Below are 55,674 nucleotides of genomic sequence, written 5' to 3' on the forward strand. Positions count from 1 at the left end.
CTGTCGACTTTTAGCCGCAATCCATTTGATTAATTGTCCATAGCCTGATTCGTCATTACTGACCTGAATGTGCGTGTTCGCCTCCTTAAGCACTAAAGTGGCATCTAAGGTGGCTTTGGAAACATCGATACCAATGATTACTGACTTTTTCATAGATTTGAGTTGAAGAAAAACTAATACCCTTAACAGGCCTGATAACCTAAGATTCTATCGGGTTCTGTTCAACCAGCGAAGAGAACGGGGCCAGTTCCGAAGGTAGGCCCAAACGCCTGGCAAGCGCGCTGGAGCACCCGTTCTTCTCTGGAAAATTTAATTAGTTTAATCACATAAACCTAAGGGCAAGCTGAAACGTTAGCAGAAATATTAAAACCCAACTATGCATATGACTAAACTTAACATATCTCTTTTAATATTTGTCTTATTCTTTTCTATAGAGGCTTTCTGTCAAACAAATATAAATCCGGGAGTAAAACAGTCTTTTTTGAAAAATGGAATTGGCTTAGGGAGTGTAATTGCCGTTGTGGCTTCATGGGAAAGAAATAAATCAATTTTGTTTGCAATTATTCACGGAGTCTTGAGTTGGCTTTATGTAATTTACTTTGTGTTTACTAGACAGATAAATACAGAGGAATAACTTAGGTACCTAAAAAAATACTTCTGCTAACAGCCGCTTGCCGCAAACGCGGTGGACGTGCAATTTTGAACTGAAACCTTAATTAATAATTTTACAACACGGTGGAGAATGACGCAGGTATTTTCACCGCGTCTTCGGCAAGCGCCAAAACGTTGCCAGCCATTTTATGATGAGATTACTACTACCAATTTTCATACTGACATTTTACGGCTGTACTCAGAGAAATTCTGACACTGGGACAATGACGCCATGTCAATCGGGAACACACGAGGCGATTGAGGATTTTAGAGGAGGCAAAATTGTTTTCATAAGAAATGGCTTTTTGCCGAGATATGATTCGGTACTTGAAGTTCTGCTAGATAGTAATAGAATAAAGTACAGCTTTGACATGTTTGGACATCTGTATCGGGACTGTTACCCTAATACTATGGACAGTTTAATAAAGGAGAAATTCGGTGATAACTTCGTTGATAAATTAGAATTAGTTGCTGATAGTTTGTTCTTTGAAGAAAAGAAGAATACAACCTTTGAATATTATGAGGTCGACACCTGGGCGATGAGGAAAAATAATGAAGACCAGCTTGGTGGAGACTTTATCATAAATTACCTCAATGAAAAACTACCACCAAAGTCCTCGTTTAGGTTTGTTTCAAATATAGTTGACAGACCACATTATGTAATTGAATTCACGGTTGACAAACAAGGAGAAACAAAGAACGTTGAGATAAAAGAAAGAAATAATACGGAGAAGTTTAAAGGGACTGACAAAATCATTCTTAACGAGATAAGCAAGATTAAGGACTGGACACCTGCGTCAATTAGAAATGAACCAGTGACAGCCAAGTTCCAAAGGGGAGTAGCAATCGAGAGCGGAGAATAAAACGGCTGGCAACAAAATGTATAGTAAATGGCCCCGATAAGGAGGACTTTTTTTTATTTTTGCTCGGGGCCACTTCCTATACATAAACGTTAGCCACCATTTTACAAAGCATATGAAACAGTTTATTTTAATATTTATTTTTATTCTGACCTCGTTGGCAACATTTGCTCAAGTCGACCAAAAAACATTCTTGTATAATAATGATGGAGAACTGATTGCAAAAAATGAGTTCAAGATTAATCAGGATCAGTTAAAAAACTGGGCAAAGGTTGAGGCTGAAATCACTACTCTTTTGAGTCAAAAAATTGTTTATCCAGAAGATTATCAGGCAATTGGCCTTCAAGGTGTTTCCATTGTTTCTTTTAAAATTAGCTCAGATAATAAATTGTCGAATGTCAAAATTGAGAAATCAATCGGAGGGTTTGACAATGCAATTATATCCGCGATGCAACAATGTGAGAAAGAGCTTGTTAATGGTTTAAAAATTAATACTGATGAGTTGTTCTATATTCCTCTGGCTTTTGTACTGGAAGGCTTTAAAGGGAAACTCCCTCCTATTATAAAGATTGTCGGGAAGTAAATAACGTGCGAGCGACGTGCAAATTGAACATTCAACCTAATTAATAAATTACGCAACGGCGGACTATGACTCAGGTGTTTTCATCGCGTCTTCGACAAGCATCGCCCGTTAGCCACCATTTTACAAACCATATGAAACAATTACAGAATCTGATCCTAATAATTTTATTTTCAAGCTTTAGTTCTAATGATTCGATAAAATATCAATTGGAAAAAATTCCCATTGACAAAATTGAAGTAATTGAAAGGCTGTATGGAGGTGAAAAGCATGAAGATAATGTTAAAGTTACACTGAGTAAAAGTCATTATCCTTATTTAAGTAACTACGAAATCCCTCAGCCGATACGCTATAACAGGGTTGACAATAGTTTTATGCCATACCAAATAAACTATTTTTATTCCAATGCAGATAATAGCGTTAAATTGATAGATTACACTTGGGACAAAAGTATTTTTATTACTAACATTTTTGAATTACAAAAAGAATTGAAGTTTGAGCATAAGTATTTTGAAAAATACAATGAAAAGTATGATGATGTATATCAAGAAGTTAAAAATAAACTGGGTGAGCCAAAAACTGGGGAGCCAAAATTAGAAAGGATTAAGGCTCGAGACGGTGAATATTTACAAAGAAAGGCTATATGGGAAAAAGATTCTATGACTGTAAATTTGGACATGATTTTTACTCCTGAAGATTGGAAAGGATTCATGGGTACCTACAGAGTAAGACTAACTATTTACTGGAAATAAAAACGGTGGCTAACACGCGCTTCAACGCAAGTGCGGTCGAGGTGCAACTTGCAAAATCCAATACGTTAAATTATTTTCGTCACGATGCACACAGGAACGAAACTTTCTTCGCACCTGCGTCAAGCGCCAACCGTTAGCTGCCATTTAATTACAAACCAATGTCGACAATAGTTTCAGCAACTTCATTTACAATTGGAATAGTCGGATTCTTTATTCTTGTTTACGTCCGCTGGTTTAAAGAAGAAAAATTCACAAAATTGACAGCAGTAGGTGCCATTCTATTGATCCAGGCTTTCGTGACTTTTATTATTGCTTCAATTGCTGACTCCAACAGACAAGATCTAGCTTTGCGAGATCTTAAACAGTTTTTGAAACAGGACAGCTTAGTAGTCAAAATTAATAATGAGAGTTTAGATTCTCTTTCTACAACTAAAATACTTAATGTGATTCGTTCAATTAAAATCATAGATGCTCACCACTCACATCCAATTGACACTACGTACTTGCAGATTATTACTCCACGTGACACAGTTTATTTGACAATTGGTAAAGATTCTGAAAGACCAAATGAATATTGGGTTTTTTGGACAAAATACTTTAAGGAAAGTGAAATTGGAAGAATACAATTCAACAGAGACACTATAAACGGCAGCTAACACGCGCTATGCCGCAAGTGCGGGCAATGTGCAACTTGCAAATTCCACTACGTTAAATTACTTTCGTCACGCTCGACAATGGAACGGAGTTTTCTTCGCACCTGCGTCAAGCGCCATCCGTTACAGGCAACCTTTCGAACTTCGGTTACTGCAAACCATTCCTTAAGTTTGCGCACTTACGCAGTTTCATAGTAATGAAATCAAAAATAAGATTAACACAAAGACTTATAGCAGCTTTTGTTCTGATAGGAGGTTTAGCAATTACACTCCTAGGGACTTTATTTTTAACGACAGTGGAAGCGAGCGGGGCTTCAATATCTGGTGGTATTTTATTTTTAATGATTGGTCTAATGTGCTCTTATAATAGTTTGACCGGTTGCCGCACTTTAAAAATTGAAAATGAAAATATTGAAATAACTACATATTTCGGACTTTCAAAAAAACAATATAGTTTCAGTGAAATGATTTCGCATAATCCTAAGGCATTCAGGAATAAATTTCGAACATACCCAGGACTCCTCATTAAATTTAATGATGGTAGTCAATATCATATTCATGAAATGGAATTCTTAAATTTTAGAGATTTTAAGGCACTTATTACTGAAAGAGTAAAAGGAGACTTGGAGTTACAACTTGAAATTTGGCACCCTTTTACTAAAGACTTTCTTGTATTTGGAATAGTTTTGACCACAATTATGGTTTTTATTATTAAAGTTTTTCAAAGCTAACCCTGAAATGAAATAAAGGCTGCCTGTAACACACGCTATGCCGCAAATGCGGGCGAGGTGCAACTTGCAAATTCCACTATGTTAAATTACTTTCGTCACGCTGGAAAATGGAAAGGAACTTTCTTCGCACCTGCGTCAAGCGCCAAAACGTTGTGGGTAATTTTGTTTTGAGAGTTTCCATCTAAAAAATAAATAAACATGTCAGCAATTGCGGACTTCAGACTTATTGAGACATCGAAGCTCAACGACCTTCGTGACAATGCAGAAATTAAGATTGAGAAGAAACTGTTTAGTAAAAAGGTAATTGACAATTACTGGGACTACTTGAATGCAAACTCAAAAAAGTTAAAAGACTTTGACTGGTCTGGATATATTTTCGCAAACCTGTTAATATTTCTTGAGGAGAAAAAGGGAATTGACTTGCTAAAGGGAAAGTATGACGATATAGCTAACGTGATTGTGGAGCGGAGACAAAACTCGACTTTCATACTTACGTTTGACCATAAGCAAAAATATTTAAGCGGGTTGGCGCCAGACAAATTTACCTTAGACGAATTGATTGAATTCAATAAAGACTTTTCAGAAGAGGACGATCCAGAGTTAGCTAAGGCGGAGATAGAAGGAATAAAATCACTGAAAGAGAACTTGGAACTAATAGCGGACGACAGTCACGTTGTTATATTGAGTGTAGGGTAACAAAACTACCCACAACAAAATGTTTATGCCAGCTTGGGGTTCAGTGTAAATTTGAAGTTTTGTTTTCTTAATTTCGTTCGGCAACGGGGACAGTGACGCGCTTCGAAAGCCCAAGTCGTCATAAACACAAACGTTGTAGGCAAGCCTCGTTGGACAAATTGGACAAATGATTGACTCAGATAAATTTCAGAATTTCGTAAAGCGGACATTTTCATTTCTCGTGACTGAGTACGGCATGACATTGGACAAAGAGAAAATAAATGGAAATGCGTTTTACGACATCCAGTTCCGAGACAAGGACAAGGTAATCTCAGTTTCCTTGGAGAATATTGAAAACTATTTTCAAGTGATTCTCTTCAATCTCAACAACGGACAACTTCCGGACTATGATGACAAAACAAGGACAATCCATTTGACAGAACTGAATAAAAAATTCTTGACAGCACTGGACAAAAAAGAATTTGAGGACAACGACCGACAATTTGCGGACATCGTGACGGAGGACAAGACTGAAAAACAAATTTTAAAGTCAGCAAAGGACTTAAGATTGTGTTTGAAACAAATGAACAGTAAACGAGGCCTGCCTACAACATAGTGTTTATGTCGGCTGCGGGTACGGTGTTGCTGTAAGTTTAGTTTTCTTAATTTCGTTTTGCACTCGCGGACAAGACGCGGCTTCGAAAACCGCAGCCGCCATAAACACGGGCCGTTATGTGCAACCAAACCAGCAACTATGAAACGTAAAAAGCATTTCATCAAATTTACTTCAATCATTCTTATTACGACTCTTTTAACAAATTGCAAAAAGGACAATGACATATCTACAGTGAGACTTTCTTCGAATGAATTACTAAATAAAAGATGGAAGCAGGTTCGAGGGCCTTTCAAGGGAGAGTTTTATAATTTCACTTTATATTATGACTCATTACAATTCACAGTAAATGATAAATATACAGCGAAAATCAAAGGTACTATTACTGCCATTGGTTACCCTGCTTATATAGAAAATGAAAGCGGAAGTTTCACTTATGATGAGACCTCAAAAACTATAAAATGGTTTGATGTAGACAGTGTAAGAATCATATCTTTTGGAGATAAAGTAGCTCATTATAAACCAGACTGGATTTTAGAAGACAGAAATGATAGCATGTTACTTTTTAAGCTGAAATATTCGATTGACACTATTGAACTTGGGAAATACGATAATACACGTCCGATTCTCTTGAAGGCAATCAACTAAAACTTGAAATATCTTAACTGCACATAACACAGGCTTACCGTCAGCGCGGGCGACAAGCAAATTGAAATCAAAACCAATTTAATATCTTGCATCACGGCTGACAATTAAGCGCGGTTTTCACGCGCCGAACGGCAAGCCTAAAACGTTATGCGTAACCATGCGAACAATCATCATGAGAAGACAAGTTTCCATACTGACAATTATTTTGGTTCTTAATTTTCTCGCTTGTTCTCGGTCTGTCGGACAGTCCAAAAACAATCGTATCGACAAAGACACGACTTTTAACATATTTGGTGACAAAGCTTATTTTCTGTCATTTAAAATAATACAAGAAAAAAAAGACGACGATCCTCATTTCGGAACATTGACTTTAACCCATAAAATAAACGGCAAAACAGATGTTCTACTAAAAGACACTGTTGAGTTCTTTATGCCATTGCTACAACTGAAAGACTTTAACAATGACCAAACAAACGATATTCTGATTCTCAATACTTCTAGCACTAGAAGTGTATGGACTCATCATTTATACCTGGTCGACAACAAAAATCATAAATTAATACCTGTAAAGAATTTCGAAGAGCTTTATAATCCTGAGTTTGATTCAAAGAACAATATCATTATCAGCACCGCTATTTACAGCAAAATATTTTATTCATTTTATAGAATTGGGACAGACAACAAATTAATCAACCTTGGACACGGCTTTGAAGGCGACATGACAGAAGCCGACGATGCTAAATACAAGAATGCTATTAAAAGTATTACCGAAAAAGACTAATACTAAAGAATTAGTAAAACACTTCAGAAAATAATGGCTACGCATAACAGCCGCTCCTATGTAAAGTGCGGTGGACGTGCAATTTTGAACTGAAAACTTAATTAATAATTTTACACCACGGCGGAGCATGACGCAGGTATTTTCATCATGCCTTCGAACTGAAACGTTATACGCAACATATGAAGAAGCTTTTACTGACTCTTTTACTAACATTCTTTATTAAAGTAATTTACTCTCAATCATTATTTAATTTATTAGCTGACAAGGACTATCCTAAACTAGAAAAGAAGTTAATTGATGGAACAGATCCCAATAGATTGAACAAGGATGGAATTAATACTCTTTTTCAAGCTTCTTACGACGGAGATACAACTGCCGTAAAAATCCTTTTAAAATATTCAGCGGATGTAAATATTGAGTCTAAGCCCAATAAGCTCACAGCTTTAATGGCTGCATCTCAAAATGGTCATATGAAAATTGTGGACTTGTTGATAAAAGCAGGAGCAAATGTAAATTTGAAAGATATTCATGGCTGGTCCGCTCTTAGAACGGCCGCAAGAAATGGACATTACGATATAATCAGACTGTTATTAGAAAACAAAGCAATCATAGACGATAAAGCAACTGACGGAGCAACTCCAATGATGATGGCGGCTTACAAAGGCCATCAAGAAATCGTTGAATACTTACTTTCAAAAGGTGCAAATATTAATTCCTTAGCCAAGGATAAAGAATCGGCTTTGACATATGCGGCACAAGCTGGTCGAAAAAATATTGTAGAACTTTTGTTAAAGAATGGCGCTGATAAATCTCAAGTAACTGATGAGGGCAAAACCGCACATTCCTTAGCCTTAGAAAAGGGGTTCCCTGATATTGCTCGTTTGCTACAATAATTATTGGGCAAGCTGGAACGTTAGGCACAAACAAAAAAACAGTTAACCAAAATCAACAATTATGGAAGAACATGTACTTTTAAATTCTGAATCTTCAGACAAAAGAGAATTAGTCACAAAAAATCAATTTATCATTCTAAACTTCTTGACATTTAATCTTTATAGTGTTTGGTGGATGTACAAATCATGGAACTTTTTTAAAGAAAAAGAATCCTCAGACATAATGCCTGCAATGAGAGCCTTGTTTTCACTTTTTTTCCTTTATGGACTATTTGAGAAAATAAAAGCTTTTGCAAAAGGCAATGGTTATTCAAAAGACTATTCTTCTGGACTCCTTTTCATTGGCCTGATAGTATTGGGTATTTGTGCTTATCTTCCAGAACCCTTTATGCTACTTACTTTCATTAGTTTTATTTGTTTCACACCTGCTGTGGAAGCCTTAAATTTTGGAATCACTGAATCTAATGATGGTGAAGAACAAACAAGCTATAATACAAGACAAATCGTATTATTGGTTTTAGGCAGCATTTTATGGGTTCTTGTATTAATGGGACTATTTGCAGCATAATTGCTAAATCTTGACGATGCATAGCAAAGGTTTGTTAGGAGCGCTGGCGATATGCAACTATGAACTGAAACAAATTAGTAATTTAACTTCAAGAGGGGCTATGACGAGGCAATTTTTACCATGCCATCGCCAAGCTGGAACATTACAGGTAATCCTCCCTATTTCAAAGGAATTGACTCCTTTGGTTAACGTTTAGGGTAGGAATAAAAAATGAAAGGTGTGGGTATGAAAAAAGCGGTTTATTGTTCCATTAAGCCTGTAAATGAAAAACGTTAGTCAGAAAATTATGAATAGAGTGCTTTATGTAATTTTTATCGCGACAACTTTAGCATTAGTAAGTTATTCCCCACTATTCGGCCAGATAAACACAGAAACAATTCTAGACCCTGTTGAAGAGTGGCCATTATTTAATGGTGGTGAAAAAGAATATTGGTGTTTTATTAACAAAAATCTGGACAAGAAAAAACTTCGTTCTGTAAAAAAAGTTGGGAGAGTTACTGCACAATTTGTCATTGACACTCTTGGAAAAGTAAGAGACCTGGTGGTTATAAAATCACTAGACCCGATCGCAGATAATGAACTAATACGAGTCATTAGGTTAATGCCCCAATGGACTCCTGGTAAGCAAAATGGAAAGGCTGTAAATGTTCGTTTTTGTATACCGTTAGTTTTGCCATATAAAAAGAAATTCTGCACCTAACAGCCGCTTGCCGTAAACGCGGTGGGTGTGCAATTTTGAACTGAAAAGTTAATTAATAAATTTACGCCACGGCGGAGAATGACGCAGGTGTTTTCACCGCGCCTTCGGCAAGCGTCGCCCGTTATGTGGCATTTTAAAATCAACTGTTAAACCAAAAATTATAATGACAAAGACTTTTACTCTTATTAGTACCCGATTAACAGGACTGTTTATTCTGATTTTTGCTTTTTTGAGTTTAAATCATATTATTCATTTAAACGGACCGCAGTTTAAACCTCTTTACTACGAGAACAAAACTCTTGAATTGACATTTACAGTAATACTTTTGGCTAGTTTATTGGCTCAAGTTTATGGTTTATGGCATTTAATGAAATGGTCTTTATGGCTTTATATCCTAACTACCGTAGGACTTCATATTCAAGCGATATTCATTGAGACTTGGGAACCTAAAATATTAATAGCTCCAGTTATTATTATTGCTTTATTATCCTTCAACTATAAAAACCTAAAGTAAAACTACCGCTAACAGCCGTGGCAGTTGCACAACTGCTATAAAAAGAAGCCACTGAGAATTGGGTGAACAATTTTCAGCGGCTTTTTCTTTCACGCAATTCTATTTAAGTCTCAAGGGCTTTAGTTCCAAGAGAATGACGTTAAATTGGTCAATTAATGTTTCTGCTTTTAAATTGTTCATTTTGGTCAATTGAATGGCTGCTGTTTTTACCTTTTTACGGCTAAACTTCAGGCACTTCTTCAGGTTATAGGCAATGGCTACCCCCAGCAAAACTTATTCGCCTGCTCAATTCCCCTTACCCAGATGCGGCGCAAAAAATTTTCCCATAACACCGTGTACTGGAAAAAACTGTTTGGTAACGGCGTTATACCAGCAGCGTTTACATTAATTGAAAGTATTGTTACACCAAATGGAGTAATCATTGCGAGCTACAAGCGAGCTAGAGAAGTGAAGACGGGTAATGTTGGAGCTTAGGAGTGCTTGCTACCTGCAGTCAGGAATTGAACAAGAATCAATTGTTTAACAGCACTAAATGCTAACCTGGAAAATGCTTATATTAAGCTTCCGAAATAAAATGTCCCGAATTATCGGGGGACCCATCGATCATCCTTCCGTACTTAAAGCCAAAAGACTTAACGAATTTTTTATTCAAATTCTATTTAAACGGAGATGCCGAAAACCGAATAGAGTAGGCAATAATCGATCAATAAAAATGCTTATGGAAACTTCTGTTAATCATCCTGCTCCCGACAGTATCATGCAAATTGGCACTGGCTTTTGGGCCTCAAAAATTCTTTTGAGTGCGGTAAAATTTCAATTATTTACCACACTTGCCGAACGCAAAACGATGACCGCTGCCGAAATAAAGTCTCATTTAGGGTTTAAATGTACCGACAGAAATGTATTCGACTACCTGGATGCCTTGACTACTTTTGGCTTTCTAAATCGTGAGGGTATTTTAGAAACAGCTAACTATTCAAATAGCATCAATACCGACTTTTTCTTAGACAAAAAGAAGTCAACCTACATTGGCGGATTGCTCGAAATGTTGAACAACAGATTATATGGCTTTTGGGGTAATCTGGAAGAAGGTTTGTTAACAGGAGTACAACAAAATGAGGCAAAGGTTGGTGATGATCTTTTCAAAAAGCTGTATGAAGATCCGGATCGACTAAAGGAATTTATTCATGCAATGAGCGGTATCCAAATGGGTGCTTTTATGGCATTGGCACAAAAGTTTGATTTTTCCAACTATAAAACATTAGTAGATATTGGTGGCTCGGCAGGTTTACTTTCATTGCTGGTAGCCAAACACCAACCTCACATGACCTGCATTTCATGGGATTTGCCAGCAGTTGCTGCTGTTGCCAATGAAACGATTCAGAAATACCAACTTCAGGACCGGGTTAAAACCGCCAATGGAGATTTCTTTAAGGATCAGTTTCCTAAAGCCGACATGATAACGATGGGAAACATTCTGCATGATTGGGATGAAAAAACTAAATTGATGTTGATTCAAAAAGCCTATGATGCTTTACCAGATGGAGGCGCATTCGTTGCTATTGAAGGCGTTATTGATGATGACCGCAATAAAAATGCCTTTGGCTTAATGATGAGTATTAATATGCTTATTGAAACAGGAACCGGGTTTGACTATACATTTGCTGATTTTAACAAGTGGGTGAAAGAAATAGGGTTTAAATCAACTTCGTTACTTCCTTTAGCTGGGCCAACAAGTGCAGCAATTGCTTATAAGTAAACCTTTGCTTAAATAATTAAATGGGCAAAGTAATTTTATATACAGCAACCAGCCTTGATGGGTTTATTGCAAAGCCCGACGGAAATATCGACTGGCTTAATTCTGGATCGAATGATCATTTCAGTAGTTCCTAAATTGATCGGGGAAGGGATTCCGTTATTTGCAAGTAAACCGGCGGAATCCACCTGGACGCTTGCTAAAGTTCAACAGTTTGATACAGGACTTGTGAACTTAACCTATGACAAACAAGAAAATCAATAGCTTTGGTTCAACAATCAACCCTAAATATGAAAGCGTTAATTTTAGGAGCAACTGGAGCTACTGGCAATGACTTGTTAAATAAATTACTAACTGATGATGCTTTTGATCGGATAGACATCTTTGTTAGACGTAGCTTACCTATTCAAGATGCAAAGTTAAGTGTTCATGTTATCGATTTTGATCAACCTGAACAGTGGAAACATTTGGTGAAAGGCGATGTTCTATTTTCATGTTTGGGAACAACCCTTAAAACAGCAGGCAGCAAAGAAGCTCAATGGAAAATTGACTATGAATATCAATATAACTTTGCCAAAGCCGCTCGCGAAAATAATGTAACTAGTTATGTATTAGTATCAGCAGCATATGCCTCCCCTGATTCTCGTATTTTTTATTCAAAAATGAAAGGTCAGTTGGAAAAGGCTGTGATGGAATTATCTTTTCCCCGACTGATCATTTTTAATCCGCCGCTATTAGATCGTAAAAACAGCGACCGACCTGCTGAAGTTGTTGGTCTGCGGGTCATAAAGTTTCTTAACAAAATGGGACTTTTTTTAGCCCAAAAACCACTATCAACCGAAATATTGGCACAAGCAATGATAAACGTTGCCAAGTCAAAAGAAAAAGGTGTTTTCGCCTTTAAAGAAAAGGAGATATGGCAATGTGCTAATGCAAAATGGTAACAGTTGTAGAACCTGATGTCCCCCGTATCAATGTAAAAAAAACATGGAGGGCTATTGTTAATTCTCGCAAAAAATACACAAGACACTTTATAGCAATCAGTCTAAAAAATCTGCGAGCATCAGCGCAATCTGCGGGAGATAACCAATAGGATATATTTTGGCCCGCTGATTTCGCGGATTTACGCAGAGTTGTACAGGGCAGCATAAAGATTATTACTACGTGAAACTCTGTGTTACTCTGTGGTTGCCTTTTTTACGGCGCCACCATGCCTCCCGGACAGTTTGCTACGTAACGCCGGCAAAAATGCGTACATTTCTATATGAATAAATATGCAATAATTGCTTGTATCTTCTATCGTCGTCACTTTTAAATGTATTCAATAATACGCCCCTTTCAGGAAGACTTACTTAGTATAAACCTTGTTTCATCAAAAACTAAACCCGTTAAACAATGAAAAAGCTATTATTATCAATACTATTGCTTATAGCTCTGGGTAGTAACGCACAAAAAAAGAACATACCAAAAATTGATTTACCATTCCAGTCTGCTATCGACAATGCCTACACGAAATTCAAGGATCTGAAAGAAGGAAAAAACGCAGACTATATTAAAGAACTTGCCAATGTAGACCCCGACATTTACGAGATTGCCATTGTTACTGTTGATGGCAGGATATTTACAAAAGGAAATTTAGAAGCCCGTGTATCTATACAATCTATATCCAAAGTATTTACGCTTGCAAAAGTGATAGAGGAATCGGGGGCCCAAGCCGTGCTTGATAAAATTGGTGTAGATGCTACTGGTTTGCGCTTCAATTCCATTGTGGCTATTGAACTACAAAAAGGAAAGGAAATTAATCCATTGGTTAACCCGGGTGCAATTGCTGCAGTAAGCATGATCAATGGTGTTGACTCTGCGGCAAAATGGAAAAATATATTGCAAACGCATAGTGAGTTTGCCGCAAGCCCGCTCTATATAAACCGGCCAGTGTATATAAGTGAAGCGGGTGATAATTTACGTAATCAGGCTATTGCCCATTTATTGCTGGCCTATGGGCGTATGTATTTCGATCCGGTGCAGTCAACAGATATTTACACAAAGCAATGTGCTATTAATGTGAACGCAAAAGAACTTGCTGTAATGGCTGCAACGCTTGCTAATGGTGGTGTTAATCCGGTTTCGAAGAAGAAAGTAGTATCGGCAGAAACTTGCCAATTTGTTTTGCCAGTAATGGCTACTGCGGGTTTATATGACGACTCGGGCCAATGGTTATATGCTACAGGATTGCCAGGTAAAAGTGGCGTTGGGGGAGGTTTGATAGCTGTATGCCCTGGCAAATTTGGTATTGCTGTTATTTCACCTCCGTTAGATGAAGCGGGCAATAGCGTTAAAGCTCAAAAAACCATTGTTGATATTGTACGAGAATTGAAAGTGAATCCTTATTTGATTCAACCGAAATAATTACTTGTTTACAAGATGCTAAGCTGTTACGAAGGGATTCGTTTGTGTTTTCGCTTTTAAAGAAAAGTAGATATAGCAATGTGCTAATGCAAAATGGTAATATTGAGTGTTCATATACGATCGAAGAAATGAGAGTAATTATTAAGCAAGAAAGCGTCGATAATATCAAAGCTATTTACGAAATAAATCGTTTGGGTTTTGGACAGGATAACGAAGCGAAACTTGTAGACCTTTTGCGCAACAGCAATGCCTTTGTTCCGGAGTTGTCATTAGTTGCTTTTGTTGATGATCAGTTGGTAGGGCATATACTTTTTTCGAAGATTACAATTGTCGACGATCATCAAAATGAATTTGAAAATTTAGGACTTGCGCCAATGGCCGTTAAACCGGACTATCAAAAGCAAGGGATTGGTGGACTGCTCATAAAAAACGGATTAGAAAAAGCCCGCGAATTAAACTACAAGTCAGTTATTGTTTTGGGACACGAACATTATTACCCCAGATTTGGTTTCGCTCCAGCTAGCCGTTGGAATATTAAAGCGCCGTTTGATGTTCCATCAGAAGTGTTCATGGCGATTGAGTTAGTTACTGACGGGCTTAAAGGTATAAGTGGCACTGTAAAATATCCGAAAGAGTTTGAAGGGGTATAAGCGAATTACATTTCGTTAGTAGAAATTACAAAGCTATGTCATAATACGCTTTTATGACTGAATTTACACGATCCATGAAAAAGAAAAAGGAGATTCTTAACTTAATTAGAAATGCAATTATCGGAGTCGAAATTGGGGCAGTAATTCTCTATTGGGGGATTGCAGACAATGGTTACTTCCGAATCGTTTTGGGCTTGGTTATTTTACTGCTAACAATTCGGTGGGGAATTAATAGCTACAAACAAATCAAATCTAATCATGAATATCTAGACAATTTATTAGGACGTGTGGTATTCTTTTATCCATCTAAAAAGTCTATTCAAAACAAGATCAAAGAAATAATTATTCCTCAAATCAATCAGAATGAGATCTTGCAGGTTTTTTACGAAGGGCCAAAATTAACCGGGGATATTGACGGTAGATTAATGAAAAGTATCATGGACTGTTATATTGAACTAGATTTTAATAAGCCGGCCTTGTTTAAACTCACCGAGTCAGAAATTCATATTGAGTATTTATCAGATACTTTATTTGCCGGACCCGAACCCGTAAACTTCCAGGAAGTTAAGAAGGTGTTAGATAAGATGAAAAATGCGTAAGTGGAATTCCAAAGAAGAAAGGCATTTTACTTATTGCGCAGCATCTTTTTTTGGCCGTTCTTCTCTAACCCCTCTTTTATAAATTATTAAACCATTGAGGAAATTACGAAGAATTTGATCCCCCATTGGTTTAAAATTTGGATGATCTTCGGCTCTGAAAAAAGCCGAAAGCTCAGTAGCTGTAATTCGAAAATCTACCAAAGCCAATATTTCGACAATATCTGAATCCTTTAGTTTCAGAGCTACCCGAAGTTTTTTAATGACATCGTTATTACTCATACGATCAATTTTTATCATTTATAAAACATCAGCGCCTCTGTGTCTCTGCGTTAAAATATAACCGCAAAGGCGCAGAGGCGCTAAAGTTATGCTAAAAGCAAATGGCTATTTGCCAATAGCTAATTATTAATATCTGTACGCTTCCGGTTTAAACGGACCATCAACGGAAACGCCAATGTAAGCTGCTTGCTCAGCAGTCAGTTCATCTAACTCAACGCCAATTTTAGCTAAGTGTAAACGAGCTACTTTCTCATCTAAATGCTTAGGCAAAGTGTACACTTTGTTTTCGTAGTTATCAGTATGTAACCATAACTCTAACTGCGCCAATGTTTGGTTTGTAAACGAGTTAGACATTACAAATGAAGGGTGACCAGTTGCACAACCTAAGTTCACCAAGCGACCTTCTGCCAAAACAATCACATCTTTACCATCAATGGTGTATTTATCTACCTGAGGTTTGATCTCTATTTTGGTGTTGCCATAGTTTTTGTTTAACCAGGCCATATCAATTTCATTATCGAAGTGGCCAATGTTACAAACAATGGCTTTGTCTTTTAATGATTTGAAATGTTCGCCGGTTACAATGTTATAGTTACCAGTAGCGGTTACCACGATGTCAGCCTCTTTAACGGCATCTTTCATTTTCTTCACTTCGTAACCTTCCATTGCTGCCTGTAATGCACAGATCGGGTCGATTTCAGTTACAATTACACGAACACCTGCAGAGCTTAATGATTCAGCTGAACCTTTACCTACATCGCCATAACCTGCAACAACAGCTACTTTACCTGCCAACATTACATCGGTAGCACGACGAATAGCATCTACCAACGACTCGCGGCAACCGTATTTGTTATCGAATTTTGATTTAGTAACTGAATCGTTTACGTTGATAGCCGGCATGTATAAAGTGCCGTTTTTCATACGCTCATGTAAACGGTGAACGCCTGTAGTGGTTTCTTCAGAAAGACCTTTAATGCCATCGATCAACTCGGTGTAAACATCAAATACCATGTTGGTCAAATCGCCACCATCATCTAAGATCATGTTCAACGGTTTGTCTTCAGATCCGAAGAATAATGTTTGCTCAATACACCAGTCGAACTCCTGTGCATTCATGCCTTTCCAGGCAAAAACAGGGATACCTGCAGCAGCAATAGCAGCAGCAGCATGATCCTGAGTTGAGAAAATATTACATGAACTCCAACGAACCTCAGCGCCTAAATGCGCTAATGTTTCAATAAGAACTGCTGTTTGAATGGTCATGTGCAAGCAACCTGCAATGCGTGCGCCTTTTAATGGTTTTGAATCACCATACTCAGCACGAATAGCCATTAAACCTGGCATTTCGGCTTCTGCCAATTCAATTTCCTTGCGGCCCCATTCAGCCAGCGACATATCTTTTACCTTGTAAGGCAAACTCAAATCAATTTTTGATTTACTGATAGTTGACATACTATTATAAATTTTGTGCAAAGGTACGCAACAGCCTAACAAGATGGAAACGGGATTTTTTTATGATTGAGTCAATTCTAACGAAAACCGCATTTTTTCTTTTCCAATTGCTTCTAATCGATTGTAGAATTTTATGGCTCGTTCATTAAATATCGGCGTTTGCCATTGGATATTTACACAACCTTTATCAACGGCTACATGTGTTAATCTTTCAATAAGCACAGCTCCAATTCCGGTACTTCTAAACTCGGATTCCAGATAAAGGCAATCCATATGTAAAAACAAAGCAGCATCCCAGGTGGAAAAATCAAATGTGTACGTTGAATATCCAACCACCTTATTGTTGCTTTCTACAACTAACGCGAACAGTTTTGGAATGGCTGAAAAAAGAGCAATTCGCAATAGTTCTTCCTTGCCCGCCGACTGATAGACTGCTCTTTCATATTCAGCGTGCTTTTGACAAAGGATTACTAATTCAGGCAAGTCCCATTCTTCAATAGATCGTATTAGATATTCCATTGTAAATTGATCTCGGTTTGTAAGAACTCAATAAAATGATTGAAATACTCAGGGTAGGTTTTATTAGCTGAAACTGCTATATAATGCTTTCGCTTCAACCCGTTTTTGCCAATTTTAATAGCTTTTAGATTAGGATTATTCTTTAAATAAGGCTGCAGCGACCATTTTGCCATCGACATTACACCCATATCTGCCTTTACCATTTCAATAGAAGCTTCGGTTAATGGAAGCGGCGTGATCTTTTTGGGTTTAACATTGGCGGGTGCTAGAACAAACTGATGAACGGTAACTGTTTCCAGTGGCAGCGAATGAATGATCAAATGTTCTGAAGCAAAATCTTCTGCTAAAACATATTTTTTAGTACTCCAATGATGATTTTCGGAAACCACCATTAGCATCTCATCCTGAAATAGTTCGATGTATCTTATGTTTTCGTTTTTTATCGGATCACTAACAATGGCTACATCCAACACATCATCTAACAGTTTTTGCAAGGGATAATGCGTGGCTTCCATCACAATTTTCAATTCGACATTCGGATACAGTAAATGAAATTGCTTTAGCACTGATGGCAGCCAGTGATAACTCGAGTAACATTCGGTACTGATGCGAATTTCCCCAATTTCACCGTAAACCATTGCCTTTATTTCCTTTTGTGTTTCGGCGAGTTTATTTAAAATTTCATTGGCGGTTTCATAGATCTTTTCTCCAGCCTTTGTGAGTGTGAGCTTTTTATTGGCTCTGTTAAAAATCTTAATGCCGAGCTGGTACTCGGCCTCTTTCAACTGATGGCTTAACGCCGATTGGGTAAGATGTAACTTGTCAATTGCCTTCGTGATGCTGCCCTCTTCAACAATCGATTTTATTAAACGTAAATGTCTTATCTCCATTAGTTCAACTTAATGCTATTTCCAAAACTGCCAATAAAGTGCTGAAGTTTTACATGAAAATTATTAATGCAATGCATTAAATCTTTTCGTTTTTATCAAAAGTATGATGCGTATAGTTTTGTGCTATTCACAAACTTAAAACAATTAGCATATGAACGAACAAATTAAACATTATGGAAATAAACTGGCTTTTGAAATGGACCCTTCTGATTTGTTCGAAGCCTTAAACAAGGGAGAAAAGATCATTCCTTTAGATGCTCGAAAAGCTTTCGGCTATGAAGCTGAACATATTCCCTCGGCAATCAATATTCCTCATCGCGAAATGAATTTGGAAACTACCCAACATTTAGATAAGGATGTATTATACGTTACCTATTGCGATGGAATAGGCTGTAATGCGTCAACAAAGGGTGCTTTAAATATGACTAGGTTGGGCTTTAAAGTGAAGGAGTTAATTGGAGGAATTGAATGGTGGAAGTTTGATGGCTATGCCACCGAAGGAACCAAAGTAAAAACAGAAAACGGGCAAAAAAATCAATGTGCCTGTTAAGATTAGAGGCACTAACTATTTTCAATGTTAATGCCTCTAAAATCTTTTATTGCTTATCAGGTTTATAATCCTTCAAAAGCTGAAGTGTGTAATCCAGACTTTTAGGATTCTCCCAGCTAAAATGTCCGGGAATAACATACTGCGGATCGGGACATTTATTCAATACATTTTTTACACTAGTGGGCCAGGCTTTAACATCTGCATCAGCCACATTTCCTAAGTCAGGACTTTGGGTACTTTTCACAAAGCAGCCTCCATAAAGTATCTTCTCCTTAGGGAACCAGATCACAATATTGTCTTTGGTATGACCTGCTCCGGGATAAACAGTTGCAAAGCTATACTCTCCAACCGTAAAGGTAGTGTCGGCATTAAAGTAATACTGCGCCTGTTTTTCATTGTGGGTTTTACACAAGTCGTAGGTTTGCTTTGAGGTATAGGTTTTAACACGTTGTTGTTTTAAGAATTCCAACCCTGCAGTGCGATCCGCGTGATAATGGGTTGAAATGGCCAACACCACTTTCTGATGATGTCGTTTTTCAATGCTATCGAGCAAAGGTTGAAATTGGGTTGAATCCCAAGGAGTATCAAACATTACCAGACCGGCTTTAGTCAGCAGATACATGCTATTTGATGGAATAATAGTACCTCCAAAGTTTTTGTAAGTTGTGTAAACATAAAAATCACCGGTAAGGTGAGTGATTTTTAAACCTTCGGCAGGTTTTTGCTGATTAAAGCAAGCTAGTAGAATGGAAGAAAATGCCAGTGTAATTAAGGTTTTCATGGTTAAAAGTAAAAAGTTTACCTATCAGCAAGATAAGTAAACTTTTTAGTAGAGAACCAGGCTCATATTCATCTATGAATTCCAGTATGTCTCCGGGCTGGCAATTCAAGGCTTTGCAATTGCCTCAAGCGTACTAAATCGAATTGCTTTTGCCTTACCTGTTTTCAATATTGAAAGATTGGCCAGCGTTATATCCCGTAATGTTAAAAGGCCTGAATTCAATGTTCAGGCCTTTTAAAAATTATCTAAAAATCACTTTGTTGGTATTATTTAATTCCCCCAAAAGCTCCAAAACACATATTCTTATGCAAGATCTCAACACTGGTAAAGCCTACTTTTTTCATCAGATCCAACTGATAATTCATTGATCGGGGAGAGTCTTCTTTGGCAACATAATCAAGCACCTTTTGCCGATATTCTTTACCACCTATACTCTCCAAATAATCACCATAGCGTTCCCAGGTATACTCGTTTAAAAATTCGGTATCTTGAGTAATTAAGTCCGAAATCATTAAACAACCTCCGGGTTTTAATAATTTATACAATTTGGTAAAGGTGGTTTCCCAGTCTGTATCATCACGTAAATGGTGCAAAACAGCTCCTGCTAAAATTATATCATACTGATTATCGTTTAATTCAGCCTCACGAATATCACTTTGAATAACATCCACCTTGCCGTTTGTTTGTGCCGATACCCGTTCAAAAGCCTTATCCAACATTGGTTTGCTTAAGTCAACCAATGTGCAGTTCAGATTAGGTAATTTAGAAAGCATCATCAAGGTATAATTCCCAGCTCCGCAACCTATATCCAATATAGTTGAGGCATTAGGCACAATGCGTTTTGCTGATTCAGTAATTAACTCCAACGAAACTTTGGCATCAATGGTCGACAACTGACCGGTATCTAAATTGGAGAAACGTTCCACATCATTGTCAAAGCGTTCCCTGATTTCTGCTACTGTTGATTTATTCATATGCGATTTGTTTAAGCAAGAGTAGTAATATCGTTTATGACTTAAAAATACTTATTTTGTCAATTAACAATACCTATTAAGTATTTATGGAGTTAAGGCATTTAAAGTATTTCCTGGCATTGGCAGAAGAATTAAGCTTTGTGAAAGCCGCTGAAAAGCTTTTTATTTCACAGCCACCGCTAAGCCGGCAGATCGCCCTATTATTACGATACTTTGCTACAACTTTGCGCCAGTTATGGTTTTGTACCACAAGTGGTGCACGAATCGAAAAACGTTAGTTCTATTCTTCAATTAATAAATGACGGATTGGGAGCATCCATACTTCCAACGAGTTTTGTTAAGAACAACTTAAAAGAGGAATTGGGATTTTTAGAATTGACTTCTTCAAATCAGTCTCCGCAAGAGTCTCCATCTGTAATATCTGAGAAAGCAATTGATTTCCTGAAAAAGCGATCATAGGAATTGTTTTTTCATGGTACCTATAAAAAACAATTCGTTCGACTATCTCCCCACAAGATAGCCGAACGACAAAAATTTAATATATGAAAGGGTCAATAGGCGAATTTTCGTTTCACATTATTGATAGTCGAACCATTGCCGAGCAACAGTCAAAAGTAGAGCGTACCGATTATGCTAATTCCGAGAAAGCGCAGGACCTGTTTCAAAAGGGCAGCCCTTTTGCTTCATACATTTTTAATAACAGTCAACGAGTAAACTAGTACTACTCTTTAACCTGGTTGTAATTTTTGCGTTTGCAGTATCCCAAAGCTCCCGCTTATCTAAAGTCCTAATTTATAATTTTATATGACATTTAAAAACGATAACTAAAATTTAAGCGAACAAAACTGGCTTTTAATAACTAACGATCTGATTGATTGGTGGTTATTTTTTTCGATTCTGTGAAGCCTAAAATAGGACAATAAATTTCCAGTCGCTAAAACTGATTCTCTATAAAATAGGGGATAATAATCGACACAAGGATTCGAAAAAATGCTTGAACCAACGTCGTTTATGCCAATAAGCGGTAGATATTTCCCGGCTCAGGCTTAAATCGTTCATAAAGGCTTGCTTTAGCTGGGTGTTGATATCCTGGTCAAAAACAATGGCATTCACTTCAAAATTAAGGTCGAAACTTCGGATATCTATGTTAGCGGTTCCAACCATAGAGATCAAATCGTCAACAACCATTGTCTTAGCATGAACAAACCCTTTTTGATACCTGAAGATCCTAACTCCGCACTCCAAAAGCTCTTGATAGTATGATTGGGAAGCTGCATTGACAAATTTTGAATCTGATTTACCTGGAACCAATAATCGTACATCCAACCTACTTAATGCCGCATTTTTTAGTGCGTTCACAATGCTTTCATTTGGGATAAAATATGGAGTAGTGATGTATATGCAATGCTTTGCGTTATTTATTGCCGACAAATAGCTAAGCATGATGCTGGCCCTGTCCGAATCGGGGCCACTAACGGCCGTTTGAACCATTTGCTTTCCAACCAGTTCATGGTCCGGGAAATATTCGCGTTGAAAGAACAGCTCTTCTTCACAGCAAAAGCTCCAGTTTAGGGCAAAGAACAACTGCAATGACCGAACCGATTCTCCTTCAATCTTTAAATGAGTGTCTCTCCAGAAAAGTTCATTATTGGTTCCAACATTAAGGTATTTGTCGGAAAGGTTAATGCCTCCAACGAAACCCACCAAACCATCTATAACCACAATCTTTCGATGATCACGATAATTTTGACGGTTAGATAACAACGGAACATGAATTTTATAAAAAGGAATAGCCTGTATGCCAGCTTCTTTTATCTGCTTTAAAAACTTTTTACTCAGCGAGCATCCAAAGTCATCATAAATTAACCGAACCTGTACTCCCTGTTGGGCCTTTCTAATCAATATTTCAAAAAGACGGTCCACAACATGACCCTCTTCAATAATATAATACTCGAGATGGATATGATGGGTAGCCTTTTCCAGGGCTTCAAACAAAGCCGGAAACTTCTCTTCTCCATTTATCAACAGGCTTACTTTATTATTATCGGTTAATGGGAAACGCCCTTCATAAGTTAGCAATCTAACCAATCGTTCGTAGTCCTTCAACTCCTCCGAATTATCTTTTAAATTTTCTTCGGTAAGCTGATAAACATAGTTGTTGATCCGTCGTTGAAGTTTTTCATCTTCCAGGGCTTTTAAACCGTAGAGCTTTTTCTTCCTGTAGTTTTCGCCAAAAACATAGTATATTACAATGCCAACAACCGGCAAAAGAAAAAAGATAAGGAGGTAGGCCATGGTTTTTGTCGGGCTCCTGTTTTCGGAAATAACAATTACCGAAAAAACAAAGGCCACTAAATAGCCTACGGCAAGAAACAGGGTAGTAAACGGAATTTGATGCCAGATTTCGGTAAAAAAGTTTCCCAATTGCATTAGCGATAAACAAAATAGAACACTAAAATAGAAATTTAGAAAACGGGTCTAAAGGTTTTTGACAAAACAATTACGTCAACTTTAAGTTATTCCTATTAATTTTGTATCAATTATCAGACTTATAAGATTATGTACCCAGAATACATGGTTGCGCCGATGCGCGAAGAATTAACCAATGATGGTTTTGAGCAGTTAATGACCGCCGATGATGTTGAAAAGGCACTTTCATCAGAAGGAACTGTGTTTGTAGTAGTAAACTCTGTTTGCGGTTGTGCTGCAGCAAATGCTCGTCCGGCAGCTCGTTTAGCAGTTAAAAATGGTAAAAAACCCGGTAAGATTGTTACCGTTTTTGCCGGTATGGAAAAAGATGCGGTTGATAAAGCCCGTTCATTTATGTTGCCTTATCCTCCATCGTCGCCTTCAATGGCCTTATTTAAAGATGGAAAATTGGTTCACATGATTGAGCGTCATCATATTGAAGGCCGTCCGGCTCAAATGATCGCCGAAAACCTGGTAGGTGCATTCGAACAATATTGCTAAGAAACAGTATTTAAATAGAAACTAAAGCCGAAGAATTATCTTCGGCTTTTTTGTTATAAGATCTTTTATGCTGAACATAAACGCTTTACACTCAACAAAATAGATCAGGAAGCACGAAGAGCGGTTGAATTGTTTTTTTAATTAATTTTGGCCTCGGTATCTACTTCTAAAAGCTCTCAAATTTGGAAGGAAAAAAGAACCGTTACAGGAAGTGAAAATTTTTAAAACCATGCAAATAAAAAAAGCCAATTTAGGATTCCTCCTTATGATAATTATCCTATTTATTACTAAAGGATCAAAAGCTCAAACTGATACATGCCGCGTACTTCTTGATAAGATCTCAAATGAGTATAAAGGAAGTTGCCTAAATGGATTAGCCGATGGAAACGGTAAAGCTATTGGTGCGGAGGATGTTTATGTTGGAGAGTTTAAGGACGGTTGGCCTGATGGAATAGGTACCTATACGTTTAAGAATGGGAATGTTTATGAAGGGTTTTGGAAGAGAGGAAAAAAGGAAGGCAAAGGGAAGTTTTCGTATAAAATAAATGGCAAGAAGCAAGTTATGACAGGATACTGGAAAAATGATGAATATGTTGGGCCTGCAAAACCAACTACAACAGACGTTAGCTACAGAGTAACTTCTTCTTCAGGTATCTTTAATTATACGATTGATGAAAATTTAAAAGTAGATGAGAATGAAAACGAGATCTTGTTTTCGATTAAAAGTGCCTTTACAGATTACCTTCCTTCTGATTTAAAGGTTGAAAACTCATCGGGGCAATTTTTTCAGAATGGTAAGAAATTTGGAATACGTAATCATTTCTATCCTCTGCAGTGTGAAATAAGCTATACTATCCTGGCTGGAGATGCCAGAAAACAATGTCGTTTTATCATAGAAATATTGAAAAAAGGGAAATATAACGTTAAGATCAATAATGATTAATTAAAACTTTGGGGCGCATCAAATTTGTTGGTGCGCCTCAAGGTTTCACTTCCTATCAATTTAGTTGTAGCCTGATAAGAAGGCATTTCGAAGTTGTTGACTGACCACAGTACTACAAAATCTCCTTTTCACATCTTTTCTGATCATCGTAATAGTAACCAGCTTTTTACTTGCATCTTTTTTCATTTTGCCCTAATTTACACTCATCAGATGATACGATGAGCGATACGATAATCAAACGCAAAAGCTTAGCCGATGAAGTGGCGGACCGGATTAAAAAGTTGATCTGTTCGGGAGATTATATGATAGGAGATAAGCTGCCTACGGAACCTGAGCTAATGCAAAAATTTGGTGTTGGACGTTCCTCGATAAGGGAGGCGGTGAAAATCTTAACGCAAAAAGGCATGCTTCGTGTTCAGCAGGGAACGGGAACCTTTGTTGCATCGTTAAGTGGATCAAACGGTATGCTTTCCAACTGTTTGGAGAAGGCACGTTATGAAGAAGTAAACGAAGTTCGCTTTTTACTTGAAGAGAAAATTGTTGAAAAAGCAGCACTAAACCGTACAGATGCTGATATCGAAAGGATCAGAGAAAGCCTGCTTAAGCGTAAGCATTTTGCTGAAAGTGGGGATGTTGCGGGATGCATTCAGGCGGATATCGATTTTCATACAGCTATTGCTGAAGCAGCTCAAAACTCGATCTTACTGGAGCTGTATCAAACTGTAGCTAATCACATGAAAAAGGCACTAGCGGAATTGCACAAAAACACACAGGCTTTTATCGACTCGCAAGCCATTCACGAAGCCTTGCTGCAGGCCATCATTGATAAAAAAGAAAAAAGAGCCATTAACCTGGCAGAGAACATCTCGAAACACAAATAATACTTTTCATAAATGATTGTCAGAGAATAAATGTAATCCGACAATTAAACATTAAAACATCAGATGATATGACCAATTTAAACGCTCAAACCGAAACACTGGAACAAGAACCTGTAGAGATAGTCAAAACAACCGCCCAAAGTACTGTATATTCTATATTGCTGGCATTAAGTTTTTCACATTTACTTAATGATACCATGCAATCGCTGATACCTTCCATCTATCCTTTGGTAAAGAATTCTCTTAAGTTAAGCTTCAGTCAAATCGGATTAATTACTTTATGCTTTCAGCTTTCTGCATCTATACTTCAGCCCTTGGTAGGACTTTATACCGATAAGCGTCCACAGCCCTATTCATTAGCCATAGGCATGACCAGCACACTAATCGGTTTGGTAAACCTTGCATTTGCCCACAGTTTTCCAATGGTTTTGGTTTCAGTTGCTATGGTAGGTGTAGGTTCAGCTATCTTTCATCCCGAAGCCTCTCGTTTAGCCCACATGGCGGCAGGCGGAAAGCACGGAATGGCTCAATCCTTATTTCAGGTAGGAGGTAATGCAGGCAGTTCTATTGGACCATTACTGGCAGCCGCTATCATTGTTCCTTTCGGACAGGTGAATATCATTTGGTTTTCTCTCGCTGCTCTATTGGCGATTGTTGTAATGCTAAATATTAGTAAATGGTACAAGCAAAACGCACATCGTATTCAAGCTAAAAAGAAGGCTGTTAGTCATGAGCATATGCCTAAGCTTTCACGGGCAAAAGTGATCTTCTCTGTAGGAATTCTGTTGGTGCTTATTTTCTCGAAGTACTTTTACATGGCTAGCATGACCAGCTATTACACCTTTTACCTGATGGATAAGTTTCACTTGTCGGTACAAACTTCGCAAGTTTACCTGTTCATCTTCCTGTTTTCGGTTGCTTTAGGAACCTTTATTGGTGGCCCCGTAGGCGATCGAATTGGGCGTAAATATGTGATTTGGATATCGATCCTGGGTGTAGCACCGTTTTCTTTATTGCTTCCGTATGCGAATCTTTTCTGGACAGGTGTATTAAGTGTATTTATAGGGATTATCCTTTCGTCGGCATTTTCAGCCATTTTAGTATATGCCCAGGAACTTATACCGGGTAAAGTGGGCATGGTTGCCGGGTTATTCTTTGGTTTTGCCTTCGGGATGGGGGGAATTGGCTCCGCACTCTTGGGTCGTTTAGCCGATAGTACCAGCATTCAACATGTGTATCATGTTTGTGCATTTCTGCCTTTAATAGGTTTGTTAACGGCATTTCTGCCCAATTTAAAGAGAAGTCAAAAATAAATACTCTAAAACAGCACGTAGTGAACTCAACCTTACGTGCTGTTTTCTATTTCCATTTAAGTTCGTACAGATCCTTTCTCCTGTCGTTTAAGGTTCTTACAGATCCGTAATAGTGCAATTCGTTTAATAAAGTGAGATCTAAATCAGCTACTACAATGGTCTCGGTGTTAGGGGTAGCTTCTGCCTGAATAGCGTTAACAGGAAAAGCAAAATCGGATGGGGTAAAAATCGCCGACTGAGCAAACTGCAAATCCATATTATTTACTTTAGGCAGGTTTCCCACATTGCCGGCAATGGCTACAAAACATTCATTTTCAATAGCCCTGGCCTGTGCACAAATTCGTACCCGGTTATAGGCATTTTGGGTGTCTGTTAAAAAAGGAACGAACAAAATTTGCATACCTTCTTCGGCCAATAAACGGCCTAGTTCCGGAAACTCCACATCATAACAAATTAGCATACCTATTTTGCAAACATCTGTTTGAATAACAGCAACTTTATCTCCTCCAGTAAAAGCCCATTCACTTTTCTCAGCAGGAGTTGGGTGTATTTTGCAATAGGAGTCAACTGCCCCTGAGCGCTGCAAGCAATACGCAGTATTGTATAGCTTACCATCAACTAGTTGAGGCATGCTGCCTGCAATAATATTTACATTGTATGAAACTGCCAGCTTTGATAAGTTTTCCACTAGCTCATCAGTAAATGCAGCTAAGCTTCTCATTGCTTCATTGGGTGCCTGGTTATTGAATTTGCCCATTAGTGGGGCGTTAAACAATTCTGGAAACAAAACAAAATCAGAATGATAATCACTAACTGCATCAATAAAGTACTCCATATGTATTAGAATCTCTTTAATGCTGTTATATGGACGCATCTGCCATTGTACAATGCCTATGCGTATGTAATCGCGTCGAAGGAGCATCTGCTGATCTGGATCATAAAAAGCGTTATGCCAAATCAGTAGGGTAGCATATCCTTTTGATTCATTGTCATAAGGCAAATAATTCTTAAGTACTTTTTTAACCCTAAAATCATTTGAAAGCTGAAAGCTCAGTGTGGAGTCGTAGATCTCTTTTTGCGTTACTTTTTCAATATATTCCCGAGGAGTCATTGAGTCAGCATATTCATGATACCCCGGAATTCTACCTCCAGCAATAATCCCTTCTAAGTTTAAGCTTTCACATAAAAACTTACGAGCATCATAAAGCCTTCTCGCCAATCGGAGGCCTCTATAATCAGGATGAATAAAAACTTCTATGCCATAAAGAGTATCGCCTTTGGCGTCATGTGTATTAAAGGTATAGTTTCCGGTTATTCGCTTATAATCATGTTTGTCGCCATATTTTTCATAAGGGACAACAATAGACAAGGCACATCCAACTACCTGGCCGTTCATGGTAACACAAATTTGCCCTTCCGGAAATTTTGAAATTAACCTTTCAATATCTTGCCTCGACCAATGATAACCACCGATGGCTTCATAAGCGACAATCATCGAGTCTTTTAATTGCAGATAATCATCGGCAGTGAGATTGCGGACTTCAACATTAGTAGCATCCATAGCGAGGGCGTTTTACTATTTAAGCTACAAAAAAACAAGCAAATGAAGGTTTTATAGGAGGTTAATTTTATGACAAAAGGCTCCAATAAGGGTGAATATGAATGGACTGCCAACATTTTTCCAAACAGAGGATTAATAAATCTCTATTGAAAAATTACAATAGATCCTTACGAAGATTTTTCTCTAAATCGTGCAGGGAAATATTTGATTTGATCTTGCCCTGACGCGCATACGCAAGGTTGCCGGTTTCTTCCGAAATAACAAGGGCAACAACGTCGGCTACTTCCGAAATTCCTAATGCTGCACGGTGGCGCAAGCCCATGTAAGGAGGGAGCTCCTGGTTATCAGTTAATGGCAAAATACAAGCTGCGGCCATCACTTTTCCTTCACAAATAATTACCGCTCCATCATGCAATGGGCTGTACTTATTAAATATTGATTCGAGGAGACGTTTAGAGACTGTGGCGTCTATTTCTTCACCATTTTTATAGAAATGCTCTTCCTCAGGATTTTTGGCAAAAATGATCAAGGCTCCCGTACTGTTTTCTTGCATTGATTTGCAGGCATCCAAAATTGGTTTTAGTTGAGCAAGCTCCGCTTCGCGCTGAATGGTTTTATTGCGTACGAAGAAACGATACCAGTATTCGTTCCGATAAAGTTTAAAGTTTTTTCCGATCATCAGTAAAAACTTTCGGATCTCAGGCTGAAAAACGATAATAAGCGCAATTACACCCACTTGGAAAAATCCATTGAACAGCAGAGTGAGCAGCCTCATATTTAATGATTTTACCAACAGGTAAAACAGGTAAATAAGGAGATAGCCAATAAGTATGTTTATAGCAATAGTTCCACGAAGAAGATTATAAAACAGGTAAATTAGGATAGCTACCAGTAGTATATCAATCAGGTCGAATATGCCGAAGTTAGAAAACATTAAATCGAATGATTCCATAGTATGTTTGTTATTTTATAATTGACCATGGTAATTGATTTCATCATCAGTTAGTATGAAATTGACAATTTATCAATTTTCCCATTATCAATAACTTTCATTAAGCTGCAAAAAGATCTTGCGTACCTCAACAGCCTCTTTTACGTCGTGAACGCGCAAAATGTTAGCTCCGTTTTGTAACGATACCATATTTAAAACGGAAGTTCCGTTCAATGCGTGTGAAGCGTCCACTTCCAAAAGTTTATAGATCATTGATTTGCGTGATATACCGGAAAGGATAGGTAGATCAAAAAATTTCAGCTCACTCAAATGTGCCATTAACTGATAGTTCTGTTCGAGTGTTTTGGCAAAACCAAAACCCGGATCAAGAATAATATCATGCAGGCCTAACATTCTTAGCCTATTCACCTTTTCGGCAAAATACTTAATAATATCACTTACCAGATCGTCGTATTTAGTAAGCTTCTGCATTGTGTCAGGCGTGCCACGCATATGCATTAAAATATACGGAACCTGCAAATTAGCAGCAGTTGCAAACATGTTATTATCGAGTTCTCCTCCAGAAATATCATTGATTATTGCAGCTCCTTCCAATACCGAAACCCTGGCAACTTCAGCCCTGAAGGTATCGATCGAAAGTATTGCCTGTGGAAATTGCTGTTGAATGGCTTTAAGGATTGGACGTAATCGCTCAATTTCTTCCTGTTCCGAAACATCGGCAGCTCCAGGGCGGGAAGAATATGCACCAATATCAATTAGATCGGCTCCGTCTATTAAGAGTTGCTCGCAACGACGAAGAGATTCATCTATTGAATTGTACTTTCCCCCATCAAAAAAAGAATCGGGTGTAATATTCAGAATACCCATCACTTTAGGTGTCGACAGGTTAAGCAAGCGACCGTTACAATTAAGGGTTGTTCGATTATTGAAGAAGGTGTTTTTGCGCATTGAAAGGATTGTTCACCGACTAAATTAGTTATTTGAATTGATATAGGTTAAAGCAATGTTACTAATGCACTATTCTACTTAGTTAAATTCTGAGCTTAATCTGCTGACTAGTATCTTTTTACAATTGAAACAAAATGTTATAAATCTTTATTCTAATTACTTTTATTTAACTAATTAAAAATCAAAATCTTCCATCTTTTATAACTACCTTTGCAATGCAGAGAATCTGCGAGAAATTAAATCAAAATCTATTACATGGGTAAATCCTCAGAAACTTTTAGCAAAAAAGAAAATCAAAAGAAAAGATTAAAGAAACAAAAGGATAAAGAGTTAAAGAAAGAAGAGCGAAAAGCTAACTCTAGCAAAGGTAAGGGCCTTGAGGATATGATGGCTTACGTTGATGAGCATGGAAATATCACTTCCACCCCTCCAGATCCAACCAAAAAGGTTAAAATCAATTCAGAAGACATTCAAATTGCTGTTGCCAGAACCGAAAACATTGATGAAAGTCAGGAGATTCGAAAAGGAACAGTTACATTTTTTAATACTTCTAAAGGCTTTGGGTTTATTAGAGACCATGAAAGTCAGGAAAGTATTTTTGTACACATTAACAGTGTAATTAACCCTATTAAAGAAAATGACAGGGTTACCTTTAAAACCGAAAAAGGACCAAAAGGGCTTAGTGCAATTGAAGTACAAGTTGCCACTAAATAATAATAAGTAAAGAGTGTAAATATTTTATTGACAATTAATCATGGTTATTGTTCAATAAACTTTTTCGCTCTTTTTCTTTTATAAATCACTTCTACCTTCTCCCTCCATAGTTCTTCCATACAACGTATTTGTTACCTGTTTTAAGTTACAGCATATAACATCAATTTTTAGTTTTGAAGCGATAATGTATTTTTGCTCGAAATCCATTTGGCTTTTACTAAAACCATCATCATTTTGCAGACTACTACAGGTACACAATACGACTCGGTCATTAATAATTGTAAGCAGCTATTTCTTAAGAAAGCCAAAGATTATGGCACTGCATGGCGCATTCTTCGCCCCGAATCAATCACCGATCAGATATTTATCAAAGCTCAGCGTATTCGTACCCTTGAAGAGAAAAAGGTTAGCAAGGTTAATGAAGGAATAGTGCCTGAGTATGTCGGCATTATCAACTATTGCATTATCGCCTTAATACAACTTCAATTAACCGATGCTGATCCATTGGAACTGCCAATTGAAGAGGTGGAGCGCTTGTATAATTTGAAGATTGCCGAAACCAAATCATTAATGGAAGATAAGAATCATGATTACGGAGAGGCTTGGCGTGATATGCGCGTAAGTTCATTAACCGACCTGATTTTAATGAAGATCTTCCGTGTAAAGCAAATTGAAGATAACAAAGGCCAAACTATCGTTTCTGAAGGTGTTGGCGCCAATTATCAGGATATGATCAATTATGCAGTGTTTGCGCTCATCAAATTAGAAGCCTATAATTAAAAGATCGCCAATCTATGGACAATAGTCAGTCGTCCATGGCTCATAAATTAACCTAAAACAATGTCCATAGGCTATCGACCATGGACTATGACTAATAACATGAAATACCTTACCAACATTTGCCGCATTTTTGTCGGTTTACTTTTTATTTTTTCAGGACTTGTAAAACAGAATGACCCACTTGGGTTTTCTTACAAACTCGAGGAGTATTTTGAAGTTTTTCATTTGACAGCCTTTAACTCCTTTGCTGTTACACTGGCAATAGTATTATGTGCGCTCGAAATCATCATGGGCGTTGCCTTATTGTTTGGTGTAAAGATCAAGCAAACAGTATGGGGCTTATTGCTGCTTATTGTATTTTTTAGCTTCTTAACATTTTATTCGGCTTATTTTGATGTGGTAAAAACCTGCGGTTGTTTCGGCGACGCTATTCCATTAACCCCATGGCAGTCGTTCGGCAAGGATATGATCCTGTTAGTGATGATTCTGGTGATTTTCTTCAATACCGATAAAATAAAGTCGGTTTTTGGGACCAAGGGATCATGGATCACATTAGCTGTTGCCTCTGTGCTTAGTTTCGGCTTTGGTTTTTACACCTACAGCTATTTACCGGTTATCGACTTTCTGCCCTATAAAATTGGCAACAATTTGCCAAACTTAATGAAAGCTCCTGAAGGAGCTCCTGCTGATGAGTTCAAGATCATTTATACCCTTAAGAATAAAAAAACCGGGCAGGTAAAAGAGTGGACCGATAAGGAATATATTTCAACAAAGATTTACAACAACCCTGATTGGGAATATGTAAAAGCATCTGATCCGGTTTTGGTAAAGGAAGGTTTTAAAGTACCTATCCGTGATTTGAAACTTAGCGACGAGGATGGCAATGATATAACAATGGTGATTTTAGAAGACCCTGAATATTCTTTTTGGGTGGTTGAATACGATCTTGAAAAAGCGAACAAAAGTATCCAGCTTGAGCTTAATAAATTAACGTTAATGACTGAAAAATATCATTCAAGAACCATTGGACTAACTTCAGCAACGCCTCTTACCGCTGATACGTTTCGTCATGAGCATAATATTTACTATGAATTCTTCTTTGGTGATGCAGTTCCGTTAAAATCAATGGTGAGAGCTAACCCAGGTGTAATGCTAATGAAGAAAGGAACGGTGATCAATAAGTGGAGTTTCCGTAATATGCCGAGTGTTGATGAATTGGAGGCTACTTACTTTAAGAAATAGTAATACAACCATCATAAGAAAGCCCCTTGAATTTGTTTCAAGGGGCTTTCTTTTATAATGTCATTTGTTCGACTGTATCCGTCACATTAATTTCTCCATGCGACGTTTCATAAATACACTCGCCATTTTTTATCAATAATAATTGAGGCGATTGATGATACACCTGAAAAATGTCAGCAATTGCTGAAGAAATAGGACGATAATTCAACAAATCGAGATAATATACCTCAGTATTTGGAGGTAACTCTGCCCAATCCTGCTCTACTCTTTTCTTAGCAAATAAACTAATAGAGCATCGCGTGCTGTGTTTAAAAATTATGCTATATCCTTGCTTTTGTTTTATCTGTTGAAGCTGCTCTTCAGATGTAAGCTCAATCCACTCCATTAATAATATCTCGATCTTTTACCTTTTTTCACTGTAGAATAAGCCGGGCATTTTTCACCACTACGGCATGATTCCAATACTGCGCCTGCAATGAAAGTGCAGATTAAGATAACGGCAATACGTTTCATTATGTTTGAGTTTGAGTTTAATATTCTTAGTTAAATTGAAAACTAAAGAAAGTAAATTTCCTTTAATAAAAATAGAAAAGCAATAATTAGTCCTTAAATCTATCTTTTTTCTTGCCTTTTGATTTTACGGGCTTCGCTTTATATACCGAGCTATAAGCAGGGCACTGATGCGATGAGCAAGACTCAAGTGCTAAACCTGTTAAAAAACAAGTAAGAACTAATAAAATGGCTGATTTCTTCATTATTGAATGCGAGTTTGATTAATGGTAAATAAAGCTGCGTTAAATATTAAGGCTTCACTGGAAAGACCTGAAAAATTAATATACAGATTTAATAACCATTTATACGGAAAACTTGCCTTCAGGTTATTATTTTTTCAATCTTTTAGCTAAATCAGCCATTTTAATGGCTGTAACAGCGGCTTCGTCACCTTTGTTGCCGTGTTTGCCTCCCGATCTTTCAATAGCTTGCTGCATATTATCGGTAGTTAACACACCAAAAATAACAGGCTTGTTATATTTCAACGCTACATTGGTGATACCGTTTGAAACTGCATCGCAAATAAAATCGAAATGCCGTGTTTCACCCTGTACAACACATCCTAAGCAAATAATGGCATCAAACTCTTGCGACTCCAGTAATAATTGAGCGGCCGTACTAAGCTCAAAAGTGCCAGGAACAGATACAATTACAATATCATTATCTGTAGAGTCATGCTTCTTTAAAACGGCAACAGCGCCATCTAAAAGTGCTCCGGTAACTTTATGATTCCATTCTGAAACTGCAATACCAAATTTAAAGCCTTTGGCCGAAGGTATTTCTGTTGATGAGAAATCAGATAGATTTTTAAATGCAGTAGCCATTTTCGGTTTTATTCTATTATTAGTAGTGTATTGATAAAAGATTTACTATAAAGAAAAACGGTGAACAGCTTAATACCGTTCACCGTTTTAAAGATCATTATTCAAATTAAGCTATTATAACTTAGCCTCAGCACGAGCAATGTACTCATCGATGGTACGTGCTTGTTGCGAATCGCTGTATTCAGTTTTAATAGTTTTATAAGCCTCTAAAGCTTTGTCATTTTTCTTTAACTCTTCGTAAATCATACCTAATTTCATTAGATACATTGGAGAAAAGTTCTGAAGGTTTTTATCAGCAGCTTTTTTGTAGTAATCAGCAGCCTGATCGTATTTCTTTAATTCGCTATATGCATCGCCAATTGCACCTAAAGAAGTAGCAGTAGTGATATCATCTTTCGAAGTATAGCTTTCTAAATGTTCAATAGCTTTTTCAAATTCACCTTTTTTAAGGTAACAGATACCTGCATAGTAATTTGCAAGGTTAGCTGATTTTGTACCGCTATACTCGTCGATAATTTTTAAGAAACCTGGATAGTTTCCGTCACCGTTTAAAGCTTTGTTTAAAGAATCAGTTTCAAAGTATTGCTCGGCTCTAAACATTTGGTCTTGTGCATCTTTATCCTGATTTTTATGATAAAGGTTCCATCCAATGAATAAACCGCCCATTACAACCACTGCGCCCAGAATAATCAAAAGGCTTTTTTTATTTTCCGTAACAAATTGTTCTGTCTTTCCGAACTGCCCCTGTAAGTCTAAACCACCCAATTCTGGTTGATTATTCGCTTGATTTTTTGCCATTTGTATTATATTGAGTGCGCAAAAATACTATTTTAATCTTTTTACGCAAGTCCGATTTTTATTTGTTTACCCTCGGATTGCAAATTGCTCTTATTCAGACAAAAAGCTAATTTCATAATTGCAAAAGCTGCAGTACCCAATTCATGAAGCTCAAAACAGTAGGCACCCTCTCTGGCTTTGTTAATAAGACGCTACAGCATTACCGTTGTTGAGCGTACTTCCAACGTAATTTATAAATTCATTAAATGGGTGTGAATTCAGGTCAAACCGCACTGTTTTTTGCCGTTAACTTCTAATTACCTTTCAGATGTTTAACTTTGCCTCATGCACCTGCAAAAGCTCACATTACTCAATTTTAAAAACTATACCGAAGCTGAACTGGATTTTCATCCGGCAGTAAATTGCTTTGTGGGTAATAATGGTGCCGGCAAAACAAATTTGCTCGATGCAATTCACTACTTATCACTTTGTAAAAGTTATTTTAACCCGGTAGATAGTCAGCAAATACGTTACGAGCAAGATTATTTTATGCTGCAGGGAAACTTCGAGAAGAACGAAACGCAAGAAGTGATTTTTTGTGGGCTAAAGAGAAATCAAAAAAAACAGTTTAAACGCAATAAGAAAGATTATTCCCGACTGGCTGATCATATTGGGCAGTTTCCACTGGTAATGATATCGCCATATGATATTAGTTTGGTGATTGAGGGAAGTGAAGAACGCCGTAAATTTATTGACAACGTAATTTCGCAAACCGACAACCGATACCTCGATACGCTTATTCTCTACAATAAAAACCTAACGAGCAGAAATAGCCTGCTTCGTCAGTTTGCCGAACGCGGTCATTTCGATATGGATTTACTTTCCATATACGACGAGCAGCTAAAAATTACCGGTACCGAAATCTATCAGAAACGAAAAGCCTTTTTAGAATCGTTTACACCTACGTTTAATCAGCATTACCGTTATTTAAGCAACGAAGCAGAAACGGTTACCCTCGAATATGTTTCTCAATTGAACGAAAGTGATTTTGAAGAAGGACTAAGCAGATCATTCCCAAAAGACAAGGTGTTGCAGCGTACCGGCTTTGGAATTCATAAAGACGAACTGGAGTTTACTATCCATGGGTATTCATTAAAGAAATTCGGTTCACAAGGGCAGCAAAAGTCGTTTTTGATCGCTTTAAAACTTGCTCAATACAGTTATTTAACCAAAGAAAAAGGATTTAAGCCTTTGCTTTTGCTCGATGATATTTTCGATAAGCTCGACGATCTTCGGATCAAAAAATTGATGGAAATGGTGGTACAGGATAGCTTCGGACAGCTATTTATTACCGATACCAATCGTGAACGCATTGAAAAAGTGTTCAATGAGATAGGTATGGGAATTAAAGTTTTTGAGGTGGACAAAGGCGCTGTTGAAGGGGGCCATATTAAAAGCATGGAAGAATATCTTCAGGCAAAAGATGAATAACTTCAGCGGAATTACCTTACATTTAAACCGAAGCAAGCAAAGGAGTATGTTTAAGAAAACCAACGAGCAATCGTTAAAAGAGGCAATAAATTTATTGCTCGAAACCTATAAATTAAAGGATAAGTATAACGAAGTAAACATCGTTCAGTCATGGGCCGACATTATGGGACCAATGGTAGCCAATCGTACATCCGAATTATTTATCCGTAACCGCAAACTATTTGTGCGTTTAGATTCGGCAGCGTTACGCCATGAGTTAACCCGCGCTAAAGATAAGATTGTAGAAGTAGTGAACGATAAAGCTGGTACACGATTAATTGACGAGGTGGTATTCCTATAATCGTCGTTGTTGTTATTTTTTATTTCAAAAACCAAACACCCCAACATGAAGATATTGCATAACGCACGTTGCAGTACGAGTAGAAACGTATTAAGCACATTAGAAGAGAACGGCATTGAAGCCGAAGTGGTAAAATATGCGGATGAGAAACTTAGTTTCGATGAATTGAAAAGCATCATTGATCTCATCGGAATTGAGCCTATTGAACTGGTTCGTAAAAAAGAAACTATCTGGAAGGAGCAATTTGCGGGCAAAGAACTTAGTCAGGACGAAGTTATCCAGGCCATGATCGATATTCCACAATTAATGGAACGTCCCATCATTATTAAGGGCAACCAAGCCATTATTGGTCGGCCAATTGAAAGAGTGGTGGAGTTTATTAGGTAGGCTAGAGCTGTTAGTGAACAAACATATTGAAAGACAAAGAATGAAATTAATAACCTGGAATTGCCAAGGAGCTTTTAGGAAAAAGGCAGACATTATCTTGCTACAACAACCAGACATTTTAGTTGTTCAAGAATGTGAACATCCAGACAAATTAGTTTTCAGTACAACAATTCAACAACCGAACGACTTTCTTTGGTTTGGCGACAACAAGCACAAAGGTCTTGGTGTTTTTTCTTACAGCAACTTTAAGTTTCAACTTCTTGACCATCATAATGAAGACTTAAAGATTATTTCCCCTATTTCAGTTACTGGAGGGCAATTCGATTTTACATTAATTGCGATTTGGGCTAACAATCGTCACGACCCAGACGGGCAATATATTGAACAAGTTTGGAAAGCGGTTAACCATTACGACCATCTCCTCAGCGGACGAACAATTTTAACAGGCGACTTTAATAGCAACAAAATTTGGGACAAGGAACACAGAAATGGCAACCATTCAGCAGTTGTTGACAAGCTAGCTGAGAAAAATATACACAGCGTTTACCATAGACACTTAAAACAAGAACAAGGAAAAGAACAACATCCGACTTTTTTTCTACAACGCAAGAAGGAAAAACCATACCATATTGACTACTGCTTTACATCGGCTGACCTTTTTGACAAAGTAAAATATTTGGAAATCGGAACATATGAAAATTGGATAACCCATAGCGACCATACACCACTAATAATTAGCTTTGACTTTGATGACAAAATAAGGGCGAATTCATAATCTGCATTTGCCGCGAGCGGTGGATATGCGACTTGGTTCTTATAATCTAATTAATAAATTCCGAATAGATGGATTAAGAAGCCACCTTGAACCTAATGAATAACTAGCCTTTGAAAAAACTCATCATCATCGGAAGCTCAAGAAAGGACGGCAATACAAAGCAAGTGGTTGATCAACTATGCTCAATGTCGGACTTTGATGTTATCGATCTAAATGATTTTAACTTCAGCTATTATGACTATGAGCATAAAAATCAAAACGATGATTATTTGGCCCTACTTAGGAGAATTGTCAATAATTACGATGTGTTGGTTTTTGCCACACCTGTGTATTGGTATTCGATGAGCGGTATTATGAAAGTGTTTTTTGATCGGCTTACTGATTTGCTGGATACGGAGAAGGAATTGGGCAGAAAACTAAGGACTAAAAAGATGGCTGTTCTGAGTTCTTCCATTGGTGATCATTTAGGCGAGAATTTTTGGCTTCCCTTTCTTGAGACAGCAAAGTACTTAGGCATGAATTATCTTGGGCATCTTCATACAATTATTGATGAGGACCCGACAAATGATTTGGTGAAATTTGTTGAATTAATAAAATAACTACCTGTAAAAAAGCTCTTGATCAACAGAACTTTATTTAAGCAAATCAGTAAACAAATCAATAAATTCGATTTTTTACGTATGGTACTGTTCTTCAGAACAGATCCCGACCAGCGATATTACTGATGCCTTAATAAAGAAATATGAAATACACTATTGAGGATGGTTTTCCTTATTACATTGAATTACTAGGCAGCACCGACTACAAACAATTGTTTGCTTCACCCGAAACCTTTACGCTTCTTGAAACTATAAGCGAAGAAAAATCGGCTTATTGTTATGCGCCGGGCAAATGGAGCATTAAACAAATCATCGGTCACATTACCGACCATGAACGGATTATGACCTATCGTGCATTGTGCTTCAGCCGTAAAGACACCACGGCGTTGCCAGGTTATGATCAGAACCTGTTTGTCGACAATAGTCGCTTCAACGAGTTAAGTTTTGAGCTCTTATTGACCGATTTCAATAACGTAAGAAATGCCACCAACAGTTTCATCGCCACACTTTCAACAGAGCAACTTAACTTAAAAGGAACTGCCTGGAAATACGAATTAACAGTGGAGGAATTTCTAAAGGCAACCATTGGCCACGAAGTTCATCATATGGGTATTCTAAAAGAACGATACCTATGATCTACATCACCCAGTTAATTTATATTTAGTCATTTTAAGGTTTAGCAAGACCATTGTCTCCAAACCAAAAAGCGAGCATGATAATCATCATGCTCGCTTTTTAATATCATTCTAGTGTTGACTAGAAACGCTCGAAGTTAGAGAAGAAGAAATTACCTTCAATAGCTGCGTTTTCGTCTGAGTCAGAACCGTGAATAGCGTTAGCATCAATAGATTTAGCGAAATCAGCACGGATAGTACCTGCGTCAGCTTTAGCCGGATCAGTAGCTCCGATGAATTTACGGAAGTCTTCAATTGCGTTATCTTTTTCTAAGATAGCAGCATAAATAGGACCTTGTGACATAAAGCTTACTAAATCTTTGTAGAAAGGACGCTCGCTGTGAACTGCATAAAACTGACCAGCAGTTTCAGCCGAAAGCTTAGTATATTTTAATGCCACTACTTTGTAGCCAGCTTTAATAATACGATCTAATATTGCACCTGCATGGCCGTTTGCCACCGCGTCAGGCTTAATCATTGTGAAGGTTCTGTTAGTAGCCATCTTTTATTTATTATTTTATTATGTATGAAACTGATTGCCTTGCCTTTGAGGCAATGTTTAGGTACTGCTTTTCAGGTATATAAAAATGCACAACCCTTTTTTTAAATTCGCCGCAAAGATAGAATTTATCTTTTATTTTAGCCCCCTTAAATCAAAAGACGATTAGCAATACATACACGTATTTTTTATGACCATTAAAGCCAAACAACTTTTAAGTTTCCTGCTGATAAGCACCGTTGCTCTTTTTGCATTCACCAACGATTTTTTGAAAACCAAACGCGGACTTCAATATAAAATACTTAAAACTTCAAAAGCACCCAATAAGGTTAAAATCAAAGCGGGTGATTATGTTAAGTTTCACTTAATTTATAAAACGGATAAGGATTCGTTATTACAGAGCACCTACAAACAAGCCCCCCTTGAAATACTCGTTAAAATAGACACCACTATTGACAAAGCTCAGTTGATGGATGCGCTTACTTTATTGTCAAAAGGTGATAGTGCAACCTTTAGAATCAGCAGCGACTTGCTTTTCAAAAATGCTCCGGCTACTACTCCGCGCCCATCTTTTCTCGGTTCAAAACGATCATTATGTTACACTATTAAAGTATTGGACGTAAAAACGCCGCAGCAATTAAAAGCAGAAGCGGCGGCAACGGCAGCAAAGCTTAAAGCAACAGAAGATAAAGCTATTGCCGACTATTCATTAACCAGTAAATTAGCACTTCAAACAACACCGAGTGGCTTGCGTTATCAAATTACTCAAAAAGGAGAAGGTCGGAATGCCGTTGCAGGTGATACCATCAGCGTTCATTACACCGGAAAATTATTGAACGGAAACAAATTCGATGCATCTTACGACAGAAATCAGCCTCTCGAATTTATCGTGGGAAGAAAAATGGTGATCAGCGGCTGGGATGAAGGTCTTCAATTATTAAATAAAGGTGCTAAAGGTGTTTTGGTAATTCCATCAGGTTTAGCCTATGGCGAACGTGCAATGGGCCCCAGCATTCCACCAAACAGTATTTTAATGTTTGAAGTTGAAATGGTTGATATTAAACCCCGTAAATAGCTAAGTTTCAGGTTTAAGCATTTTCAATTTAAACCTGAAACCTTATTCCTAAAAATCTTATCTTCGCCCTCTTTAAATTGATTACATGCAAGCAATTACGGCCCTAAAGCCTCTATTACAAACCCCTAAAAATATTGTTATTACCACTCATCCAAAACCTGATGGCGATGCGATGGGTTCATCGTTAGGCTTGTATCATTATTTATTGCTGAAAGGTCATAATGTGCATGTGATCACCCCTACCGATTATCCTTTCTTTCTGCATTGGCTTCCTGGTAACGGAGAAGTGGTGGTGTATACAGAGCGAAAAGAAGAATCTGATAAGTTAATAGCCGAAGCGGATCTGATATTTTGTCTTGATTTTAACGGGTTAAGACGCATAAATGGAGTGGGCGATGTAGTTGGAGCATCTTCAGCTCAAAAGGTAATGATCGATCACCATCTTGAACCTGAGGGTTTTGACGATTACCGTCTGTGGAACGCTGCCGCATGTGCAACTGCCGAGCTGGTGTATGATTTCATGGTACAAATGGGTGATAAGGAATTGCTGAACAAGCAGATCGCCTCGTGCTTGTATTGTGGCATTATGACCGATTCAGGTTCATTCCGCTTTAATTCGGTAACCGCGCACTTACACCGCGTAGTAGCCGACTTAATTGAGGCCGGTGCCGACAATGCCCGGATTCACGAATTGGTTTATGATACCTATTCTGAAAAAAGAACGCATTTCTTGGGCTACTGCCTTAAAGATAAATTGCAAATTTTTCCGGAATACCGAACCGCCCTTATAGCGTTAAATAAGCAGGATTTACTGGATTATGACGTAACATCAGGCGATACAGAAGGAATTGTAAATTACGCGCTTTCGATCAATAACATTAAATTCGCGGCCATAATTATTGATAGAACCGAAATAGTGAAGCTTTCACTCCGTTCAAAAGGTGAATTTCCGGCCAATGAAGTAGCTAAGAAATATTTTGAAGGCGGAGGTCATCATAATGCAGCAGGCGGACAATCGTCTTTATCATTGGAAGATACTGTTCAGAAATTTATTTCAGCCCTGCCGGAATATAAGGAACTATTAAACGTTTAACCACATAGCATAAAGTAAAAAGACAAACATACAAATGAAAGTAAAATTTGCAGTAGTAGCATTAGCCCTGTCAGGCTTATTGTTCGCTTGTAACAAAGACGGTTACAAGAAAAGTGACTCAGGATTGTTGTATAAAATATATACCGATAACAAAGGTGAGAAAATTAAGGAAGGTGACTTTGTAAAAGTTAACCTGATCTATAAAACCGATAGCGACTCAGTATTATTGAATACCTATAAAATGGGTCGTCCTTATGAGTTGATCATTCAAAAATCAATGTTTAAAGGCGATATGATGGATGCCTTTAAAATGTTGTGTAAAGACGATAGCGCTTCATTCAAAATTTTAGCTGATTCGATCTTCTCTCCTAAATTCGGTATGCAAAAAATGCCTCCTTTCATTAAGGCTGGTAGCTACCTGACTTTCGTAATTAAAATTGTAGATGTTAAAACTAAAGTTGCTATGGATGCAGAAGCAACAAAAGCTGTTGATAAATTTGTTACCGACAGCAAATTAGCCTTTAACAAAACTGCTTCAGGTCTTCGTTATTTAGTAACCACTCCTGCTGCTGCTGGAACTCCGGTTAAACTTGGCGATACTGTTAAAGTTCACTATACTGGTAAATTGTTAGATGGTACAAAATTCGATTCATCAGAAGGTAGAGCTCCATTTGAATTGCCAGTGCAAAAAGGTGTAGTAATTGATGGGTGGGTTGAAGCTTTGCAATTATTGAAAAAAGGCGAAAAAGCAACTGTAGTTATCCCTGCTAAATTGGCTTACGGCGAAATGGGTAATGGTCCTATTCCTCCAAATAGCCCATTAGTTTTTGATTTGGAAATTGTTGACGTAAAACCTGCTACAGCAGCTCCGGTTAGCGCAGCAAAATAAATAATACTTAAGCTATAAATATGAAAAACTGCGAATGAACAATCATTCGCAGTTTTTGTTTATGTGTACATGCCTTAAAGCTTTTTAGCTTCTTTTTAGTTTACAAAATGATTCTTACCGATACGCATACCCATCAGTATTACGCTCCTGAAAATCCACAAGAACGCGCTCAAGCTATTCAACGTGCATTTGATAATGGCATCAGCCGATTGTTTTTACCCAATGTCGATTCAGAAACCATTCCGCAGGTTTTTGAGCTGGCAAAACAATACCCCAACAATTGTTTCCCTATGATGGGTCTTCATCCTTGCTCAGTAAAAGATAATTTTGAGGAGGAACTGGCAATTATCAAGCAGGCTATCGACAGCAATAAGATCTATGCTATAGGCGAAATTGGTATCGATCTTTATTGGGACAAAACACATATCGAACAGCAAAAAGCAGCGTTCAGAACACAGATCAACTGGGCTAAGGAACTCGGCTTACCAATAGTTATTCACTGTCGCGAAGCTTTTGATGAAATCCTGGAAATACTGGAAGCAGAAAAGGATGAGAAACTCCGTGGAATTTTCCATTGCTTTACCGGCAATGCCGAGCAAGCACAAAAGGTTATTGATCTTAACTTTTATTTAGGTATTGGAGGTGTGGTAACGTATAAAAACTCAGGATTGGACAAAACTGTTGCTCAAATCGATCCTAAATATTTGGTATTAGAAACCGATGCACCCTATTTACCCCCGGTGCCCTACAGAGGAAAGCCGAATGAAAGCAGCTATTTGCTTCACATCGCTCAAAAGGTAGCTGACTTGCATCAGATGGAAATTGAAAAAATGGCAAAAATAACGACTGAAAATTCAAAAACAATTTTTGGAATTTAACTTGGAATGGCTTTATTTGCGAATTCATCAATAAGCTTGACCTAAACCCTAATGACCAATATTCTGATTATCTATACCGGTGGAACCATTGGAATGATTAACGATCCCAAAACAGGAGCGCTTAAGCCTTTCAATTTTTCGCACATTACCGGCAATGTACCAGAACTTAAAAGACTCAATTTCAATTTTGCTGTCCATTCTTTCAACCCAACAATTGATTCATCGAATGTTACCCCTGAAATTTGGATAGAGCTAGCAGTCATCATCGAAGATAATTATCATAAATATGATGGCTTCGTGGTTCTTCATGGATCAGATACAATGGCCTACTCTGCATCGGCTTTGAGCTTTGCGTTCGAAAATCTTTCTAAACCTGTTGTTTTTACCGGAGCGCAACTGCCCATCGGTGAATTAAGAACAGACGCTAAAGAGAACTTATTAACAGCACTGGAAATTGCTGCCGCTAAGAATGCGGATGGCAAAGCCATGGTTCCAGAGGTATGTATCTATTTTGATTATATGCTTTATCGTGGAAACCGTTCTACTAAGTTTGATTCGGAAAAGTTTCAGGCCTTTACCTCCACTAACTATCATTCATTGGCAGAGGCTGGTATTCGTCTGAAATACAATGAAAAATACATTTTACCTCATCCTGATAAGCCGCTAAAAGTTTATAAATACTTCGATACTTCAATTGGTTCAATTAAGCTTTTTCCAGGAATGGATCCGCGTTTTGCAAGTGGAGTGTTGAGCACTCCTGGCTTAAGGGCGGTAGTAATGGAGGCCTTCGGCTCGGGTAATGCAAGTACAAACCCGGCTTTTTTAAATGTTTTAAAAGAAGCTATTAATCGGGGGATCATTATTTTAGATATTTCCCAGTGTATGGGGGGGACTGTTGAGTTGGGCCATTACGAAACCAGCGATGCGCTGTCATCAATGGGTGTATTAAACGGTTACGATATGACTTTTGAAGCGGCTATCACTAAGCTAATGTTTGTAATGGCTCAAAATAAACCCGATGAAGAGTTAAAGAGAATGCTCTCGACTTCATTAAGAGGAGAGCTGACTAAACTCGAAGGACAGGTATAAGAAGGGCCCGGAGAAAACCTCTGGACCTTTTATTATCAGCTATTTTAAAACATTTACTTTATGGAACTTTTATCACCAGAAACGGGCCTTGTTTTTTGGACTGTATTCAGTCTTTTATCCATCATTATTACAATTATTGCGCTTCTTAATCTCTTAAAAACAGCCTTTAGGGATAGTACCACAAAACTAATCTGGCTATTAGTTATTTTATTTGTCCCAATGGTAGGGCCTTTGTTTTATTTTACTATCGGAAGAAAGCAAGGACAAAAGGCTGCAAATTGATGATAAGCTGAATCCGATCAAAGCTTCGTTAATGGTTTCAGAATAAATATTAAAGTAGGCTTCATTCTTTAAAGAAAGGCATTTGATAAATTATTAACTAAATAGGCTAAATATTAGAAAAAACAACTGTTCCAAGGTTGGAATTTTAATATATCTGCTTATTTTAGTTGACTATGAAGCGAATTTTAACAATTGCCTTGTTTTTTCATTTGTCTGTTTGTGCCTTTGCTCAATCTCAAACAAGCCCGAATGAAAAGACCTTTCAGAACCCAATTTTTGCCGGCGATTATCCTGATCCCAGCTTATTGCGCGATGGTGATGATTATTACATTGTCCATTCATCGTTTGAATATTATCCGGGTTTGCTTATTTGGCATTCAAAAGATTTGATCAACTGGAAACCCGTGACTAATGCTTTGCATAAATATGTGGGTTCGGTTTGGGCTCCAGATCTGGTAAAATATAAGGATAAATACTACATCTATTTTCCGGCTAATAACACCAACTATGTAATTACCGCCAATTCAATTAATGGTCCATGGACTGATCCGGTTGATCTGAAAATTGGCAATATCGATCCCGGTCATGTTACCGATAAGGATGGGAAAAGATACCTGTACTTTAGCAGCGGCGGTTATGTTCCATTAACCGACGAAGGACTTTCGGTTGCCGGTGAGTATAAACATGCCTACGACGGATGGAAAATCCCACGCGATTGGTCAATTGAATGTTTTTGTATGGAAGGGCCAAAACTAGTAAAGCATGGCGATTATTATTACATGACATTGGCCGAAGGTGGGACCGCCGGTCCTGCCACCAGCCATATGATCATCTCGGCTCGGTCCAAATCCCCATTAGGTCCCTGGGAGAACTCACCCTATAATCCAATTTTACGAACAACTGCAAGCTCTGAAAAATGGTGGTCAAAAGGACATGGAACATTATTCGAAGACTTAAAGGGTAAGTGGTGGATCGTTTTCCACGCTTATGAAAATGGTTTTTATAATATGGGCCGACAAACATTGCTTCAGCCCGTTGAATGGACAAAAGATGGTTGGTTTAAATCTCCCGAAGGTATTAAAACAGAAAGGCCAATAGCTAATTCTCTTGCGGCTGCTTCTGCTACCACATTTTCATTAAGTGATAAGTTTGATGCTAAAACATTGAGTCCACAATGGAAATTCTTTGGAGGATGTGATACTACAAGATTTCATGCCGATAACACAGGTTTGGAAATAAAGGGCAAAGGAAATGGGGTAGGTGATTGTGCTCCTATGCTTTGTATTCCTTCTGATCATGCATATACTGCCGATGTGGAGCTTTTCATTGAAGGCAAAGCTACAGGCGGGATCGTGCTGTTTTATAACAATAATGCACATTCGGGTATTTTAGCCGATAGCGAAAATGTACAAGCCGATCTGCACGGATGGCAGTTTGTTACCGAGAAAAAGGTGTTAGATAAGCATGTTTTTCTTCGCATTAAGAATGTGAATAATGCCGTTGATATGTATTATAGCACAAACGGCACTAACTGGATTAAGATTGAGAACTCAGCAGAAGTTTCGGCCTTGCACCATAACGTTTTAGGCGGATTTTTAAGTTTACGTATCGGACTTTGCTCAATGGGCGAAGGATCTGTTCGATTTAAAAACTTCACCTACAAACCAATGAAATAATTTTTAACATCTCCACGGATCATATTGTAAGGAATGAAAATCATTAAGTATCTAATTGTGGTTGTTTGCTATCTTGTATCCTATCAGGCGCAATCACAGAGTTTCTCAACAGCCTGTAATCCGATGGATCTGAACTATCGGTTTTGCCTCGACATGCCTTCAAGAAGAGAGGCTGCCGACCCAACAATTGTTAGGTTTAAGGATACCTATTTTTTATTCGCTTCAAAGTCGGGTGGGTATTGGCATTCAAAAGATCTTAAGCAATGGTCATTTGTAGAAACGGCTGATCTGCCACTTGAAGATTATGCCCCAACAGCGGTTGCCATTAAAGATACCTTGTATTTCCTGGCTTCATCACTGGAGAAAAGCACGATCTATAAATCTGCTGATCCACTCAGCGGAAAGTGGACAGTGGCCTGCGAAAAACTGGAAACCCCTGTTTGGGATCCTGCACTTTTCCTGGATGATGATCAGCATTTGTACCTCTATTGGGGTTGTTCGAATGTTACCCCAATTCATGGAGTGGAATTGGATTACAAGAACAACTTTAAGTTCATCGGTAAACCGGTTGATCTAATTACAGCCAATACCGCTCAGCATGGTTGGGAGGTTCCTGGTGACTATAACACGTTGACCCAACAAGCGCCATGGATAGAAGGTTCCTGGATGAATAAACACAACGGTAAATATTACCTGCAATACTCAGGGCCTGGCACCGAATATAAAAGCTATGCCGATGGCGTTTTTGTTTCCGAAAGTCCATTAGGGCCTTTCGTTGCGCAAGCGCACAATGCATTTGCCTATAAACCCGAAGGATTTGCTGCCGGGGCCGGCCATGGAAGTACCTTTGCCGATCAATATGGTAATTACTGGCACATTGGCACCATGACAATTTCCGTTAAGCATATGTTCGAACGTAGGTTAGGGTTATTCCCTGCCTTTTTTGATGCCGAAGGAACCTTGTATGCTTCAACCGGGTATGGTGATTATCCTTACCTGATTCCGCAAAAGAAGATCAACAGTTTCGAAGATATCTTCCCAGGTTGGATGCTGCTTTCATACAATAAGAAAGTGAATGTGTCATCAGCTATCGATTCTCTTCCTGCTCGATTTATGACGGATGAAAATATTCGAACCTATTGGTCGGCAACCAGTGGTTCGGCTAATGAATATGCCACCATAGATTTAGGAGAGCAATATGAAGTATATGCACTTCAGTTAAACTTTGCAGAGCACAATACAAAATTGCTGGGTCGTCAGAAAGGTACGTTTAACCGTTATATAGTTGAATATTCAACTAATGGCACTGATTGGACTAAGCTGATTGACCAATCGAAAAACAAAACCGACAATACTCACGAATACTTCCAACTTCCGACGAAAGTTTCATGTCGCTATTTAAAGATTAAAAATGTACAGGTGCCTGATGGTAACTTCGCCATTAGCGGTTTTAGGGTATTTGGAAAAGGTAAAGGTAAGGCTCCTGGAAAGGCTGATGGTTTAGAAGCCCAAAGAAACTCAAACGATAAACGAAGTGTTAAACTTAGTTGGGCAAAAGCGCCAAATGCGACCGGATACGTAATCAGCTATGGCGTAGATAAAAAGAAGCTGTATCAGCACTATATGGTTTACAGTGATACTGACTTGACCATAAATAGCTTGGCTGTTAACCAACACTATTATTTCACTATTGAATCGTTTAATGAAACCGGAAGAACAAAAGGTGAAAAAATAACGATGTTAGAGTAATACAGATAGTTCTATCAATATAAATTAAAAGGGAGACCAAAGTCTCTCTTTTTTTATTAAGGACAAGAGGGGAGAACTTACTGTCTTATTGCAGGCTGATGATGAGTTTTTGATGCAGCATTTAAAACCTGCACATTTTTATCTATTTTCAAAGACTAGATACATCTACTAGAATCCTTCAAATACATAACTCATTACCTAATGAACAATAAAAAATATCATCTTTCCCAATTCAATATAATAAAACTTAAAGATCATATCGATTCTCCGGTTGTTAAAGAATTTAAAGATTTTTTGGCTCCTGTGAATCAACTGGCTGAAGATAGTCCGGGTTTTGTATGGCGACTTAAAGACGACAATGGAGCAAGTGCGGCCAATGTAGAAACACCTTACAAAGATGAGCTGATATTTGTTAATATGTCGGTGTGGCTAAATTATGACTACTTGAAATCGTATACCTATCAAACGGTTCATAGTTACTTTTTGAAAAGCAGAAAAAAATGGTCGCAAGAAATTGAAGGTCATAGAGCCGTAATGTGGTATACCGAAGAGGGAGTTATTCCATCTTTAACTGAAGCTAAAGAAAAACTGGATTTGCTGAATCAGAATGGATCTTCTTTAACTGCATTTAGTATGACCGATGTCTATAATTTTGATGGAACAAAACTCAAATAGTAAAAGCTGCTAACGCACAAACCTTACCTGTAAATGATCGACAATATTCAAATCTTAGATACCCAAGTACTCTCTGACAATTGGTACATACTTAGAAAAATTACCTATGAGTACACGAAAAAGAATGGTTCAAAACTGACCCAAAGCAGAGAAGTTTACGACCGGGGAAATGGCGCAACCATTTTACTTTATAATAAAGCCCTACAAACTGTTATTCTCACAAGACAGTTTCGCCTGCCAACCTTTGTAAACGGAAATGAGACCGGAATGCTAATCGAAGTCTGTGCAGGTTTGTTGGATAAAGACAATCCGGAAGATTGTATCAGACGGGAAACTGAAGAAGAAACGGGATATAAAGTTACCGATGTGCGAAAAGTATTTGAAGCATATATGTCGCCGGGTTCGGTAACAGAAATTCTTTATTTCTTTATTGCAGAATACACAAAAGAGATGAAAGTATCTGAAGGAGGTGGTGTTGAGCATGAGGAAGAAAATATTGAAGTATTAGAAATTGATATTAGCGAGGCGATGAAGAGGATAGAAAGCGGGGATATTAAAGATGCGAAAACAATAATGCTGCTTCAATACGTTAAACTCAATAATGTTTTATAATGTTAGTTTAGGTTCATTCGGCAGATTGATCCCTACTGACATAGGGTTGTCACAAGTTCATCTCATTTTTGAATAAATGAATTCATCGAAAATGTTCGTTAACTTGAAATTCTGAAGCAAAAAACGCTTCGCTCTCATGGAAATGAAAGATGGGAAACAAGCCGTGTATGCTCAAACCAGGGCAGAATGGCGAAATTGGTTGTCGCAGAATAGCCAAACTGCAAAGTCAGTTTGGTTGATCTTGTATCATAAAAAAAGCAAGGTTCAAAGTGTAGATCTTATTGAGGCTACCGAAGAAGCTTTGTGTTTTGGCTGGATTGATAGTTTATGTAAAAACCGCCATCATGAAAGTTTCTACCTGACTTTTTCTCCCCGCAACCCAAAACGAAGTAAGTGGAGTAAATCAAATATAGAGCGGGCGGAGAAATTGATTGAACAAGGTTTAATGACTCCACAAGGCCAACTGCTTATTGATATTGCTAAACAAATGGGGAAATGGGAGATATAATAATCGGTAAAGAATTGTTTTAGTTTAAGTTGACAGGTTATGACTAACAACTTCCCACTAAAAATTCAATCCGTTGCTCAACTGTTCGAATGTTTACCGGAACAAGAGCGGATAATTGTGGATGTGTTGCGTCAACTTATCCTGGAAACACTGCCTGAATATTGCAAAGAGAAAATTTCCTACAATGTGCCTTTCTACTATGGTAAAAAGGGTATTTGTATTGTTTGGCCGGCCCGAATCCCGAGAGGAGGAATTAAGGAGGGTGTTCTGTTAGGCTTTTGGTACGGCAATAAACTCAATGACGAAGATAATTACCTCACTCATGGAACCAACAAGCAGATATTTTACAAGATCTATAAATCACCGGAAGAAATTGACGCCAAAGCCATTGTAAAATTGCTGCACGAAGCCATTCAACTTGATAGCCTTTGGAAAGTTAAGAAACAACCTCCAAGTTCATAAGAAAGGGTTATTCCCTGGTCCTTATCATATCCTTAAGCCGGGCATCATTTATAATTAAGATATTCTTTCCATCCAAACGGATAAACTGATCTTTGACCAATTCATTAAGTACTTTAAACAGTGTTTCATAGGTTGTACCTGCATACGAAGCTATATCTTGTCTGGATAAAACAGTATTGATAAAACCCTCGTTGGTCACTCCAAATAAGCTCTTTATTTTTAGCAAGGCATCCACGATCCGGCTTTTAACATCCATATGCACCATGTTTCTCATGCTTAATTCGGCATCCTGTAATTCTTTTGCATAGAACAACATCATTTGATACGTAAGTTCATTGTTTACCTTAAGAGAGGTCTGAAAAAACGTTGTACTAATGAAACAAACGCTAACTGGCTCAATAGCTGTGGCTGAAACCGGGTAGTGCTGATTGTTACCAATAGCCCTGTGCCCTAAAACATCTCCTTCAGCAGCAAATTTTATGATCAGTTCTTTATCACTGCCCCATTGTTTATGCACTTTAACTTTTCCGGAGTGAATAAAATAGTAACCATTTACAGTGTCTCCTTCTTTAAAGATCACTTCCCCTTTTTTAAAATTTATTAATTGCGAGTTTGATTCAATCGCGGTATGCCATTCGGGTAGGGTATGCTTACAAAGAAAACAATTACTATGTGTGATCATATTGTATATTAAATATTGCTATTGCAATGTTTTGAGTGAAAAATAAAATAAAATTAAGTCGTAAAATATTGCAAAAACAATATTTTTGCAAAAAAAATAAACTGAATTAATATGGAGAAAGTAGCTTCTGAATCAAGCTCAATTCATTCTGACAAAGCCAATTCGGCTGTACATTCAATCTCATTTGTAAATAAGCGATTATTCTTTTTAAGTATTCAGGTAATAGTTAATGCCGTCATTATTGGTTTCCTGGCAAAAATATTAGTTGCGCTCATAAATCTCTTTACCAATCTTTCTTTTTACCAAACCTTCTCTTTCCATGAAAGCAGTCCGGCTCATAACCAGTTAGGATTGTTAGTGATCCTAATTCCATGCATAGGTGGATTGATAGTTGGTGTAATGGCTCGTTTTGGATCTCCAGCTATCAGAGGGCATGGTATTCCGGAAGCGATGGAGCAGGTACTTACCAATGAAAGTAAGATCAAACCAATCATCACGATACTAAAGCCGTTATCGGCAGCAATTTCTATTGGTACAGGTGGTCCATTTGGCGCCGAAGGACCAATCATCTCAACCGGTGGAGCCTTTGGGTCATTTGTGGGACAAATAATGCATATTACGCCTAATGAGCGTAAGATAGTTTTAACAGCGGGTGCAACAGCCGGTATGGCTGCAATCTTCGGAACTCCGATAGCTGCTGTTTTGTTAGCCATAGAGTTGTTATTATTTGAATTTTCACCACGATCGATTATTCCAACAGCATTGGCTTGTGCTACAGGTGCGGCAATGCATCTTTTGTTATTTGGTACAGGAGCTGTGTTTACCATGCCGTCAATTCCGGAGGCAGGTTTTCAAGCATTGGTTTGGTACGGTTTATTAGGTGCACTAATAGGAGTCATTGCTACTGTAATTTCCAAAAGCATATATCTTATTGAAGATTTGTTTGAGAAACTGCCCATTCATTGGATGTGGTGGCCGGCCATTGGTGCATTAGCGGTTGGTATTATGGGCTATTTTGCTCCTTATACCCTAGGGGTAGGTTATAGTAATATCTCACAACTTCTCTCGGGCAGCTTGCCCTTGACGTTGGTTTTCGGGTTATGTTTTTTAAAATTCATTTCTTGGTCGCTGTCATTAGGTAGTGGTACCTCAGGTGGAACCCTGGCTCCACTATTGACAATCGGTGGCGCCACCGGAGTTTTGTTAGGGATGATCGTTCAATATTTGTTTCCTCAAAGTGATATTAGTTTATCGGTGTGTGCATTAATCGGAATGGCTTCTATGTTTGCAGGTGCAGCAAGGGCTTTATTGACATCCATTGCATTCGCTTTTGAAACTACCTTACAGCCTCATGGCCTTCTTCCTTTGCTTATAGCATGTACGGCGGCTTATTTTGTTTCTTTTTTGCTGATGAAAAACAGCATCATGACTGAAAAAATTCATCGCAGAGGAGTATTGACGCCATCGGCTTATGAACCGGATATTTTGCAAGGATTAACGGTTAAGCATGTTGTTTCGGCTCAACTAAATACCATAAGCGTTGATTTTACAGTAGAAAATCTGCAAGCATGGTTAATGGATATGAGTTATGCTTTTTCAGAAGTTGCGGTGGTGGATAAAGAAAATAAATTCGCTGGGGTTTTGCACCTAACCGATATTTATAAGCATAAACTCGATTCAAAGGATCAAATTCATGAACTAATTCGAAATCCTAAGCATTTTATTCACGAATCAAGCAGCCTTTCTGATGCCATGGAAAAATTGGAAAGGCAGAAATTACAGATTATTCCCGTTCTTAATCATCAGCATGAAGTAACCAGTTATATCAGCCCCGCTTTGATCTTAGCTTATTACAGTAATCATCGGTTAAAGAATGAGCAATATCAACGTCCTATATCTATTAAAAGAAGAAGCTTGATCATGTACTCAAAAGGGCGCAATGTCATTTAATGCAGCTGAACTATTGTCGGGTTAGCTTTTCGATAGATTGCTCATAGTAAAATAAAGAGATATTTGCGTAGTTATAAGTTTTTCCAAAGCCCATTATGCTGGTTGAAAAGAACGACTGCCTAGCTTTCTGAAGGATGTATTTCTCCGTTTGGCGATATCCGCAATTGTAAGCGGTGGCATAAAACCTTAATTTCTCCTCAGTTGAGGTCCACTTTTTTGATTTAAATTTTTGTTCGCAAACCTGATAAAAAGCGGCTAAGTACATCACCTGTTTTTGTGGCGATTCAAGGCTTTTGATAACCGCTCTTCGTTGAGTTTCTTCATCAAACGTTTTATTTATCAGTAATGATCGAAAAGTTTTATTCAGCTTATACATTTCAATATCGGTTAAAAGCTGTTCTGCAAAAGATGGTTTCATCTGAAAACGACCTATCGAAAAGTCGGCATAATCTTTCCCAAAGGAAACGTAGAGGATTTTTAATCCTCCGGTTTCCATTTGGTCCCTTAAAACAGAGAAACGAACTAACTCAGGGAAAATAATGGCTTCGGCAAATGCAGCGGGAACATTATAGCTGCCCAGCGAATCGGCAATCCATGAATTTTTGCTCAAGAAGTCTTTTGCCTGCGAATAATCTGCCCCAAATTCTTCGCTGTAATTAGTGGCTTGTTGGGCCTTGCCGTTTAGGGCAAGACCTAAACAAGCCAGCAAAACGAATATTTTAAAGAGTTTTTGCATAACGGGTAATCGATAAGCTGCCTTTTGAAACAGCAATCCATCTTAGCACTGTTTTTCCATTCTGCGCGGTAGCACTAACGCTAAACCCATCGTTAACTACACTTCCATCACTAAACACTAGTTTGTTGTCAATCAGGGCGGCCCATGAAGAGCCTTCTTTGTTTAGCCAAACGTCTCTCCATCCACTATCAAATGATGAATCATCACCTTCTTTCAGCAATTTGCCATTTAAATAGAGGGCTTTTCCATTGGATGCCAGCAGGTGACCGTTGTCATCAAACCAAACACTGTTTAGTTGGGGTATCGCTTGCTTAATACCACTTAGGCTAGCCAGAATAACTTTCATTTCCCCAGGGTGGGTATAGTCAATATTTGTCAGGTCTTGCCCCCAGAAAGCAGCATCGGTAAATGTGGGGTTCACAACTATTTGTCCAATAACTTGGCCTTTTGCAGCTACTTCGACTTTTTTTCCATCCTGGTTAATTAAAAACTTCTGTTTGTTGTTATCGTCAATTTCAATGGCAACCAAAGCAACATATTTTGTTTTCTCAGGATTTACTTTCATGGCTTCCAATGTTGAGAATCCTATTGATTTTTTGCCATTGAAAACAATGTAATCGTAGTTGTCGTCTGACTTTACGTAGTTCTGATAAACATTCAACATTTCATTCGCATCGGTAGAGTAAGCTTCTTTTTTAGATCTTTCGTCTGGTTCGTATAAGAAATTTAATGGCACATTATTGGGAGCGAAAGGACCTTTTTTTACTCCGTTTTCAACCACAAAACGTTTTCCGTTTCGGTTAACAATTACCAACCCCGATATTTTATTGGTTGAGCTAACCATGATCTTCGACTCGCGATAGTCGATGCGCTCATCTTCTTCAAGTTTGTATAGCTCTTCTTTTTCTACATTGCTCAGTCGATCACTTGTTGATTCGTTAGCTGATGAACCTGATGAATACCCTGAACCTCCACCATTGGTAGTCGTATGGGTTGTAGGGGTAGAATTATCGCCCAAAACCGCCTTGTTAATTTGTGCGTTGGCTTTATTCTTCAGCCGATTTAGCAACTGTGCTTCCGAAGGGTTTGCCCAATGGAGCAGTACAGTGCAGAGCGTAATTTGATAGATCGTTTTCATAATTGCTGTTTGTTTTGTTAGTTCGTTTTAGCTTTATGAAATTGTAAAGCGTTGCTATCAAAGGTAATGGCAATGGAGAGGCCTTTTTTCTGCAGAACTACTGATTTACGTTTCTCAGTAGTAGTACGTAGGGCATGGGAGCAAACAGGATATGAGGTTTATGTTGTCTCCCTGGGCGGAGTCGAAGCGAGTAATCCTGAGCGGAGTCGAAGCTGGTCACCCTGGGCGGAGTCGAAGCTGGTCACCCTGATTTCTATGATAAAACCAAATCATTTTTATAGATGGTTTGGTTTTTTATTAGGGCATATATCCTATGAATAATTTTGTTTCTAACAGCATTCAAAACACTCATTTTAGCCTTGCCTTCTGCTACTTTTCTTTTGTAATAAACCCTTAAATCGTTATTAATCCTAATGGCACTCATTGCTGCTAAATGCAATACACTCTTCATGCTTTTATCTGCAAACACCGATAGTTTAG

66 protein-coding genes and 3 pseudogenes are annotated in these 55,674 nt (G+C 37.9%); 50 read left to right on the forward strand and 19 right to left on the reverse strand.

Features of this window, described 5'->3' with window-relative positions; all coding sequences use genetic code 11:
* Positions 1–382: 382 nt before the first annotated feature.
* From NF867_RS03925 to NF867_RS04020, 20 genes are all read left to right on the forward strand, one after another.
* On the forward strand, positions 383–634 hold the full coding sequence (locus NF867_RS03925) for a hypothetical protein (RefSeq protein WP_252586244.1): 252 nt from the start codon (positions 383–385) through the stop codon (positions 632–634).
* A gap of 166 nt (positions 635–800) precedes the next feature.
* Positions 801–1,514 carry an energy transducer TonB gene (locus tag NF867_RS03930; RefSeq protein WP_252586245.1) on the forward strand — a complete coding sequence of 238 codons (714 nt, stop codon included), beginning with the start codon at positions 801–803 and terminating at the stop codon, positions 1,512–1,514.
* A gap of 112 nt (positions 1,515–1,626) precedes the next feature.
* Entirely contained in the window at positions 1,627–2,094 is a 468-nt protein-coding gene (locus NF867_RS03935; RefSeq protein ID WP_252586247.1) for an energy transducer TonB, read from the forward strand.
* A gap of 131 nt (positions 2,095–2,225) precedes the next feature.
* Positions 2,226–2,843 carry a hypothetical protein gene (locus NF867_RS03940; protein ID WP_252586248.1) on the forward strand — a complete coding sequence of 206 codons (618 nt, stop codon included), beginning with the start codon at positions 2,226–2,228 and terminating at the stop codon, positions 2,841–2,843.
* A 158-nt stretch (positions 2,844–3,001) separates the two neighbouring features.
* Complete coding sequence (locus NF867_RS03945) at positions 3,002–3,499, forward strand: hypothetical protein (RefSeq protein WP_252586249.1); 498 nt, start codon at positions 3,002–3,004, stop codon at positions 3,497–3,499.
* 194 nt (positions 3,500–3,693) lie between these two features.
* The gene (locus NF867_RS03950) at positions 3,694–4,227 is read left to right on the forward strand and encodes a hypothetical protein (protein ID WP_252586251.1); all 534 of its coding nucleotides are present in this window, start codon (positions 3,694–3,696) and stop codon (positions 4,225–4,227) included.
* A gap of 198 nt (positions 4,228–4,425) precedes the next feature.
* Positions 4,426–4,923, forward strand: coding sequence for a hypothetical protein (locus NF867_RS03955; RefSeq protein WP_252586253.1), 498 nt, complete (start codon positions 4,426–4,428; stop codon positions 4,921–4,923).
* A 166-nt stretch (positions 4,924–5,089) separates the two neighbouring features.
* Positions 5,090–5,518, forward strand: a complete 429-nt coding sequence (locus tag NF867_RS03960) for a hypothetical protein (protein WP_252586254.1) — start codon at positions 5,090–5,092, stop codon at positions 5,516–5,518.
* Between the two features lie 138 nt (positions 5,519–5,656).
* Complete coding sequence (locus NF867_RS03965) at positions 5,657–6,163, forward strand: hypothetical protein (protein WP_252586255.1); 507 nt, start codon at positions 5,657–5,659, stop codon at positions 6,161–6,163.
* Positions 6,164–6,320: 157 nt separating this feature from the next.
* Positions 6,321–6,944 (forward strand): XAC2610-related protein, encoded by a 624-nt coding sequence (locus NF867_RS03970; RefSeq protein ID WP_252586257.1) that lies wholly within the window; start codon positions 6,321–6,323, stop codon positions 6,942–6,944.
* Between the two features lie 179 nt (positions 6,945–7,123).
* Positions 7,124–7,837: an ankyrin repeat domain-containing protein gene (locus NF867_RS03975; RefSeq protein WP_252586259.1), complete on the forward strand. Its 714-nt coding sequence runs from the start codon at positions 7,124–7,126 to the stop codon at positions 7,835–7,837.
* A 61-nt stretch (positions 7,838–7,898) separates the two neighbouring features.
* Complete coding sequence (locus tag NF867_RS03980) at positions 7,899–8,405, forward strand: hypothetical protein (protein WP_252586261.1); 507 nt, start codon at positions 7,899–7,901, stop codon at positions 8,403–8,405.
* Between the two features lie 262 nt (positions 8,406–8,667).
* Positions 8,668–9,105 (forward strand): energy transducer TonB, encoded by a 438-nt coding sequence (locus NF867_RS03985; RefSeq protein WP_252586262.1) that lies wholly within the window; start codon positions 8,668–8,670, stop codon positions 9,103–9,105.
* A 163-nt stretch (positions 9,106–9,268) separates the two neighbouring features.
* Positions 9,269–9,619, forward strand: a complete 351-nt coding sequence (locus NF867_RS03990) for a hypothetical protein (RefSeq protein ID WP_252586263.1) — start codon at positions 9,269–9,271, stop codon at positions 9,617–9,619.
* A gap of 718 nt (positions 9,620–10,337) precedes the next feature.
* Positions 10,338–11,378 (forward strand): acetylserotonin O-methyltransferase, encoded by a 1,041-nt coding sequence (locus NF867_RS03995; RefSeq protein WP_252586264.1) that lies wholly within the window; start codon positions 10,338–10,340, stop codon positions 11,376–11,378.
* A 111-nt stretch (positions 11,379–11,489) separates the two neighbouring features.
* Positions 11,490–11,639, forward strand: coding sequence for a dihydrofolate reductase family protein (locus NF867_RS04000; RefSeq protein WP_252586265.1), 150 nt, complete (start codon positions 11,490–11,492; stop codon positions 11,637–11,639).
* A 26-nt stretch (positions 11,640–11,665) separates the two neighbouring features.
* Complete coding sequence (locus NF867_RS04005; protein ID WP_252586266.1) at positions 11,666–12,319, forward strand: NAD(P)H-binding protein; 654 nt, start codon at positions 11,666–11,668, stop codon at positions 12,317–12,319.
* 451 nt (positions 12,320–12,770) lie between these two features.
* A complete protein-coding gene (glsA, locus tag NF867_RS04010) occupies positions 12,771–13,781 on the forward strand; it encodes a glutaminase A (protein ID WP_252586267.1) in 1,011 nt (336 codons plus the stop codon).
* 128 nt (positions 13,782–13,909) lie between these two features.
* Entirely contained in the window at positions 13,910–14,431 is a 522-nt protein-coding gene (locus tag NF867_RS04015) for a GNAT family N-acetyltransferase (protein WP_252586269.1), read from the forward strand.
* A 74-nt stretch (positions 14,432–14,505) separates the two neighbouring features.
* Positions 14,506–15,030 (forward strand): hypothetical protein, encoded by a 525-nt coding sequence (locus NF867_RS04020; RefSeq protein ID WP_252586270.1) that lies wholly within the window; start codon positions 14,506–14,508, stop codon positions 15,028–15,030.
* Positions 15,031–15,060: 30 nt separating this feature from the next.
* Here NF867_RS04020 and NF867_RS04025 read toward each other — a convergent pair whose 3' ends face one another.
* The 4 genes from NF867_RS04025 to NF867_RS04040 form a co-directional block, all read right to left on the reverse strand.
* Positions 15,061–15,327, reverse strand: a complete 267-nt coding sequence (locus NF867_RS04025) for a DUF1456 family protein (RefSeq protein ID WP_252586272.1) — start codon at positions 15,325–15,327, stop codon at positions 15,061–15,063.
* 108 nt (positions 15,328–15,435) lie between these two features.
* Positions 15,436–16,764 carry an adenosylhomocysteinase gene (gene ahcY / locus NF867_RS04030; protein WP_252586274.1) on the reverse strand — a complete coding sequence of 443 codons (1,329 nt, stop codon included), beginning with the start codon at positions 16,762–16,764 and terminating at the stop codon, positions 15,436–15,438.
* Positions 16,765–16,824: 60 nt separating this feature from the next.
* Complete coding sequence (locus NF867_RS04035) at positions 16,825–17,283, reverse strand: GNAT family N-acetyltransferase (protein WP_252586275.1); 459 nt, start codon at positions 17,281–17,283, stop codon at positions 16,825–16,827.
* A complete protein-coding gene (locus NF867_RS04040) occupies positions 17,271–18,173 on the reverse strand; it encodes a LysR family transcriptional regulator (protein ID WP_252586277.1) in 903 nt (300 codons plus the stop codon). The genes NF867_RS04035 and NF867_RS04040 overlap by 13 nt, the downstream gene beginning before the upstream one ends.
* Before the next feature lie 151 nt (positions 18,174–18,324).
* On the opposite strand from NF867_RS04040, the gene NF867_RS04045 reads away from it, so the two are divergent.
* Complete coding sequence (locus NF867_RS04045) at positions 18,325–18,723, forward strand: rhodanese-like domain-containing protein (RefSeq protein WP_252586279.1); 399 nt, start codon at positions 18,325–18,327, stop codon at positions 18,721–18,723.
* Between the two features lie 46 nt (positions 18,724–18,769).
* Here the strand turns inward: NF867_RS04045 and bla are convergent, their stop codons facing one another.
* From bla to NF867_RS04060, 3 genes and pseudogenes are all read right to left on the reverse strand, one after another.
* Positions 18,770–19,504 carry a BlaB/IND/MUS family subclass B1 metallo-beta-lactamase gene (bla, locus tag NF867_RS04050; RefSeq protein ID WP_252586280.1) on the reverse strand — a complete coding sequence of 245 codons (735 nt, stop codon included), beginning with the start codon at positions 19,502–19,504 and terminating at the stop codon, positions 18,770–18,772.
* Positions 19,452–19,726, reverse strand: a pseudogene (locus NF867_RS18440) (helix-turn-helix domain-containing protein). The gene bla and the pseudogene NF867_RS18440 overlap by 53 nt, the downstream one beginning before the upstream one ends.
* A 44-nt stretch (positions 19,727–19,770) precedes the next feature.
* The gene (locus NF867_RS04060) at positions 19,771–20,478 is read right to left on the reverse strand and encodes a class I SAM-dependent methyltransferase (RefSeq protein ID WP_252586281.1); all 708 of its coding nucleotides are present in this window, start codon (positions 20,476–20,478) and stop codon (positions 19,771–19,773) included.
* A gap of 86 nt (positions 20,479–20,564) precedes the next feature.
* Here NF867_RS04060 and NF867_RS18445 point away from each other — a divergent pair.
* From NF867_RS18445 to NF867_RS04075, 3 genes and pseudogenes are all read left to right on the forward strand, one after another.
* Positions 20,565–20,672: pseudogene (locus tag NF867_RS18445) on the forward strand (LysR family transcriptional regulator); the annotation flags it as partial.
* A gap of 19 nt (positions 20,673–20,691) precedes the next feature.
* Positions 20,692–20,937, forward strand: coding sequence for a LysR family transcriptional regulator substrate-binding protein (locus NF867_RS04070; RefSeq protein WP_252586282.1), 246 nt, complete (start codon positions 20,692–20,694; stop codon positions 20,935–20,937).
* A gap of 83 nt (positions 20,938–21,020) precedes the next feature.
* A complete protein-coding gene (locus NF867_RS04075; RefSeq protein WP_252586284.1) occupies positions 21,021–21,197 on the forward strand; it encodes a hypothetical protein in 177 nt (58 codons plus the stop codon).
* 229 nt (positions 21,198–21,426) lie between these two features.
* On the opposite strand, the gene cls is transcribed toward NF867_RS04075, so the two are convergent.
* On the reverse strand, positions 21,427–22,908 hold the full coding sequence (cls, locus tag NF867_RS04080; RefSeq protein ID WP_252586285.1) for a cardiolipin synthase: 1,482 nt from the start codon (positions 22,906–22,908) through the stop codon (positions 21,427–21,429).
* Between the two features lie 129 nt (positions 22,909–23,037).
* Here cls and NF867_RS04085 point away from each other — a divergent pair, with 129 nt between their 5' ends.
* The 4 genes from NF867_RS04085 (at position 23,038) to NF867_RS04100 (ending at position 26,585) form a co-directional block, all read left to right on the forward strand.
* Complete coding sequence (locus tag NF867_RS04085) at positions 23,038–23,448, forward strand: BrxA/BrxB family bacilliredoxin (RefSeq protein ID WP_252586286.1); 411 nt, start codon at positions 23,038–23,040, stop codon at positions 23,446–23,448.
* Positions 23,449–23,677: 229 nt separating this feature from the next.
* Positions 23,678–24,391: an MORN repeat-containing protein gene (locus NF867_RS04090; protein WP_252586287.1), complete on the forward strand. Its 714-nt coding sequence runs from the start codon at positions 23,678–23,680 to the stop codon at positions 24,389–24,391.
* A 218-nt stretch (positions 24,392–24,609) separates the two neighbouring features.
* Positions 24,610–25,272 (forward strand): FadR/GntR family transcriptional regulator, encoded by a 663-nt coding sequence (locus tag NF867_RS04095; RefSeq protein WP_252586288.1) that lies wholly within the window; start codon positions 24,610–24,612, stop codon positions 25,270–25,272.
* A 68-nt stretch (positions 25,273–25,340) separates the two neighbouring features.
* On the forward strand, positions 25,341–26,585 hold the full coding sequence (locus NF867_RS04100) for an MFS transporter (protein ID WP_252586289.1): 1,245 nt from the start codon (positions 25,341–25,343) through the stop codon (positions 26,583–26,585).
* Positions 26,586–26,631: 46 nt separating this feature from the next.
* On the opposite strand, the gene NF867_RS04105 is transcribed toward NF867_RS04100, so the two are convergent.
* From NF867_RS04105 to folP, 3 genes are all read right to left on the reverse strand, one after another.
* The gene (locus tag NF867_RS04105; RefSeq protein WP_252586290.1) at positions 26,632–28,146 is read right to left on the reverse strand and encodes a carbon-nitrogen hydrolase family protein; all 1,515 of its coding nucleotides are present in this window, start codon (positions 28,144–28,146) and stop codon (positions 26,632–26,634) included.
* A gap of 154 nt (positions 28,147–28,300) precedes the next feature.
* On the reverse strand, positions 28,301–29,098 hold the full coding sequence (gene cdaA, locus NF867_RS04110) for a diadenylate cyclase CdaA (RefSeq protein WP_252586292.1): 798 nt from the start codon (positions 29,096–29,098) through the stop codon (positions 28,301–28,303).
* Between the two features lie 87 nt (positions 29,099–29,185).
* On the reverse strand, positions 29,186–30,046 hold the full coding sequence (folP, locus tag NF867_RS04115) for a dihydropteroate synthase (protein ID WP_252586293.1): 861 nt from the start codon (positions 30,044–30,046) through the stop codon (positions 29,186–29,188).
* Positions 30,047–30,301: 255 nt separating this feature from the next.
* On the opposite strand from folP, the gene NF867_RS04120 reads away from it, so the two are divergent.
* The 3 genes from NF867_RS04120 (at position 30,302) to NF867_RS04130 (ending at position 32,782) form a co-directional block, all read left to right on the forward strand.
* Entirely contained in the window at positions 30,302–30,760 is a 459-nt protein-coding gene (locus NF867_RS04120; RefSeq protein ID WP_252586295.1) for a cold-shock protein, read from the forward strand.
* Between the two features lie 228 nt (positions 30,761–30,988).
* Positions 30,989–31,540: a DUF1599 domain-containing protein gene (locus NF867_RS04125; protein WP_252586345.1), complete on the forward strand. Its 552-nt coding sequence runs from the start codon at positions 30,989–30,991 to the stop codon at positions 31,538–31,540.
* 99 nt (positions 31,541–31,639) lie between these two features.
* Complete coding sequence (locus NF867_RS04130) at positions 31,640–32,782, forward strand: BT_3928 family protein (protein ID WP_252586296.1); 1,143 nt, start codon at positions 31,640–31,642, stop codon at positions 32,780–32,782.
* A 52-nt stretch (positions 32,783–32,834) separates the two neighbouring features.
* On the opposite strand, the gene ytxJ is transcribed toward NF867_RS04130, so the two are convergent.
* From ytxJ to NF867_RS04145, 3 genes are all read right to left on the reverse strand, one after another.
* On the reverse strand, positions 32,835–33,167 hold the full coding sequence (gene ytxJ / locus NF867_RS04135; protein WP_252586297.1) for a bacillithiol system redox-active protein YtxJ: 333 nt from the start codon (positions 33,165–33,167) through the stop codon (positions 32,835–32,837).
* A gap of 496 nt (positions 33,168–33,663) precedes the next feature.
* Positions 33,664–34,158, reverse strand: a complete 495-nt coding sequence (ribH, locus tag NF867_RS04140) for a 6,7-dimethyl-8-ribityllumazine synthase (protein ID WP_252586298.1) — start codon at positions 34,156–34,158, stop codon at positions 33,664–33,666.
* Between the two features lie 114 nt (positions 34,159–34,272).
* Positions 34,273–34,956 (reverse strand): tetratricopeptide repeat protein, encoded by a 684-nt coding sequence (locus tag NF867_RS04145; protein ID WP_252586299.1) that lies wholly within the window; start codon positions 34,954–34,956, stop codon positions 34,273–34,275.
* Positions 34,957–35,280: 324 nt separating this feature from the next.
* Between NF867_RS04145 and recF the strand changes: the two genes are divergently transcribed.
* From recF to NF867_RS04175, 6 genes are all read left to right on the forward strand, one after another.
* Positions 35,281–36,426 (forward strand): DNA replication/repair protein RecF, encoded by a 1,146-nt coding sequence (gene recF / locus NF867_RS04150; RefSeq protein ID WP_252586300.1) that lies wholly within the window; start codon positions 35,281–35,283, stop codon positions 36,424–36,426.
* A complete protein-coding gene (locus tag NF867_RS04155) occupies positions 36,419–36,766 on the forward strand; it encodes a DciA family protein (protein ID WP_252586301.1) in 348 nt (115 codons plus the stop codon). The genes recF and NF867_RS04155 overlap by 8 nt, the downstream gene beginning before the upstream one ends.
* A 45-nt stretch (positions 36,767–36,811) precedes the next feature.
* Positions 36,812–37,153, forward strand: coding sequence for an arsenate reductase (glutaredoxin) (arsC, locus tag NF867_RS04160; RefSeq protein WP_252586303.1), 342 nt, complete (start codon positions 36,812–36,814; stop codon positions 37,151–37,153).
* A 40-nt stretch (positions 37,154–37,193) separates the two neighbouring features.
* On the forward strand, positions 37,194–37,928 hold the full coding sequence (locus NF867_RS04165) for an endonuclease/exonuclease/phosphatase family protein (RefSeq protein ID WP_252586305.1): 735 nt from the start codon (positions 37,194–37,196) through the stop codon (positions 37,926–37,928).
* Between the two features lie 110 nt (positions 37,929–38,038).
* Complete coding sequence (locus NF867_RS04170) at positions 38,039–38,527, forward strand: flavodoxin family protein (protein ID WP_252586307.1); 489 nt, start codon at positions 38,039–38,041, stop codon at positions 38,525–38,527.
* Positions 38,528–38,670: 143 nt separating this feature from the next.
* Positions 38,671–39,162, forward strand: coding sequence for a DinB family protein (locus NF867_RS04175; RefSeq protein ID WP_252586309.1), 492 nt, complete (start codon positions 38,671–38,673; stop codon positions 39,160–39,162).
* 121 nt (positions 39,163–39,283) lie between these two features.
* Here NF867_RS04175 and NF867_RS04180 read toward each other — a convergent pair whose 3' ends face one another.
* Positions 39,284–39,703 carry a nucleoside-diphosphate kinase gene (locus tag NF867_RS04180; protein WP_252586311.1) on the reverse strand — a complete coding sequence of 140 codons (420 nt, stop codon included), beginning with the start codon at positions 39,701–39,703 and terminating at the stop codon, positions 39,284–39,286.
* A 187-nt stretch (positions 39,704–39,890) separates the two neighbouring features.
* Here NF867_RS04180 and NF867_RS04185 point away from each other — a divergent pair, with 187 nt between their 5' ends.
* The 12 genes from NF867_RS04185 to NF867_RS04240 all read left to right on the forward strand — a co-directional run bounded on the left by NF867_RS04185 (position 39,891) and on the right by NF867_RS04240 (position 50,688).
* Positions 39,891–40,775 carry an FKBP-type peptidyl-prolyl cis-trans isomerase gene (locus NF867_RS04185; protein WP_252586313.1) on the forward strand — a complete coding sequence of 295 codons (885 nt, stop codon included), beginning with the start codon at positions 39,891–39,893 and terminating at the stop codon, positions 40,773–40,775.
* 85 nt (positions 40,776–40,860) lie between these two features.
* Entirely contained in the window at positions 40,861–41,868 is a 1,008-nt protein-coding gene (locus NF867_RS04190; RefSeq protein ID WP_252586315.1) for a DHH family phosphoesterase, read from the forward strand.
* Positions 41,869–41,902: 34 nt separating this feature from the next.
* Positions 41,903–42,757, forward strand: coding sequence for an FKBP-type peptidyl-prolyl cis-trans isomerase (locus NF867_RS04195; RefSeq protein ID WP_252586317.1), 855 nt, complete (start codon positions 41,903–41,905; stop codon positions 42,755–42,757).
* A 107-nt stretch (positions 42,758–42,864) separates the two neighbouring features.
* A complete protein-coding gene (locus NF867_RS04200; protein ID WP_252586319.1) occupies positions 42,865–43,635 on the forward strand; it encodes a TatD family hydrolase in 771 nt (256 codons plus the stop codon).
* A gap of 51 nt (positions 43,636–43,686) precedes the next feature.
* Complete coding sequence (locus NF867_RS04205; RefSeq protein ID WP_252586321.1) at positions 43,687–44,724, forward strand: asparaginase; 1,038 nt, start codon at positions 43,687–43,689, stop codon at positions 44,722–44,724.
* 60 nt (positions 44,725–44,784) lie between these two features.
* Entirely contained in the window at positions 44,785–45,006 is a 222-nt protein-coding gene (locus tag NF867_RS04210) for a PLD nuclease N-terminal domain-containing protein (RefSeq protein ID WP_252586323.1), read from the forward strand.
* A gap of 173 nt (positions 45,007–45,179) precedes the next feature.
* A complete protein-coding gene (locus NF867_RS04215; RefSeq protein ID WP_252586325.1) occupies positions 45,180–46,682 on the forward strand; it encodes a family 43 glycosylhydrolase in 1,503 nt (500 codons plus the stop codon).
* Positions 46,683–46,715: 33 nt separating this feature from the next.
* Entirely contained in the window at positions 46,716–48,431 is a 1,716-nt protein-coding gene (locus NF867_RS04220) for a family 43 glycosylhydrolase (protein ID WP_252586327.1), read from the forward strand.
* Positions 48,432–48,632: 201 nt separating this feature from the next.
* Positions 48,633–49,106 carry a DUF3291 domain-containing protein gene (locus NF867_RS04225; protein ID WP_252586329.1) on the forward strand — a complete coding sequence of 158 codons (474 nt, stop codon included), beginning with the start codon at positions 48,633–48,635 and terminating at the stop codon, positions 49,104–49,106.
* 33 nt (positions 49,107–49,139) lie between these two features.
* Complete coding sequence (gene nudK / locus NF867_RS04230; RefSeq protein ID WP_252586331.1) at positions 49,140–49,718, forward strand: GDP-mannose pyrophosphatase NudK; 579 nt, start codon at positions 49,140–49,142, stop codon at positions 49,716–49,718.
* 136 nt (positions 49,719–49,854) lie between these two features.
* Positions 49,855–50,226, forward strand: a complete 372-nt coding sequence (locus NF867_RS04235) for a YdeI/OmpD-associated family protein (RefSeq protein ID WP_252586333.1) — start codon at positions 49,855–49,857, stop codon at positions 50,224–50,226.
* A gap of 39 nt (positions 50,227–50,265) precedes the next feature.
* Complete coding sequence (locus NF867_RS04240; protein ID WP_252586335.1) at positions 50,266–50,688, forward strand: DUF1801 domain-containing protein; 423 nt, start codon at positions 50,266–50,268, stop codon at positions 50,686–50,688.
* 7 nt (positions 50,689–50,695) lie between these two features.
* On the opposite strand, the gene NF867_RS04245 is transcribed toward NF867_RS04240, so the two are convergent.
* Positions 50,696–51,370, reverse strand: a complete 675-nt coding sequence (locus NF867_RS04245; RefSeq protein WP_252586337.1) for a Crp/Fnr family transcriptional regulator — start codon at positions 51,368–51,370, stop codon at positions 50,696–50,698.
* Positions 51,371–51,481: 111 nt separating this feature from the next.
* Between NF867_RS04245 and NF867_RS04250 the strand changes: the two genes are divergently transcribed.
* Complete coding sequence (locus tag NF867_RS04250) at positions 51,482–53,320, forward strand: chloride channel protein (RefSeq protein WP_252586339.1); 1,839 nt, start codon at positions 51,482–51,484, stop codon at positions 53,318–53,320.
* Positions 53,321–53,330: 10 nt separating this feature from the next.
* On the opposite strand, the gene NF867_RS04255 is transcribed toward NF867_RS04250, so the two are convergent.
* The 3 genes and pseudogenes from NF867_RS04255 to NF867_RS04265 form a co-directional block, all read right to left on the reverse strand.
* Complete coding sequence (locus NF867_RS04255) at positions 53,331–54,056, reverse strand: hypothetical protein (RefSeq protein WP_252586341.1); 726 nt, start codon at positions 54,054–54,056, stop codon at positions 53,331–53,333.
* A complete protein-coding gene (locus tag NF867_RS04260) occupies positions 54,040–55,194 on the reverse strand; it encodes a hypothetical protein (RefSeq protein WP_252586343.1) in 1,155 nt (384 codons plus the stop codon). Before NF867_RS04260 ends, NF867_RS04255 begins: the two co-directional genes overlap by 17 nt.
* A 253-nt stretch (positions 55,195–55,447) precedes the next feature.
* A pseudogene (locus NF867_RS04265) lies at positions 55,448–55,674 on the reverse strand (hypothetical protein); the annotation flags it as partial.

This window comes from Solitalea agri (assembly GCF_023914155.1).
Lineage (GTDB): Bacteria > Bacteroidota > Bacteroidia > Sphingobacteriales > Sphingobacteriaceae > Solitalea > Solitalea agri.

Bases quoted from the DNA above. Each gene is read 5' to 3' on its own strand.
- NF867_RS04235 (WP_252586333.1), top strand. From the start codon at position 49,855: ATGGAAATGAAAGATGGGAAACAAGCCGTGTATGCTCAAACCAGGGCA.
- NF867_RS03990 (WP_252586263.1), top strand. From the start codon at position 9,269: ATGACAAAGACTTTTACTCTTATTAGTACCCGATTAACAGGACTGTTT.
- NF867_RS03955 (WP_252586253.1), top strand. From the start codon at position 4,426: ATGTCAGCAATTGCGGACTTCAGACTTATTGAGACATCGAAGCTCAAC.
- NF867_RS04220 (WP_252586327.1), top strand. From the start codon at position 46,716: ATGAAAATCATTAAGTATCTAATTGTGGTTGTTTGCTATCTTGTATCC.
- NF867_RS04200 (WP_252586319.1), top strand. From the start codon at position 42,865: ATGATTCTTACCGATACGCATACCCATCAGTATTACGCTCCTGAAAAT.
- bla (WP_252586280.1), bottom strand. From the start codon at position 19,504: ATGAAAACCTTAATTACACTGGCATTTTCTTCCATTCTACTAGCTTGC.
- NF867_RS04015 (WP_252586269.1), top strand. From the start codon at position 13,910: ATGAGAGTAATTATTAAGCAAGAAAGCGTCGATAATATCAAAGCTATT.
- arsC (WP_252586303.1), top strand. From the start codon at position 36,812: ATGAAGATATTGCATAACGCACGTTGCAGTACGAGTAGAAACGTATTA.
- NF867_RS04245 (WP_252586337.1), bottom strand. From the start codon at position 51,370: ATGATCACACATAGTAATTGTTTTCTTTGTAAGCATACCCTACCCGAA.
- glsA (WP_252586267.1), top strand. From the start codon at position 12,771: ATGAAAAAGCTATTATTATCAATACTATTGCTTATAGCTCTGGGTAGT.
- NF867_RS03940 (WP_252586248.1), top strand. From the start codon at position 2,226: ATGAAACAATTACAGAATCTGATCCTAATAATTTTATTTTCAAGCTTT.
- NF867_RS03985 (WP_252586262.1), top strand. From the start codon at position 8,668: ATGAAAAACGTTAGTCAGAAAATTATGAATAGAGTGCTTTATGTAATT.
- NF867_RS04025 (WP_252586272.1), bottom strand. From the start codon at position 15,327: ATGATAAAAATTGATCGTATGAGTAATAACGATGTCATTAAAAAACTT.
- ytxJ (WP_252586297.1), bottom strand. From the start codon at position 33,167: ATGGAGTGGATTGAGCTTACATCTGAAGAGCAGCTTCAACAGATAAAA.
- NF867_RS03950 (WP_252586251.1), top strand. From the start codon at position 3,694: ATGAAATCAAAAATAAGATTAACACAAAGACTTATAGCAGCTTTTGTT.
- NF867_RS04250 (WP_252586339.1), top strand. From the start codon at position 51,482: ATGGAGAAAGTAGCTTCTGAATCAAGCTCAATTCATTCTGACAAAGCC.
- NF867_RS04120 (WP_252586295.1), top strand. From the start codon at position 30,302: ATGGGTAAATCCTCAGAAACTTTTAGCAAAAAAGAAAATCAAAAGAAA.
- NF867_RS04035 (WP_252586275.1), bottom strand. From the start codon at position 17,283: ATGGAATATCTAATACGATCTATTGAAGAATGGGACTTGCCTGAATTA.
- cdaA (WP_252586292.1), bottom strand. From the start codon at position 29,098: ATGGAATCATTCGATTTAATGTTTTCTAACTTCGGCATATTCGACCTG.
- NF867_RS04205 (WP_252586321.1), top strand. From the start codon at position 43,687: ATGACCAATATTCTGATTATCTATACCGGTGGAACCATTGGAATGATT.
- NF867_RS04260 (WP_252586343.1), bottom strand. From the start codon at position 55,194: ATGAAAACGATCTATCAAATTACGCTCTGCACTGTACTGCTCCATTGG.
- NF867_RS04040 (WP_252586277.1), bottom strand. From the start codon at position 18,173: ATGGAGATAAGACATTTACGTTTAATAAAATCGATTGTTGAAGAGGGC.
- NF867_RS03930 (WP_252586245.1), top strand. From the start codon at position 801: ATGATGAGATTACTACTACCAATTTTCATACTGACATTTTACGGCTGT.
- NF867_RS04240 (WP_252586335.1), top strand. From the start codon at position 50,266: ATGACTAACAACTTCCCACTAAAAATTCAATCCGTTGCTCAACTGTTC.
- NF867_RS03935 (WP_252586247.1), top strand. From the start codon at position 1,627: ATGAAACAGTTTATTTTAATATTTATTTTTATTCTGACCTCGTTGGCA.
- NF867_RS04130 (WP_252586296.1), top strand. From the start codon at position 31,640: ATGAAATACCTTACCAACATTTGCCGCATTTTTGTCGGTTTACTTTTT.
- NF867_RS03995 (WP_252586264.1), top strand. From the start codon at position 10,338: ATGGAAACTTCTGTTAATCATCCTGCTCCCGACAGTATCATGCAAATT.
- NF867_RS03975 (WP_252586259.1), top strand. From the start codon at position 7,124: ATGAAGAAGCTTTTACTGACTCTTTTACTAACATTCTTTATTAAAGTA.
- cls (WP_252586285.1), bottom strand. From the start codon at position 22,908: ATGCAATTGGGAAACTTTTTTACCGAAATCTGGCATCAAATTCCGTTT.
- NF867_RS04090 (WP_252586287.1), top strand. From the start codon at position 23,678: ATGCAAATAAAAAAAGCCAATTTAGGATTCCTCCTTATGATAATTATC.
- NF867_RS04175 (WP_252586309.1), top strand. From the start codon at position 38,671: ATGAAATACACTATTGAGGATGGTTTTCCTTATTACATTGAATTACTA.
- NF867_RS04255 (WP_252586341.1), bottom strand. From the start codon at position 54,056: ATGCAAAAACTCTTTAAAATATTCGTTTTGCTGGCTTGTTTAGGTCTT.
- NF867_RS04020 (WP_252586270.1), top strand. From the start codon at position 14,506: ATGAAAAAGAAAAAGGAGATTCTTAACTTAATTAGAAATGCAATTATC.
- NF867_RS04100 (WP_252586289.1), top strand. From the start codon at position 25,341: ATGACCAATTTAAACGCTCAAACCGAAACACTGGAACAAGAACCTGTA.
- NF867_RS04165 (WP_252586305.1), top strand. From the start codon at position 37,194: ATGAAATTAATAACCTGGAATTGCCAAGGAGCTTTTAGGAAAAAGGCA.
- NF867_RS04095 (WP_252586288.1), top strand. From the start codon at position 24,610: ATGAGCGATACGATAATCAAACGCAAAAGCTTAGCCGATGAAGTGGCG.
- NF867_RS04195 (WP_252586317.1), top strand. From the start codon at position 41,903: ATGAAAGTAAAATTTGCAGTAGTAGCATTAGCCCTGTCAGGCTTATTG.
- NF867_RS04190 (WP_252586315.1), top strand. From the start codon at position 40,861: ATGCAAGCAATTACGGCCCTAAAGCCTCTATTACAAACCCCTAAAAAT.
- nudK (WP_252586331.1), top strand. From the start codon at position 49,140: ATGATCGACAATATTCAAATCTTAGATACCCAAGTACTCTCTGACAAT.
- NF867_RS04225 (WP_252586329.1), top strand. From the start codon at position 48,633: ATGAACAATAAAAAATATCATCTTTCCCAATTCAATATAATAAAACTT.
- NF867_RS04005 (WP_252586266.1), top strand. From the start codon at position 11,666: ATGAAAGCGTTAATTTTAGGAGCAACTGGAGCTACTGGCAATGACTTG.
- NF867_RS04085 (WP_252586286.1), top strand. From the start codon at position 23,038: ATGTACCCAGAATACATGGTTGCGCCGATGCGCGAAGAATTAACCAAT.
- NF867_RS04215 (WP_252586325.1), top strand. From the start codon at position 45,180: ATGAAGCGAATTTTAACAATTGCCTTGTTTTTTCATTTGTCTGTTTGT.
- NF867_RS04185 (WP_252586313.1), top strand. From the start codon at position 39,891: ATGACCATTAAAGCCAAACAACTTTTAAGTTTCCTGCTGATAAGCACC.
- folP (WP_252586293.1), bottom strand. From the start codon at position 30,046: ATGCGCAAAAACACCTTCTTCAATAATCGAACAACCCTTAATTGTAAC.
- NF867_RS04075 (WP_252586284.1), top strand. From the start codon at position 21,021: ATGAAAGGGTCAATAGGCGAATTTTCGTTTCACATTATTGATAGTCGA.
- NF867_RS04105 (WP_252586290.1), bottom strand. From the start codon at position 28,146: ATGGATGCTACTAATGTTGAAGTCCGCAATCTCACTGCCGATGATTAT.
- NF867_RS04180 (WP_252586311.1), bottom strand. From the start codon at position 39,703: ATGGCTACTAACAGAACCTTCACAATGATTAAGCCTGACGCGGTGGCA.
- NF867_RS04045 (WP_252586279.1), top strand. From the start codon at position 18,325: ATGAACGAACAAATTAAACATTATGGAAATAAACTGGCTTTTGAAATG.
- NF867_RS03925 (WP_252586244.1), top strand. From the start codon at position 383: ATGACTAAACTTAACATATCTCTTTTAATATTTGTCTTATTCTTTTCT.
- NF867_RS04145 (WP_252586299.1), bottom strand. From the start codon at position 34,956: ATGGCAAAAAATCAAGCGAATAATCAACCAGAATTGGGTGGTTTAGAC.
- NF867_RS04060 (WP_252586281.1), bottom strand. From the start codon at position 20,478: ATGAATAAATCAACAGTAGCAGAAATCAGGGAACGCTTTGACAATGAT.
- ahcY (WP_252586274.1), bottom strand. From the start codon at position 16,764: ATGTCAACTATCAGTAAATCAAAAATTGATTTGAGTTTGCCTTACAAG.
- NF867_RS03980 (WP_252586261.1), top strand. From the start codon at position 7,899: ATGGAAGAACATGTACTTTTAAATTCTGAATCTTCAGACAAAAGAGAA.
- NF867_RS03945 (WP_252586249.1), top strand. From the start codon at position 3,002: ATGTCGACAATAGTTTCAGCAACTTCATTTACAATTGGAATAGTCGGA.
- NF867_RS04210 (WP_252586323.1), top strand. From the start codon at position 44,785: ATGGAACTTTTATCACCAGAAACGGGCCTTGTTTTTTGGACTGTATTC.
- recF (WP_252586300.1), top strand. From the start codon at position 35,281: ATGCACCTGCAAAAGCTCACATTACTCAATTTTAAAAACTATACCGAA.
- NF867_RS03970 (WP_252586257.1), top strand. From the start codon at position 6,321: ATGCGAACAATCATCATGAGAAGACAAGTTTCCATACTGACAATTATT.
- NF867_RS04155 (WP_252586301.1), top strand. From the start codon at position 36,419: ATGAATAACTTCAGCGGAATTACCTTACATTTAAACCGAAGCAAGCAA.
- NF867_RS03960 (WP_252586254.1), top strand. From the start codon at position 5,090: ATGATTGACTCAGATAAATTTCAGAATTTCGTAAAGCGGACATTTTCA.
- ribH (WP_252586298.1), bottom strand. From the start codon at position 34,158: ATGGCTACTGCATTTAAAAATCTATCTGATTTCTCATCAACAGAAATA.
- NF867_RS04000 (WP_252586265.1), top strand. From the start codon at position 11,490: ATGATCATTTCAGTAGTTCCTAAATTGATCGGGGAAGGGATTCCGTTA.
- NF867_RS03965 (WP_252586255.1), top strand. From the start codon at position 5,657: ATGAAACGTAAAAAGCATTTCATCAAATTTACTTCAATCATTCTTATT.